The following is a 57,671-nucleotide window of genomic DNA, read 5'->3' on the forward strand; positions in this document are numbered from 1 at the left end:
CGGCGCGGCCACCTATCGGCCATCAAAATTGACGCCGACCGGACTCCGTAATCGTCGCGCTACAATGATCCGTCGTTGAGCCAGAGCCGTGAGCGCTTCGGCTGCTTCTGTGGCACCATGAGCCTCTCGCGCCGCCAGATGCGCTCGACCCGCTTGCGGTTCACGTGCCTCCCTGCGTCGCGCAGCAAGGCCGTCACCCGGCGATAGCCGTAGCGGCCATATTGCCGGGCCAGAGCGATGATGTCCTCGGTCAAGGCCGCCTCGTCGTCCGCCCAGCGTGGCGCCTTGCGCTGTGTCGATCGATGCTGCCCGAGCACACGGCACACCCGCCGCTCGGAAACAGCCATCATCCCTCGGATATGATCGATGCAGCGCCGACGCCGTGCGGGGCTCAATAGTTTCCCCGCGCGGCCTCCTGCAGGATCAGCTTGTCGAGCGTCGGATCCGACACCGCCTGCCGCAGCCGGGCATTCTCTCGCTCCAAATCCTTCATCCGCCGCGCCTGATCCATCTTCAGGCCGCCGTACTCCTTGCGCCAGCGGTAGTAGCTCTGCTCGGTAACGCCGATCTGGCGGCAGGCGTCGGCCACCATTCCGCCCTGCGCCAACACGATCTCCGCCTTACGCAGCTTGCCGATGATCTCCTCGGGTTTGTGCTTGCGAGCTTTTCCATTCCTCTTCCGTGGTCCAGACTATGATAGTCGATGAGCCACCCAGAAGGGGGCAGATCACTTGTCTGGCAGCGAGCGGCGGAGAGATCACATGGCGGACTATATCGGTACGGACGGCAACGATTCGTACTATGGGACCAAGTTGAGCGAACGCATCGAGGGCCTTGGCGGTGACGATTACCTGCTCGGCAACGGCGGTGACGACGAGATTCTCGGCGGCAACGGGGACGACAACCTGCATGGCGGTGAGGGCAATGACACCATCGACGGAGGAGAAGGCGATGACGGGCTGCAGGGGGACGAGGGTGCCGACACCTTGCGCGGAGGGCCCGGAAACGACAACCTGTATGGCGAGTCTGGAACTGACACGATCTATGGCGAGGGCGGCAACGACACGATCCGTGGCAGCTTCGGGGACCTGCTCTACGGAGGCGAAGGAGACGACACCTTCGACTGGAGCCACGACGCACTGATCGATGGTGGGGCGGGAAACGATCACGTACGCTTCTATTATGTGATCGCCGGCATTGATCTGACGGCCTACCTTTCGGATCCAGGTGTCGAGACCCAGGTGTTGGGAACCCGAATTATCGGGATCGAAAGCATGTCGTTCTCCGCAGGCTCGGGCAACGACCGACTTACCGGCGGAAGCGGAGACGATGAACTAACCGGCAACGCCGGCGATGACGTCCTCATTGGCGGCGCGGGAAATGATGCCCTCTCCGGCGGAGAGGGCGTCGATCACCTGAGCGGCGGCGCGGGTGACGATCGACTGCTAAGCTACGGCGACGTCGGCGTTTTCGCCGACGTGAGTGACGGCGGCGAGGGCTTCGACATGCTCGAGTTCAACGCAGCAAACTCAAGCGTGGAAATTACGATCGATCTACTCGCAACCAGCGGCATGGTGACCAACGTCGAACAACTATGGTTCCTGTCCTTCGGCTCGGGGAGCAACCACGTATCCGGCGGTTCTGCCGCGGACTTATTCTCGGGCGGTAGCGGCGCAGACTTCTTCGATGGACGCGAGGGCGATGATGACATTCGCGCCAATGGCGGCGACGATGTTGTGCATGGCGGTGGCGGCAGGGATTTCATCGAAGGCGGCAACGGCGCGAACCGTCTCTATGGCGGTGAAGGCAACGACATCGTGCGAGGTGGCGGGGTCGAAGCCAATCTGGTCGATGGCGAGGCCGGCGATGATGAGGTCGAAGGCGGCGCAGGCGCCGACACAATCTACGGCGGAACCGGCGACGACTGGCTTCGTGGAAACGAGGGCAATGATACGATCGACGGCGGCACCGGGACCGACACCGCAGTCTACAATGGCAACCGCGATCAATATTCCGTGACCAGCGTGTCCGGCGGATTTCGCATAACCGACAACCGGGACGGCTGGAATGATGGCGAAGACATCGTTTCAGGAGTCGAGTTGTTCCTGTTCGCAGACGGCGAGTTGAGCGCTAAAGACGTGCTCGCCCCCATCCTCCCGAGCGATCAATGGAGGCTGTATACCCAAAGCGGCTTTTCCGGTGAAATCGGTGGGCACGGTCAGGTCTTCGGCACCAACGCCTCCCAGGATATCGCGGTGTTGAACCGGCCCGGATCGATCACCTTCGACGGCTCGTTCAACCGGGGAGGCGATCTCGTCAGGTTCGAAGGCGATGCGAGCAACTGGAAGATCAGCCTGTCCGGTTCGAGCGCCGTGTTCAGCGACGCCGACACCTTCGTGGTGATCCCCGTCGGCATTGCAGGAATGGCCATCGAATTTGCCGATGGCATTCGGTCGCTGCAATACAATCCCGCCTCCGCAACCGTGATGTTCGGCGGCCAGTCCGTCAGCAGTTCTCCAGAAGCAATTTCGGTCGCCGCAGATGGCACGGCTGTAGCCCCGGATCTCGACCCGAACGCCAGATCAAATCTGGTTCTCTCTCAAGGCGGCGAAGTTGTTGCCGGCGGAAACCTCAACATCTTTGGCACGAGCGGCAATGAGAATGTCGAATTGACGAAGGGCGACGTGACGCTGGACGGGTCGTTCAACCGGGGCGGCAATGGTCTCACGGTAGCAGGTGCGCCAGCTGCCTTCCTCGGCCGGATCGAAGGATCCAGCGTGTAGTTGGTCAGTGTGGCGCTGAACGTCAGCGTGCCGTTCGGCACCGCAGGGATGCCGATAGCGTTTGATGGTTCCACCAGAATACTTCGCTACGATCCGCAGGCGGGTGAGGTTCTGCTTGGCCTACAGGAAATGACTTCAGTCGAAACTCCGCTGACATTTGCGTAGCGTGTGAAGATGGCGACTTTGCCTTCCCACAGACGGCCTTGCAAGGACGCGTTGGTAACCACCACGGCCATCCGAAAGTGATCCCGTCGATAGTGAGCGGCACCTCCCCCCGGATACCGCAAGCACCAGCGTGTCAAGCGCTACGCGCCCGATCTGCGCATCATAATACAAGGTCCGTTGATCACCGGCGAAATCGATCGCCACCCCCCGGCGCCGATCGACACGGTCAGTCCCGTCCGGTCATCTGACAGGGAAACGGTCGAACCCACGATCCTCGAGCCAATGGCTCCCGCTCCCTCGTCGAGCGTTATGCTGTTTGAACGAAGGGTCGAAGGCGACCTTACCGCCGGTGATATGGACGTGTCCGCAACGAAGCGGGGATGGCGACGGCGGACGTGTGCCGCCGCCTGGGCTAGGCGACGAGCGTCTTTGACCCTTGCATCCATGTCGATCCTCCTTTCCGGGCGCAAGCCGCGGTGCTCGCGAACGCGGCAAGAGCGGGCGCCGCAAGCACCGCGCGGCACGAAAAGCTGTCGGAACCGCTCACGATGGCCGCGGCGGAGCCTCGACCCCGGAGAACGCTTGTACGGCGGGCGGCAGCCGATCGCCCTTGACGGTGATCGCCGCGACCGCCGCGTTCAGCTCCCGTGCCTCGGCCGGGGTAAAGCGGATCGCCATCGCGCCGGTATTCTCGACCATGTGCGCCATCTGGGTGGTCCCCGGGATGGGAACGATCCAGGGCTTCTGCGCGAGCAGCCAGGCAAGCGCGATCTGCGCCGGCGTTGCCTGCCTGGCGCTGGCCCAGCGCTTCAGCAACGTCACCAGTGCCAAGTTGGCCGTGACGTTCTCGCGCGAGAAGCGGGTCTCCCTGCCGCGGATGTCGCCGGGCGCATAAGCTGTCTGCGCATCGATCGCGCCTGTGAGAAAGCCCACCCCGAGCGGGCTCCACGGTACGAACCCGATGCCGAGCTGCTCGCACAACGGCAGCACCTCGGCCTCAGGGCCGCGCCACAGCATCGAATATTCATTCTGGACTGCGGCCACCGGCAGTTCGGCATGGGCGCGGCGCAGCGTGCCGAGTCCCATCTCGCACAAGCCCCAGTGGAGCACTTTGCCCTCGGCCTTCAGATCCTTGATCGCGCCGGCGACGTCCTCGATCGGCACCGCCGGATCGACGCGGTGCTGATAGACCATGTCGAGGTGGTCGGTCCGCAGTCGCTTCAGCGATCCCTCGACCGCCGCCTTGATATGCTCCGGGCGGCTGTTGAGCGGATCGCTGGAGACCCGCTTGCCGTCCGGTGCAATGTTCCACCCGAACTTCGAAGTGATGACGATCTTGTTTCGGAACGGCTGCGCGGCCTCGCCCAGGATGCGCTCGTCCTCGAACGGCCCGTAAGCTTCCGCGGTGTCGAACAGGGTGACGCCCCGGTCATATGCGGCGCGGATGATGCGGATCATCTCGGCTCGATCGGGGATGGTCGTCTGATAGGTCCTATGCATGTTCTGGACGCCAAGCCCGATGCTGGAGACCTCGAGCGATCCGAGCTTCCGGCGAGAGCCGGCCTGCCTGGCGGTGGGCGGTGCTGCGCTGACGGCACCTGCCGCGAGCGAAGCGGCCGCCAGCCCCGCACCTGCGACGCCGAGCAGACCGCGCCGGCTCACCTGTCCCGATCCTGCTTTCTCCATCGCGTTCGCCTCCTTGGTGGGGTTGGTGTCCATGGCCATGATCCGCGGGTCTAGAGCTTGCGCGTGCCGAGCCACTTCACCATCGCGGGATCGCGATGGTCAAAGAAGCTGCTGGCTTTCTGGTCGAGCGTGGCGATCGCGGCGACGTCGTCCTGATCCAGCTCGAAATCGAAGATGGCGAAGTTCTCCGCCATGCGCTGCTTGCGCACCGACTTGGGGATGGCGACGATGCCGCGCTGGTTCAGCCAGCGCAGCACCACCTGCGCGATGCTCTTGCCGTGCTTGGTGCCGATGCCGGCGAGCAACTCGTTTGAGAACAGCCCGTTCTTGCCCTCGGCGAACGGCCCCCATGCTTCGGCCTGGACGTTGTACTCGTCTAGAATCGCCTTCGCATCATCCTGCTGGTGGAAAGGGTGAATCTCGATCTGGTTCACTGCCGGTGTAACCTCGTTGTGCAGCACGAAGTCCACCAGCCGGTCGGGGTAGAAGTTGCTGACGCCGATCGCGCGGATGCGGCCTGCGCGGTGCAGTTCCTCCATCGCGCGCCAAGCGCCGTACACGTCCCTATAGGGCTGGTGAATCAGCCAGAGGTCCAGGTAATCGAGCTGCAGCTTGTTGAGCGAACGCTCGAAGGCCGCTTTCGCGCCCTCGTAGCTGGCGTCCTCGATCCACAGCTTGGTCGTGACGAACAGCGCCTTGCGATCAATCCCATGGTTCTTGATGGCGTGGCCGACAGCTTCCTCGTTTCCATAGGAGGTGGCCGTGTCGAGCAGCCGATAGCCGACGTCGATCGCGTCGCGCACGCTGCGCTCGCACTCGGCGGGGTCGGGCACCTGGAAAACGCCGAAGCCGAGGCACGGCATCTCGACGCCGTTGTTCAGCCTCACGGTGGGGACATCGCTCGTCATGGTCAGTCTTTCTCATGGCCTGCAAGACGCTGGCGGTCTGCCGCCTGATCTCAGTCGTTGTTCGGGAAATCGGTGGCTTCGCTCGTGGCCTGCGCTGCGTCGATCTCCGCGAGCTGCGCGTTCAGGCCCTTGCGCACGATCGTAACCGCGTCGCTGCCGAGCAGCAGCCGGCTCGGCAGCCTGGGTCTTGCGACGGTTTCGACGATCAGTTTTGCCGCGCGCGTGGGATCGCCCGGCTGGGTCCCGTCGGTACGATCGTTTTCCTTGCGACGTGGTCCGACCGTGTCGGCATAGTCATCGATCGCGGTCCTGACACCCTTCAGCGAGCGACCGGCGAAGTCGGTGCGGAACGCGCCCGGCTCGATCACCATCACGCGAAGCCCCAGCGGCTCGACCTCCATCTTGAGGGTCAGCGTGATGCCTTCCTGCGCCATCTTGGCCGCGGAGTAATAGCCCGATCCGGGATTGAAGAACTGTGCCGCGATCGAGGAGAAGTTGACGATCGTGCCCTGCCGCCGCGCGCGCATCGCCGGTAGCACCGCCTTCATCAGCGCGACCGGGCCGAAGACGTGGGTGGCGAACAGCTCGGCGACGTCATGCTCGTCACCTTCCTCGATCGCCGCGCGGTAGCCGTAGCCGGCATTGTTGACGAGCACGTCGATGTCGCCGAACCGTGCCGTCGCCTGTGCAACGGCGTCGCCGATCGACGGCTTGTCATTCAGATCGAGCGCAACGGCGAGTGCCTGGCCGGGAAAGGCTTCCTCGAATTCCTTCACCTTGCCGGCATCGCGGGCGGTGACGACGGCGTTGAAACCGGCTTCGAGGACGGCGGTCGCCAGAGCGTGGCCGAGGCCGGATGAGCATCCGGTGATGAACCAAGTGGCCATCGAGAACTCCTGCTGTATGACTTCGTGCGCCCCCGCGTTCAAATCGGAGATAGGACTTCCCGCCGCCATCGATTAGCGCCTATAATCGACATGCCGCAATAAGGTGGGCTAATCAATGCGGATCAAGAACTTCAACGTGCTGGCAGCCTTCGTGGTCGTCGCCAAGGAACTCAGCTTCACTCGCGCCGCAGCCAAGCTCGGCGTCTCGCAATCGGCGCTCAGCCAGACGATCCGTGGCCTTGAAGAACAGCTTGGACTTCGGCTGCTCACGCGCACGACACGCAGCGTCGCGCCGACCGAGGCGGGACGCCGGCTCCTGGACACGCTGGCCCCCCGCTTCGAGGAGATCGAACAGGAACTTGGCGAACTGAGCCTGCTGCGCGACAAGCCCGCCGGCGTGATCCGCATCAATGCCGGCGAGCATCCCGCCGTGTTCGTGCTGCAGCCGGCGTTGCGCGGCCTGCTTCTCGACAATCCCGATATCAAGGTGGAGATCATCGTCGACTATGGGCTCACCGATATCGTCGCGCAGGGCTACGACGCCGGCGTGCGCCTCGGCGAACAGGTCGCCAAGGATATGATCGCGGTGCGGATCGGACCGGACATGCGCATGGCAGTGGTCGGCTCCCCCGATTATTTCGCTCGTTATCCCATACCGCTCACGCCCCAGGAACTCACCGCGCACAACTGCATCGGCATTCGGCTCCCGACCTATGGCGGCATCTTCCCCTGGGATCTCGACAAGGACGGCCATGAGGTGAACGTCCGCATCGAGGGACAGTTGGTCTTCAACAATATCAGCCTGCGGCTCAATTCGGCTCTCGACGGGCTGGGGCTCGCCTACCTGCCCGAGGATCAGGTTCTCTCTCATGTCGCCGAAGGCCGCCTGGTGCGCGTGCTGGAGGACTGGTGCGGCCCGTTTCCGGGCTATCATCTCTATTATCCGAGCCGTCGCCATGCCTCGCCGGCCTTCTCGCTGCTCGTGGAAACGCTGCGCTATCGGGGCTGATCGCCCACCGCCTGCGCGTATTGGGCGTCGCTCACCTTCTCCATCAAAGCGCCAGGTCCCGCCATCGCGAATGGCAGCCAAACCCTTCTCGCGCGAGTGGTCGAGCCGTTTCACAAGCACGACTTCGCGATCGAGGAACCATCCCATCTCGCGGGGCCAGCGCCGGTCCTCACTGCCGAGCGGCTGGTGGGAAGGTTGCAGCGCTTCAGCTCATCAGCGCAATGATGTCGTCGAGATCTGCAAAGGCAAAGGCAACCGAGCTGTCGGCCAGCCCGTAAGGCAGGAAGATCGTGTTGTTCACGCGCAGGGCCCCGCAGGTGTACACCACATTGGGGACATAGCCCTCGCGCTCATGATCGGCCGCGGCCAGCAAGGGTTCGGCAGTGCGGGCGAGCACCTTGGCGGGATTGTCCTTGTCGAGCAGGGTCGCGCCGAGCGCATATTTGCGCATCGGCCCGACGCCATGGGTAAGCAGCAGCCAGCCGTCGTCGGTCTCGATGGGTGGGCCGCAATTGCCGATCTGGATGAACTCCCAAGGGAATTTCGGCTCGAGGATCAGCACTCCGCCCGCCCACACGGTGAGGTCATCGGATTCGAGCAGAAAGAGGTTCTTGCCGTCCTGCCGCCCGATCATCCGGTAACGACCGTCGACCATGCGCGGAAACAGGGCCATACCCTTGTTGAGCACGGCCGATCCCTGCATCGGCTGCAAGCAGAAGCGCTTGAAATCCCTGGTGCGCATGAGTTCGGAGCGGATCGCCGAGCCGCTATAGGCGGTGTATGTTCCGATCCATTCGGTCGATCCGTCCTCATGGACGAAAGTGGTGAGGCGCAGATCCTCCAGGCCATTGGCCTGGGCGGGTGTCACCGGGAAGATCACGGTTTCCGAAAGCGTGCTGTCGCGATCGCGCTCGACTATGACACGGGCGAAATTGTCCGGCCCCTCGGCAAGGATCGCCGAAGTGGCGAAGGGTGGCCGGCCGACCAGCTCGAGGCTGGAATCAGCCCCCACGATACCCTCGCAAAAGGCGATCGAGCTTATATGCCCTTCGCCCACCGCGCGCAGCGACAGGATGATGCGTATGGACTGGGAGTCGAGCCCGGACTGGTCGGGATGCGGCACCACTGAGGGGTTCATCAATGCGGCGGCGGCGAAGCTGTATTCGTGACAGAAATAGGCGCCGATCAACAGCTTCTTTGGGTCCGAGATGCTTCCCGCGTCGAGCCCGAGCTCGGCGAAGATCTGGGCGAAACGGCTGCGGAACACGCGCTCGATTTGCCAGTGGCGACACTTGAAATCGTTAAGCACGGCGGCGAGCCCCGCTTCGGCGGTGGTCTCGTCCATGCCCAGCACATCCTCCACCAACCGCTCGGCGCGGCTTACCGCCAGGCCCTCTGCCTGCCAGGACAGTTGGAACGGGCGGATGACCACGCGTGATGGGTCGGGATTCAGGCGCTGGGGAAGACGGCGAAAGATCGGCATGCGGCTAGAAGACGTGTGTTCCCCGATTCGGCAATTGCTGTTTTTCAGCGCCGCGCGCGCCGATGACCGCGCCATCTCAGCTCGCCGCGGCAAAGCCCCGATAGTTCTCGCCCATGAGCCTCGTCATGGCATGACGCGCGAACTGGAGCGCGAGGACGGACTCCGCACCGTGATTGAGATTGACGCCGGCCGGCGTCAGTCCGTCGAAGCACATCGTGCCATTCTCGGTGATGAGCGGTTGGCCGAGATCATTCTCGCCCTCGAACCAGGCCATGGCCCGCCGCGCCGCGCCGATCCACTTGTCGCGCGGATCAACGCGATAGGCCGACGCGCACGCCTCGATCGTGGCCGATGCCTCGAGCGGCTGCTGGTCGAAGGGTTCGGGCGAGGCGAACGGCCGACCGAAGCTTTCGCTGCCGACCGGGCGGAAATAGCCAGCCGGAGCGCGCTGCACCTCCAGCAGCCAGTCCAGCGACTCGAGCCCGAGCTCGACTGCTTCGGCATCGCCAAGGACGCGGCCGGCTTCGATCATCGCCTGCGGCAGACGGGCATTGTCATAAGCGAGGACGATTTCGAACCAGGGCCAGTCGGGCCGCCGGGTGCGATCGAGCAGTGCCTTGAGTGCATCGACAATGTCGCGCAGCATCGTTCCGCAGCGCGGATGCGTCGGCTCATGTTCGAGCACCGCCGCCATGCCGAGTGCGGCAAAGGCGCGCGCGCGCGGTGATTGCAGCTGCTCGACCAGGCTGAGCGTCTCGTTGAACAGCCCGTTCGCCCAGCGGCGCATCGCCGGCTCCGAGGACGAGGCGACCACTTCACCCAGCGTCCAGAGCGTGCGGCCGTTGGAGTCTTCCGAGCCGGTGCTCTCCAGCCAGCTGCGATCGAACCCCATGAAATTGCGGAAGCGCCTCTCTTCCGGGTTCCAGGCATGCTGCACGAATGCCGCATAGATGCGGGTCAGCCGGGCGCGCACTGCGGAGCTGGCGGTGCGGATCGCGCTGGTAAGCATCAGCGCGCGGACATTGTCGTCGAGGCAATAGCCATGGCTGCGGTCGGGGATGCCGAGCACGGTATGCTGGATGATGCCGACATCGTCGGTCAACGCGGCCATGCCGGAGATGTCCACGAAATCGGCGGCGGCAAGCGGCTGCCCCCGTACGATCGGCACGGGTTGTATCGAGAGCGCCTTGACCATTTCGTCCATCACCGCGCGCGCATTCTGCGCCCAGATGGTGGGCCGCGCCGCCTCCCAGACGCGACGGGAATGGGCGGCAAGCCAATCCGGGTCGCTGAGGTGCGCGTGAAGCGCGTCGGCGATCGCCTCCACATCGCCGAACGGGACCAGGGAGCCCACGCCGTCGGCCAGCGCTTCCTCGGCGTGGAAATAGGGCGTCGAGATGACCGGCCGGCCCATGGCCAACGCATAGGAGAGCGTGCCGGATGTCACCTGCTCGCGGCTGAGATAGGCGGTCAAGTAGATGTCGGCGGCCTGGAGATAGTCGAGCAGTTCCTCATCGTCGAGGAAGCGATCGACGAACTGGACGTGACGCTCAACGCCAAGATCGCGGGCCAGCGCCTGCAGGCTCTGGCGATAGCGCTCGCCTTGCGAGCGGATCAGGGCCGGGTGGGTCGCGCCGACGACGAGGTAGCGCAAGTCGGGATGGCGATCGACCACCCGCGGCAGCGCGCGGATCACTGTCTCGATGCCCTTGCCGGGCGAAAGCAGGCCGAAGGTGAGCGCGATGCGGCCTTCGCCCAGGCCGATCCTTGCGCGCATCCGCGCGGCATCGGATAGCGCCCGGTCCGGCGCGCCATGGGGGATGACGCAGATGCATGCGGGATCGGCGCGATAGACGTTCACCAGCAGATCGGCAGCGCGCTGCGCCATCACGATCAGCCGATCGGCGCGGCCGATCAGCGTGCGCATGATCCGATATTGATTGGGGTTGGGCTCGGCGAGCACGGTGTGCAGCGTCGCGACGACCGGCAGGCTGAGATTATTGAGGAAGGCAAGGATATGGTCGCCATCCTGTCCGCCGAAAATGCCGTATTCGTGGTGCAGCCATACGACTTGCGCGCCCGAACGCTCGATCGTCGCGGCGGCACGCACATAGGCGGTGATATCGCCCTCGTCGATTGTCAGCTTGACATAGTCGCCATATTCCACGCCATGGCCGTCATCCATCGCGTAATGGTCGACGATGAGACCCTGCACATGTTCGCGCAGGGCCTTGACGCTGTGGCTGGTGTATGTCGCCAGGCCGCACTGCCGGGGCAACGCATTGCCGATCACGGCAACGTGGGACAATGGGGAAATCTTTCGGTCTTTCATTCCATTCGAGTCCCTGTCCGAGCGCGAAGTCCCAATATGGGTCGCCTTCACGAAACCTCGGGCAGAGCGTTCGGTTCCTGACCATCAGCGATTCAGGGATGGGGCGCTCGTCGCATGGTCAGCTCGGAAACGGGAACCAAGCCCGCCCGCCCGCTTTTGCGTGGTCGGGAGGCGGAGCATGGCGGCACGCGCATATTGGCAGGGACAGATCAGCCTGTGGTGGTCCTTCACTGGCCGGCCGTCAGGCAGGAAGTAGCGCAAGCCCCTACCCCCCTTTTTTCTGCGGATTCCGGGTTCCTCGTCGGTCACCTGCATCAACCCCGCGCCCGCCGCCCTAACCTCCCTTTCCGGGCTTGGGGCTTGCGGAGGTGATGTCATTTTAGAGCCGTTGCCATTTGACGAGGCCCGTCAGGCCGGTTCATCGACGCGCGCGCCGGGGCCACCAACATTGGGCTCCCCACCAGAGTTTGGAACGCGGGACCGGGAAATGAGGTCGCCGATATAGGCGAGCTTTTCGACAATCCTGTGCGAAAGATTGAACGGATAAAGGTCGGGCAGGCCCATGGCGCGATTCATCGCGTTCAGCGCCAGCGCCAGCGGCGCCATATGGCTTGCCAGCGTAACCGCATCAGCGGTGTAGGGATCTATCCTGACGGACAATTCCGCGCGGCTTGCGCCGTCAGGCAGCGCCAATGTCATCTCGAAACCATTGCCGGTCGCCAGCACATCGACGATGTGCAGGTAATGGGCCCAGCTTTCCGCGAAATCCTCCCACGGATGGGACATGGCATAGGCACTGACGAAGGCATCGGTCCACACCGTCTGGTTCGACGCATCGTAATGGACCTTCAGCGCTTCCTTGTAATCGATGCGCTCATCACCGAACACGGTGCGAAACCTTTCCAGTTCCGCCTCATCCGGTTCAACCAGGCGTGACCAGAAATGATGGCCCACTTCATGCCGCAGATGGCCGAGCAGCGTGCGATAGGGTTCGCCCATCCGTGTTCGGATACGCTCCCGTTCCGCATCATCCGCTTCGATCAGGTTGAGGGTAATGATACCCTTGTCGTGGCCGGTAATGATCTCCGGCTGCCCGCTTTCTTCCGCGGCGGGATCGTAAAGGAAATCGAAAGCCAGCCCTTGCCGTCCGGGAGCTTCCTCCGCCTTGGTTTCCAGCGGCAGGCCCAGCTTGTTCAGGGTATGGAACAAACGCCGCTTGGCAGCTTCGATCTTGGCCCAGCGCTCCGGTACGCAAGGCTGGGTCAGGTCGGGAATAGTGCGGTTGTGCCTGCAGGCGCGGCACATATGGAGCGGAGCGCTGCTTTCGACGAGCCAGTTGCAGATCTGATATTCGTTGTTGTTTGCGCAGACCACGACTTGTCCTGGCGCGCCGTTGCCATCCCGCCATACAGTCGCCCCGTCGGCAAGGAAGCGGAATCCATCGATCGCCGGATCGTAGCCGAGAGTCGCGTGGCACCATGGGCAGACACGAACTTCGAAATGATTGAGCTGGGTACAATTCGGGCAAGGATAGGGACGCATTGTGGTTTCCGGTTGATACCCCTTAATGGACATCCAAACATCGCGGGTAGTGACTCGTTCCCGCTTTCGGGAAGTTTCAACGGCGCTTGATCAGCCGGCCAAGCTGTTGGTTAACAGCTTGGGCCCGGTCTGGGTGTTCCGCCAGATCCCGCTCCAACCGCTCGCGAATTTCGCAGATTTCCTGATCCGTCAGATGTTCGATCCCGATAAAGCTGTCACGGGCATCCGCGATCGAGCGCAGCAATTCATCGAGCTTGACCTGGACCGCGCTCGCATCCCGGTTTTGGGCATTCTGGATGACGAATACCATCAGGAACGTGACGATGGTCGTCCCGGTGTTGATTACCAGTTGCCATGTGTCAGACCATTTGAAGATCGGTCCGCTGATCCCCCAGATCAGGACTATGGCAAGGGCAACCATAAACGTGATCGGCTGACCAGTATATCTTGAAACCGCGCTCGCCACTCGCGTAAAAAACCTCTCCATGGCATTTTCCTCATGAGATCCATTCAAACGCATTCCGGCGCTCTTGCCTTGGGCTGCATTCCGGCGACGGCACCTATCGACACGCCGGAAGGAATACCCGGCCAGGCCAGCTCAACAAATCCACGTGCGTCCGGTTCTTCCGCATGAAGAGGCATCTGTTTGGGAGCTCAGACGAACAACTGTCGCATCGGTTCCCGGAGGGGTGGTCTGGGGAGATTTGCCATCTTCCACACGGCCTTCGTGGCGCAGATCGCGTCCTTCCTGCGCTTTGCGCCGGGCTTCGGGCGATTTGCCGTGCCCGTACATTTCTTCCGTCACGGCGCCGGCGGCTTCCTTGATTTCGCCTGCGATACCCATTTTCTTCTCCTCTCAAAATGGCCCATGGTAAATCAGGCAGCGAGCGCGTCGAGGCCAGGGAGCGGTTCACGCGCCCGGAAACGTAGCGGCGCCAGGGCCGCGACAAACGCCTTTGCGTCATGGGGCGTCGCAAGGACGAGGCAGCCATCGTCGGGGTCTGCAGCAAGGCCGGTCTTGGCGAGGAGCGGACCGATGCCGGGCCCCATGCCGATGAACATGCAATGCGCGAAGGCGTCGGTCAGGAAATCCTTAGCCGCCGCGTCGTAAAGCACTGACGACCCGCCATCAATCTTCTGGTGCGCGCCGAGCATGTCGTCATTGGAAAGCTCGACCCCGCTGATTTTTGGGGCGATGATCTCGACCATCGCGCCAGCTTCGTCGACTCCCCGGATGGGAGCCTTGACGATCGCGGCGTCCGCCCCGTCAGTGACAAGCGGGCCGAGCTTGCGCCCGGCAAAGCTCCACGGCCCGCTCTTGACGATACTGAGCGCGTCGGAGACCGGCAGGCCGGTGCGCGGCGTTTGACGCGCCGCGCACCGAATTCTACGGCGTCGCGCGCGCCTTGCGGAATTGCGTGGGCGTCATTCCGGTTTCCGCCTTGAACGCGCGATTGAACGGGCCGATCGAGCCGAAGCCGCAATCGAGTGCGATCGTCAGGATCGGCAGGGGATCGAGGCGGGCATCGGCCAGCCTCCGTTGCGCTTCGCCGATGCGGAAATGATTGGCCATGTGGTTGAAGTTGCGAAAACCCAGCGCCCCCGTGATGCACTGGGTCACTTTGTATTCGGCTTCGCCGATGCGCCGCGCGACCTCGGCCACCCTGAGGTCAGGCAGCGCATAGAGAGCTTCATCCCGCATCAGGCGCAGCAGGCGCTCGCCAAGCGCGGCTTCCTCGCCCGATTGAGTGCGTGGCTTCGCTTTCCTCGCGTCGGGCAAGGGATTGCGACCGCGATACAGGATGGCAAGGCCGATCCCCAAGAGGGCCAGCACGGCACACCCCATCTTGATCCAACCGCCCCATCGCCCCGCGATGCTGTCGGCCGGAGACCCGTCCACCCACAGCACGGCAATTGCCAGAACGGTGGCATAGCCGGCGGCGAAGAGGATGCGAAAGCGCCGCTCGGCCCGGGTCATATCGCTGCCGATGGCCTTCAGCGGCTCGATCGTCGCCAGCAGCAGCAAGGTCGAGCTGACCAGGGTTTCCACATTGTCGATCATGCGCGGCATGGCGCCGGAAGCCGAGCCGTCAAACCGCAGGAATGCACCAGTGGCAACCAGTGCCAGCACCAGCATCAGCGGCCAGGTTTCGCGCCGCGCCGCGGGTCGTTGAAACAGGGCCCTCACCAGCAGCCATGACCAGCCGCAAGTCGCGTTGCCGGCGACCGCGACGATGTCGGAGGTCAGGCCGAAACCCCCTCCCGTCAGTCGCTCAAGGCAGAATGCCGCGACGGCGCCCGCGAACAGCGCGCCGTACAGGGCGATGTCCGGCAGCCTGCCATCGACCATCGGCAACAAGACCGGGCTTCTTGCGTGCATCGCATCCCTTCGCTTTCTCGTGTTTTTTGGCGGCCGCGCTGCTCGGCGGCAAGAAAATTATGGCCGATTTCCAAATCGGCGAGACGGCGCGCGCATCGCGCCGCACGCCGCTGGCTCACACCAGTGAACGGGGAGTGCAAAGGACGCGATGACGCCATCTGTCAGTGAAACCGGGATCGTCGGCCCCTCGCCCGGCGAAAGGCTACTGCGCCGATCGGGCCTGGCATGGTTCCTGGTCGCCGTGCTGGGCCAGGGGGCCTTCATCTGGATGATCGCCGCCCATTATGGCCGCAAGACATTGAGCGGCAATTTCGCGGGCTGGAACGACAAGCCGATCATCACCGGATATGTGCCGGACGATCACATCGGCAATGCCATGTTTGCCGCGCACGTTCTGCTGGCCGCCATCGTGACGCTTGGCGGCCTGCTGCAGCTTGTGCCCGCGATCCGTCGGCGCGCGCCCGCGTTCCACCGCTGGAACGGGCGGCTTTTCTTCATCGTCGCGGGCATGATGGCGCTTGGCGGCCTGTGGCTGACCTGGGTGCGTCACACTTATCTCTCGCCCATCTCCGGCATTGCCGTGTCCGTCGATGGCGTCCTGATCCTGCTGTTCGCCACGATCGCATGGCGCGCGGCGATCAGACGCGATCTTGCCGGGCATCGCCGCTGGGCCCTGCGCGCGTTCATGGTCGTCAACGGCGTGTGGTTCCTCCGGGTCGGCATCATGGCCTGGGCGCTGACCACCGGGGGGCTCGGCATGAACGACACCCTCTCGGGCCCGGCGGACATCGCGCTGCAGTTCGGTGCCTATCTCGTTCCGCTCGCGGTGCTTGAGGCTTATTTCCGCGGACAGGACAGCCGCCGTGCCCCGATCCAGTATTCGGTCGGCGGATTGATCGTCGTGATGACGGTCATAACGATATTGGGAGCCGGGGGAGCGGTCGCTTTCATGTGGGCGCCCTACATGACGTAAACCGTTGTTCGGCAGCTTCGCGCTCCGCGCCGTTCAGATCTCCAGCTGGCTGCCCAGCTCGATCACGCGATTGGTGGGGAGCTTGAAGAATTCCATCGCGCTTTCGGAGTTGCGAACCATCCAGGCGAACAGCTTTTCGCGCCAGATCGCCATGCCGGGGCGGCTGGACGGGATCAGGGTCTGGCGCGCGAGGAAATAGCTGGTCTCCATCGCCTTGAACGGGCCGCCCGCGCGCTCTTCATGCCGCAGTTCGGCGGGAATGTTGACTTCGTCCATGAAGCCATAGCGCAGGACCACGCGGAAGAAGCCCTGCCCCAGATCCTCCACTTCGCGGCGCTGCTCGGCCGGGACGTGGGGCACGCCTTCGTTGGTCACGGTCAGGATCACGACGCGATCGTGCAGGACATGGTTGTGCTTCAGGTTGTGCAGCAGCGCCGGCGGAATGCCGTCGGTGGTGGAGGCGAGGAAGATCGAGGTACCGGCGACGCGGCGCACCTTGTCGCCGATCGACTTGAGGAACAGGTCGAACGGCATGGCATCCTCGTGCAGCCGGTCGCGCATCAGGCGCCGGCCGGTGGCCCAGGTGGTCAGCAAGGTGAAGGCCACGGCGGCGACCAGCAGCGGGAACCAGCCGCCATCGGGGATCTTGGTGACGTTCGAGGCGAAGTAGAGCCCGTCGATCAGCAGGAAGGCGCCGGTGGCGAGCGCGGCCAGCGCCGGGTGCCATTTCCACACGGAGAAGGCCAGCACGCCCAGCAGGCAGGCGGTGATGAACATCGTGCCCGTCACCGCGATACCATAGGCCGCGGCCAGATTGGTGGAGGTGCGAAAGCCCAGCACCAGCATGATGACCAGCACCAGCAGGCCCCAGTTGATGATCGGGATATAAATCTGCCCGGCCGCGCTGGCGCTGGTATGCAGGATGCGCAGGCGCGGCAGGAAGCCAAGCTGCACCGCCTGCTGCGAGACCGAGAACGCGCCCGAGATCACCGCCTGGCTGGCGATGATCGTCGCCATCGTGGCCAGCGCCACCAGCGGCAGGCGCGCCCATTCGGGCGCCATCAGGAAGAACGGGTTCTCCGCCGCGTCCGGGTTGCCCATCAACAGCGCGGCCTGGCCCAGATAGTTGATCAGCAGGCAGGGAAAGGCGATGTAGAGCCACGACAGCGTGATCGCCTTGCGGCCGAAATGGCCCATGTCGGCATAAAGCGCTTCCGCGCCCGTCACCGCCAGCACCACCGAGCCGAGCGCGAGGAAGGCCAGCGTGGGGTTCATCACGAAGAACTGGACCGCGTAATGCGGGCTCAACGCCTGCAGCACTTCGGGCGCGCGGACGATCTCCTTGATCCCCAGTACCGCCAGCACCGCGAAATAGACGATCATCAGCGGGCCGAACAGCTTGCCCACCGCTGCCGTGCCGCGCGCCTGGATGGCGAACAGGCCGAACAGGATGGCGATAGAGATCGGCAGCACCCATTCGGCGAACCCGGCGTGGACCACGGTGAGCCCCTCCACCGCCGACAGCACCGAGATGGCCGGCGTGATGATCGCATCGCCATAGAACAGCGCGGTGGCGACCACCCCCAGCACCGCGATCAGCGGGCTGAGGCGATGCTGGCCCAGCTTGCGGGTGATCAGCGCCAGCAGCGCCAGGCTGCCGCCCTCGCCCTTGTTGTCGGCGCGCAGGATGACGAAGACGTACTTGACCGTGACGATCAGCGTCATCGTCCAGAAGATCAGCGACAGCACGCCGAAGATGTGCGGGCGATCCACCACCAGCGGGTGATGGCCGACGAAGCTTTCCTTCAGGGCATAGAGCGGCGAGGTGCCGATATCGCCGAAGACGACGCCCAGCGCGCCGATCGCAAGGGTGGTCAGGCCTTCCTTGTGGGCGGTTTGCCCGGAATCGTCGCTCATGCGCCCGCGCCTAGGCGCATCCACGCGCGATCGCCACGGATTTTATGGAAACTTTACGCCGCCGGCCCAATTTCCCGTGGAAGCTTAACGGCCATCGCGCCCACCTAGCGTTCCGTCACTCCACGACGGAATTGCCGATACCATGAACCGAAGCGCTCTTGCCGCCAGGATCGCCCGCCTGCGCGCGGGCGAACGGTGGCTGCCGGCCGAGATCGCCATGCGCGGCCTGGGCCTGCTGCTGCTGTTCGCCTGCTGGCACATGGCGCTGCTGGCGCGCCACATGGCGCTGACCCCGGCGCCGCATCCGGCCACGCCCGCCGATCTGGCGGCCTGCGCGGCCGTGCTCGTGCTGCTCACCGGCGGCATCACACTGACCATGGAAGGCCCCGGCCTGCTGCGCGACGTGCCGCTGCCGGGACACTTCACTTCCACAGGGAAACGAAAACCATGACCGATCTTGTCTGGCTGGCGATCCTCGCCGGCCTGTTCCTGCTGACACTGGCCTTTGTCCGCCTGTGCGAAAAGGCCTGAGGGAGCCCGAGAATGACTTTGCCCATCACACTTGCCGGCCTGACCGCGGCCGGCCTTCTGCTTTATCTCGTCGCCGCGCTGCTGCGGCCCGAGCGGTTTTGAGGAGGCTGCCATGACTGTCCAGGGCTGGATCCTGATCCTCCTTTACACCGCGCTCCTCATCGCGATCGCCAAGCCCATGGGGATGTGGCTTTTCGCGCTTTACGAAGGGCGCGCCACGCCGCTGCACCGCGTGCTCGGCCCGGTCGAGCGCGGCTTCTACCGCCTTTCCGGGATCGATCCCCAGGCCGAGCAGGGCTGGCGCAAGTATGCGCTGCACATGCTGGTGTTCCAGCTGGCTCTGCTGCTGTTCACCTACGCGATCCTGCGCCTGCAGGCGGTGCTGCCGCTGAACCCGCGCGGCCTTGCCGGCATCGGCGCGGACGGCGCGATGAACACCGCGATCAGCTTTACCACCAACACCAACTGGCAGTGGTATTCGGGCGAAGTCGCGCTGTCGAACTTCTCCCAGATGATCGGCCTGACGATCCACAACTTCCTGTCGGCGGCCACCGGCATCGCCGTCGCCTTCGCGCTGTTTCGCGGCTTCGCGCGGCGCGAGACGGCGACGGTGGGCAACTTCTGGGCCGATTGCACCCGCGTAACGCTCTACCTGCTGCTGCCGGCCTGCGTGATCTATGCCCTGTTCCTGATCGCCAGCGGCGTGCCGCAGACGCTCGCCAGCAGCATCGACGCGACCACGCTGGAAGGCGCCAAGCAGACCATCGCGCTCGGCCCCGTCGCCAGCCAGGAAGCGATCAAGATGCTGGGCACCAACGGCGGCGGCTTCTTCAACGCCAATTCCGCGCATCCGTTCGAGAACCCGACGGCGCTGACCAATCTGGTCCAGATGCTGTCGATCTTCGCGCTGGGCGCAGGGCTGGCCTGGTGCTTCGGCAAGGCGGTGGGCAACACCCGGCAAGGCTGGGCGATCCTGGCCGCGATGATGGTGCTGTTCCTGGCCGGCGCGGGCGTGACCTACTGGCAGGAAGCGGCGGGCACTTCGCTGTTCCACCAGCTTGGCATCGCCGGCGGCAACCTGGAAGGCAAGGAAGTGCGCTTCGGCATCGCCGCCAGCGCGCTGTTCTCGGTCATCACCACGGCGGCCTCGTGCGGCGCGGTCAACGCCATGCATGACAGCTTCACCCCGCTGGGCGGCATGATCCCGATGATCAACATGCAGCTTGGCGAAGTCGTCGTCGGCGGTGTGGGCGCGGGCATCTATGGCTTCCTGCTGTTCGCCACGCTGGCGGTGTTCGTCGCCGGGCTGATGGTCGGGCGCACGCCCGAGTATGTCGGCAAGAAGATCGAGGCGAAGGAAGTGAAGCTGGCCGTGCTGGCGATCGCGGTGCTGCCGCTGTGCATCCTGGGCTTCACCGCGCTGAGCGCCGTGCTGCCCGCCGGGCTTGCCGGCCCGCTCAACAAGGGGCCGCACGGCTTTTCCGAGATTCTCTATGCCTTCGCCTCGGGCACCGGCAACAACGGCTCGGCCTTCGCCGGGCTGACCGCCGGCACTCCGTTCTACAACGGCCTGCTGTCCGTCGCGATGTGGATCGGCCGGTTCTTCATGATCGTGCCGGTGCTGGCCATCGCCGGCAGCCTCGCGGCCAAGAAGTACACGCCCGAAACCGCCGGATCGTTTCCCACCACCGGCCCGCTCTGGGTCGGCCTGCTGGTCGCCGTGATCCTGATCGTGGGCGGGCTCACGTTCCTGCCCAGCCTGGCCCTTGGCCCGATCGCCGATCATCTCGCGATGATCTCCGGCCAGCTTTTCTGACCGGCCAGCTTTTCTGAAGGGTACCACCCCATGTCATCCGCAAGCATGTCTTCCGCCAATGCATCCACCGCAAGCTCGATGTTCTCGGCCAGGCTGGTCGTTCCCGCGATCGGTGATGCCTTCCGCAAGCTCAACCCCGCCGAGCTGATCAAGAACCCGGTGCTGTTCACCACCGCCGTCGTCGCCCTGCTGCTGACGGTGCTGCTCGCCATCGGCGGCGAGCCGCTGCCGGCCGGCTTCCAGATCCAGCTGATCGGCTGGCTCTGGCTGACCGTGCTGTTCGGCACTTTCGCCGAAGCGCTGGCCGAAGGGCGCGGCCGGGCGCAGGCCGCCTCGCTGCGCGCCACCAAGTCCGATCTCACCGCGCGCCTGCCCAGCGGGCGCCTGGTGCCGGCCTCCCAGCTCAGGAAGGGCGATGTCGTGGTCGTCGCGACCGGCGACCTGATCCCGGCCGACGGCGAAGTGATCGAAGGCGTCGCCTCGGTCAACGAAGCGGCCATCACCGGCGAGAGCGCGCCGGTGATCCGCGAGGCGGGGGGCGACCGCTCGGCCGTGACCGCGGGCACGCGCGTCATCTCGGATTCGATCCGGGTGCGCGTGACGCAGGAGCCCGGCCAGGGCTTCCTCGATCGCATGATCGCGCTGGTCGAAGGCGCGGAGCGCCAGAAGACACCCAACGAGATCGCGCTGACCATCCTGCTGGTCGGCCTGACCATCATCTTCCTGATCGCGGTGGCGACGATCCCCGCCTTTGCCACCTATGCGGGCGGGACGATCCCGGTCGCGGTGCTGGCGGCGCTGCTCATCACCCTGATCCCGACGACGATCGCGGCGCTGCTTTCGGCCATCGGCATTGCCGGCATGGACCGGCTGGTGCGTTTCAACGTGCTCGCCAAGTCCGGCCGCGCGGTCGAGGCGGCAGGCGATGTCGACGTGCTGCTGCTCGACAAGACCGGCACGATCACCATCGGCGACCGGCAGGCCGGCGAATTCCGCCCGGTCGGCGGCGTCGGCGCGGCCGCGTTCGCCGAAGCCGCCCTGCTCGCCAGCCTGGCCGACGAGACGCCCGAAGGCCGCTCGATCGTGGTGCTGGCGCGGGAGAAGTTCGCGGTCAGCCGCACTGGCCTGCCCGCCGATGCCGAAGTGATCCCCTTCACCGCGCAGACCCGCATTTCCGGCCTGCGCACGCCTGACGGGATCGTCCAGAAGGGCGCGGTCGATGCCATCCTGCGCGCCAATCCCGAAGCGGCCGCGTCGGCGGCGGCGATCGAGCTGCGGCGCATCGCCGAAGAGATCGCGCGTTCGGGCCAGACGCCGCTGGCGGTGGCGCGCGATGGCCGCCTGCTCGGCGTGATCGCGCTCAAGGACGTGATCAAGGCGGGCGTGCGCGAGCGCTTCGCCGAACTGCGCCGCATGGGCATCCGCACGGTGATGATCACGGGCGACAATCCGCTCACCGCCGCCTCGATCGCGGCCGAGGCCGGCGTCGACGATTTCCTGGCCGAAGCCACCCCCGAGGACAAGCTGGCGCTGATCCGCAAGGAACAGCAGGGCGGCCGCCTGGTCGCGATGTGCGGCGATGGCACCAACGATGCCCCGGCGCTGGCGCAGGCCGATGTCGGCGTCGCGATGAACACCGGCACCCAGGCCGCGCGCGAGGCGGGCAACATGGTCGATCTCGACAGCGACCCGACCAAGCTGATCGAGATCGTCGGCCTGGGCAAGCAACTGCTGATGACGCGCGGCGCGCTCACCACCTTTTCGGTGGCGAACGACGTGGCCAAGTACTTCGCGATCATCCCGGCCATGTTCATCGCGCTCTATCCCGAACTGGGCGTGCTCAACGTGATGCGGCTCGCCTCGCCGGAAAGCGCGATCCTTTCGGCGATCATCTTCAATGCCCTGATCATCCCCGCGCTGGTCCCGCTGGCATTGAAGGGCGTCACCTACCGGCCGATGGCGGCAGGCCCCCTGCTCGCGCGCAACCTGGGCATCTATGGCCTGGGCGGCCTGATCGCGCCGTTCATCGGCATCAAGCTGGTCGACCTTGTCGTCGCCGGGCTCCACCTCGTCTGAGGATCACGCAAATGTTGAACGATTTCTCCTCCGCCCTTCGCCCCGCGCTCGTGCTCACGGTGCTCTTCGCGCTCCTGCTCGGGATCGCCTATCCGCTGGCGCTGACTGGCGTGGGCCAGCTCGTGTTCCCCCGCCAGGCCAACGGCAGCCTGCTGCGCGATGGCGGCGGCCGGGTGATCGGCTCGGACCTGATCGGCCAGTCCTTCACCGCGCCGGGCTATTTCCACGGCCGGCCCTCGGCCGCCGGCACCGGCTATGACGCCAGCGCTTCGTCGGGCTCGAACCTGGGCCCGGCCAGCCAGGTTCTGGCCGATCGCGTCACGCAGGATCTCGCCACGCTGCGCGGCGAGCAGGCGGGCAAGGTCGCGCCCGATCAGGTGACGGCATCGGCCTCCGGGCTCGATCCGCACATCAGCCCGGAAGCGGCGCTGTTCCAGGCGCCCCGCGTGGCCCGGGCCCGCGGCCTGCCGGTGGCGCGCGTGACGGCGCTGGTCGGCGAGCATCGCGAAGGCCGCCTGCTGGGCGTGCTGGGCGAGCCGCGCGTCAACGTGCTCGAACTCAACCAGGCTCTCGACAGCATGGCGGGAACGGGCGCACAAGCACGCCCGTGAACGATCAGCGTCCCGACCCGGAAGCCCTGCTGCGCGCCGCCGCGCGCGAGGGCAAGGGCCGCCTCAAGGTCTTCCTTGGGGCGGCTCCGGGCGTCGGCAAGACCTTCGAGATGTTGAGCGAGGGCGCCGCCCGCCGCGATGCCGGCACCGACGTGGTGATCGGCGTGGTCGAAACGCATGGCCGCGCCGAAACCGAAGCCAAGGTCCACGGCTTCGAGGTCATCCCGCGCCGGCGCATCGCCTATGAGGGCCACGCGCTGGACGAGATGGACATCGACGCCATCCTCGCGCGCCGCCCGGCGCTGGTGCTGGTCGACGAACTGGCCCACACCAATGCCCCCGGCAGCCGGCACGACAAGCGCTATCAGGATGTCGAGGAACTGCTGGCGGCGGGCATCGACGTCTATTCCACGCTCAACATCCAGCACCTCGAAAGCCTGAACGACGTCGTCGCCTCGTTCACCCAGGTCCGCGTGCGCGAGACGCTGCCTGACCGGGTGCTGGAGGAAGCCGAGCTGGAAATCGTCGATATCCCCCCCGACGAGCTGATCGAGCGGCTCAAGCAAGGCAAGGTCTATGTCCCCGGCGAGGCGGCGCGCGCGCTGGGGCACTTCTTCTCCAAGTCCAACCTGTCCGCCTTGCGCGAACTGGCGCTGCGCCGGGCGGCGCAGGCGGTCGACGCGCAGATGCTCGATTACGTGCGCGCCCATGCCATGGGCGGCACCTGGGCCGCGAGCGACCGGCTGGTGGTCGCCGTCAGCGAGCAGCCGGGCGCGGCCGAGCTGGTCCGCGTCGCCAAGCGCCTGGCCGATGCGCTGCGCGCGCCGTGGACCGCGATCCACATCGAAACCCCGCGCGGCAAGACCTTCGGCAAGGCCGAGAACGCCCGGCTGGCCGAAACGCTGCACCTTGCCGCCCAGCTTGGCGGGCAAGTCGCCACCGTGCCGGCCGAGAACGTGGTCGATGGCCTGACGCGCTTCACCGCCGATGCCCATGCGACCCAGCTGATCGTCGGCAAGTCCACCCGCTCGCGCTGGTTCGAGCTGCGCCACGGCTCGATCGTCGATCGCCTCGTGCGGCTGACGCCCGGCGTGGCGGTGCATGTCCTGCCGATGGGCCCCGCCGCGCCGACGCGCGCGTTCCTTCGGCGGCCGGCACCGGCCAGCTGGGGCAGCCTTTCGGGCTATGCCGTGTCGCTGGCGCTGACCGCGCTGGTGACGATGGCGGGCGCGCTGATCCTGTCGAACGGCAATATCACCGATCTGGGCCTGCTTTACCTGCTGCCGGTGATGGTCGCGGCGACCCGCTATGGCCTGCGCACCAGCATCGTCACCAGCCTGGCTTCCTCGCTCGCCTACAACTTCTTCTTTATCCCGCCCACGCACACGCTGACGATCGAGGATCCGCGCAACATCATCACTGTTTTCGTCCTGCTGGGCGTCGCGGTGGTCAGCAGCCAGCTTGCCGCCCGCGTGCGCGAGCAGGCGGTGCTGGCACAGGCCAGCGCGGCGCAGAACAGCGCGCTGGCGGGCTTTGCCCGGCTGCTGACCGGCATCAGCAAGCTTGACGAGCTGGCGCCGCTGCTCTGCGCCGAGATCGGCCGCCTGCTCGATGGCCATGCCGTCCTGCTGATGCCCGGCGACGACGGCCTGTCGCGCCGCTGGAGCTGGCCGGGCGACATCCATCTCGAAACGCTGGACCTGGCCGCCGCGCGCTGGGCGTTCGAGAACAACCGCCCGGCCGGGCGCGGATCGGATACCCTGACCGCGTCGGAATGGCTGTTCCACCCGATCGCGGCGGGCGGCACTTGCCTCGCGATCTTCGGCCTTGCCCGCCCCGATGCGCACGCGCCCGTGCGCTCGGACCAGTTGCCGCTGCTGCTCAGCCTGCTCGATCAGGGCGGCCTCGCGCTGGAGCGCGTCTCGCTCGAAGCGCAGATGGCCGAGCTTTCGCATGTGCGCGAGACCGACCGGCTGCGCCATGCCCTGCTCTCCTCGGTCAGCCATGACTTGCGCACGCCGCTGACGACGATCCTGGGCACGCTGGGCGAAATGCGCGCCGCCACGCCCGAGCAGGAAGTCCAGCTCGCGACCGCGCGCGGTGAGGCCGAGCGGCTGCACCGTTTCGTCGCCAACCTGCTGGACATGGCGCGGATCGAGGCCGGATCGCTCCACGGCAGCATCGAGCCGGTCGATCTGGCCGAGGCGGTCGCCGGCGCGCTGCACGACTTGCGCGGCACGCTGCTGGATCACCCGGTGACGACCGACATTCCGCTGGAAGTGCCGCTGGTCATGGTCGATCCCCACTTGTTCCACCATTGCCTGATCAACCTGATCGAGAACGCCGCGAAATACGGCAGCCCCGCCGCGCCGATCACGATCGCCGCCACGCGCGAGGGCGCGAGCCTGGCGCTTTCGATCTGCGATCGCGGGCCCGGCATCCCGCCGGGCGAGGAAGATCGCATCTTCGAGGCGTTCACCCGGATCGAGGGGTCGGACCGTACCGGCGGCACCGGGCTGGGCCTGGCCATCGTCAAGGGCTTCACCATGGCGATGGGCCTCGATGTCGCCGCCGCGAACCGGCCCGACGGGTCGGGCGCCTGTTTCACCGTCCGCTTCGATGAAGCGCATCTGAAGGACTGGCCCGACGAATGACCGGGTCCGCGACCATCCTCGTCGTCGATGACGAGCCGGCCATCCGGCGCCTGCTGCACGCCAGCCTGGCCCGCTCGGGCTATCGCGTGATCGAGGCGGGCAACGCGCGCGAAGCGTTGAACGCGGTGCAGATCGACAAGCCGGCGCTCGTCCTGCTCGATCTGGGCCTGCCCGATCGCGACGGGCTGGAACTGATCCCGCTCATCGCCGGGCAGGCGGCGATCATCGTCGTCTCGGCGCGCGATGCCACGGGGCAGAAAGTGGCGGCGCTGGATCTGGGCGCGGACGATTACGTGTCCAAGCCTTTCGACAGCGACGAAGTGCTGGCCCGCGTGCGCACGGCCATGCGCCACCGGCTGGCGGGCGAGGCCGAAAGCCATTTCCTGCGGCACGGCGATATCGAGATCGACCTGGCCGCCCGCATGGTGCGCAAGGGTGGGCAGGAAGTGCACCTGACGCCCAAGGAATACGGCTTCTTGGCCGAACTGGCGAAAAGCCCCGGCCGGGTCATCACCCATTCGCACCTGCTGAGGGCGGTCTGGGGGCCGGGGCATGAAAGCGATGTCGAATATCTGCGCGTCGCCGCCAGAGGCATTCGCCGCAAGCTGGAAGACGATCCCGCCCGGCCCGCGCTGCTGCGCAACGAGCCGGCCGTGGGCTACCGGCTGGTCATGCCCGGCTGAGAGCCTGCTTGGAAATGCGCGGAAGATCGCATCTCAAGGCCGCACCAGCCCGCTCCCCCACCCGGCCACCCAACGGCAGTATTCTATTGGTGGCCGGGTGGGGGAGCGGGCTGGTGCGGCCATGCGCCGAATGGCGCATTTCCAAGCAGGCTCTGAGCGCGCGCCGGGTTCACCCCAGCACCTCGCGCGCCATCAGGTCCGCCAGCCAGTCGACCAGTATCCGCAGGCGCCGCGTCATGAACTGGCGGTGCGGATAGAGCAGCGCCATCGGCATCGGCTCCGCGGGATGATCGGGCATGACCTCGACCAGTTCGCCCGCCCGCAGATGCGCCTTCACGTCGAAGGCCGGGATCTGGATCAGCCCCAGCCCGGCCAGGCAGCAGGCGATCTGCGCCTCGGCGCTGTTCACCGTGACGCGGCCGGCCAGTTCGATCGCGTGGACCTCGCCCTGCTCCACCCATTCCCATGCCTCGACCCGGCCGGTGGAGGCCGAAGCGAAATGGACCGCCTGATGCGCCGCCAGATCCCGCGGCGAACGCGGCGTGCCGTGGCGCGCGAGATAGGCGGGACTGGCCACGTTGATGAACCGCAGCGAGCCGACCGGCCGCGCGATCATCCCCGAATCCGGCTGGACGCCGACGCGCAGCACGCAATCGACGCTGTCGCCGATCAGGTCGATCGCGCGGTCGGTCATGCCCAGGCGGATCTCGATGCCCGGATAGCGATCGAGGAACGCCGGCAGTGCCGGCGCGATGACAAGCCGCCCAAGCCGGCCGGGCACGTCGATCGACAGTTTGCCTTGCGGGCCGGCGTGCGTCTGGCGGAACAGATCTTCCGCTTCCTCGACCTCGGCGACAAGCCGCAGGCAGCGCTCGTGGAACAGGCGGCCATCCTGGGTCAGCGTGACGCTGCGGGTGGTGCGATGCAGCAGCCGCGCGCCCAGGCGCCCTTCCAGCTCCTGGATCGCGGCCGAAACCGATGAGCGCGGCATCCCGAGCAGGTCCGCCGCGCGCGTGAAGCTGGCGCATTCGGCCACGCGCACGAAAATGCGATAAAGATCGATCCGGTCCAAGCAGCACCTTTGTTCAGGTTTCCCGACATGTCTTGTCAGAATGATCGGCTTTTCGGAAACAATGAATTGCGCGATTTCCATCTGCACCAGAGGGTCGATCGCCCTCGCAACGATGGAGCAAGACATGGCCGATCATGGCATTGAGGGTAAGACCGTCCTTATCGCGGGCGGCGCGAAGAATCTCGGCGGATTGATCGCGCGCGATTTGGCCGCGCATGGCGCCAGGGCCATCGCCATCCATTACAACAGCGCCGGCTCGGCGGCCGAAGCGCTGGAAACCGTAAAGGCGGTGGAAGCCGCCGGCGCGCGCGCCGCCGCTTTCCAGGCCGATCTCACCAGCGCCGGCGCGGTCGAGACGCTGTTCGCCAATGCCATCGCCGCGTTCGGCCGCCCCGATATCGCGATCAACACCGTGGGCAAAGTGCTCAAGAAACCGATGCTCGAGATCAGCGAGGCCGAATATGACGCGATGAGCGCGGTCAACGCCAAGACCGCGTTCTTCTTCCTCAAGGAAGCGGGGCGCCACCTCAACGATCACGGCAAGATCGTCACGCTGGTGACGTCGCTGCTGGGCGCCTACACGCCGTTCTATGCGTCCTATGCCGGCACCAAGGCGCCGGTGGAGCACTTCACCCGCGCCGCTTCCAAGGAATTCGGCGAACGCGGCATCTCGGTGACGGCGATTGGTCCTGGGCCGATGGACACGCCGTTCTTCTACCCGGCCGAAGGCGCAGACGCGGTCGCCTATCACAAGGGCGCGGCGGCGCTTTCGCCCTTCTCGAAGACGGGCCTGACCGACATCGCCGATATCGTGCCGTGGATTCGTCTGCTCGTCTCGGAGGGCTGGTGGATGACGGGCCAGACCATCCTGGTAAACGGCGGCTATACCACCAAATGAGCTGCGAGCCGGGCGGGCGTGCCATGCGCCGGCCCGGCTTGCCTCCGGGTGGCGGGAGCCCGGCCAGGGTGCGGTGCAGCAAAGTTCGTCGCAAATTGTCGCATTCGCGACAGGCCGGCTTGCACGCGGCGCAAAATCACTCGATAGGAGCGCCGAAGTCGCGTCAAGGTCATCCCGTTGAGATCCAGTTTCGTCCCCCTCCGAGGAAAAGCGGGCACCATGGCGGCCGCTTTCGTATTGGCCTCGGCCGTGCTGCTTTCGGCATGTTCGGGCGACCCATCGAAGGACCGCGGACAACGCCCTCCGCCGCAGGTCGGCTATATCGTGGCCACGCCGGGCGCCGTGCCCGTGCCGGTGACGCTGGGCGGCCGGACCGTCGCTTTCGAGACAAGCGAAGTGCGCCCGCAAGTGACGGGGGTGATCCGCCAGCGCCTGTTCACCGAAGGCAGCTATGTCCGCGCCGGGCAGCCGCTCTACCAGATCGATCCCAGCCTGTTCCGCGCGGCCGTGAACCAAGCCCAGGCGAACCTCGCCAGCGCGCAGGCCAGTGCCGATGCTGCGGTTGCGAAGGCGAACCGCTATCGCCCGCTCGCCGAAATGGAAGCGATCGCCAAGCAGGACTATACCGATGCGGCCGCGCAGGCCCGCGTCGCCCGCGCCAGCATCGCGCAGAACGCCGCCGCGCTCGATACCGCGAAGATCAACTTGCGCTTCACCACCGTGCCCGCGCCGATCAGCGGCCGGATCGGCCGTTCGCTGATCACCGTGGGCGCGCTCGCCAGCGCCAGCCAGACGAGCCCGCTGGCGATCATCCAGCGCACCGATCCGATCTACGTCGACATGCAGCAGTCCGCCGCCGATCTCACCGCGCTGCGCCGCAAGCTGGCGCAAGGCGGCTTCGCCAGCGCCAGCACCGAAGTGCGCCTGAAGCTGGACGACGGCAGCGACTATAACCTGCCCGGCACCGTGCAGTTTTCCGAAGTCACCGTCAGCGAGACCACCGGCACCGTCACGCTGCGCGCGCGCTTCCCCAATCCCGATGGAGTGCTGCTGCCCGGCATGTTCGTGAACGCGGTGTTCGATCAGGCGGTCGATCCCAATGCCATCCTGCTGCCGCAACCGGCGGTGCTGCGCGATTTCGACGGCAGCGCTTATGTCTTCCTGGCAGGCAAGAGCAACAAGGCGGAACGGCGCAAGGTCGTGGCCGAACGGGCCTATGGCACGAACTGGGTGATCACCCAGGGCCTGGCCAGGGGCGACAAGGTGATTCTCCAGGGCCTCAACGGGCTCAAGCACGGGGCCGCGATCCGCCCGGTTCCCGCCAGCACACCGCAGAAGGTAGGCGCGCCCAGGGGCGGCGCGGGCGCGGCCGGCAAGGCCGGCTGAGCCACGCATGTCCAGGATCTTCATCGACCGGCCGATTTTCGCCTGGGTGATCGCGATCATCGTCATGCTGGCCGGGCTTGGCGCGCTGACCGCGCTGCCCAACGAGCAATACCCGGACATCGCCCCCACCCAGGTCAACATCCGCGCCGCCTATCCCGGCGCATCGGCCAGCACGATCGAGAACAGCGTCACCCAGATCCTGGAGCAGCAGCTCACCGGCATCGACGGACTGCTCTATTTCAGCTCGCAGTCCTCAAGCCGGGGCCGCGCCGATATCACGGTGACGTTCGCCAAGGGCACCGATCCCGATATCGCGCAAGTCCAGGTGCAGAACAAGATCGCCGCCTCGATCTCGCGTCTGCCGCAGGCGGTGCAGGACCAGGGCGTACGCGTGGTCAAGTCCAATCCCGATTCGCTGCTGATGGTGATCGTCTATGACGAGACCGACACGCGTTCGAACCAGGACGTTTCCGACTATCTCGCCTCGAACATCCAGGACCCGCTGTCGCGCGTGACCGGCGTGGGCGATGTCAACATCTTCGGCGCGCCGCACGCGATGCGCATCTGGCTCGATCCGCGCCGGCTGGCGGCGGTGAACCTGATGCCCAGCGATGTGATCTCGGCGCTGCGGACCCAGAACACCGAAGTGGCCGCGGGCGAAGTCGGCGGCCTGCCCGCACCCGCCGGCCAGATGCTCAACGCCACGCTCACCGCCGGCTCGCGCCTGCAGACGCCCGAGCAGTTCGAGCGCATCGTCCTGCGGACCGAACCCGATGGATCGTCGGTCACGATCAAGGACGTGGCGCGCGTGGAAATCGGCGCCGAGAGCTATTCGGTGACGAGCCGGGTCAACCAGCATCCGGCGGCCGGCATCTCGATCTCGCTCTCGCCCGGCGCGGATGCGCTCGAGACGGCGGAGCTGGTCAAGGCCAAGATGGCCGAGCTGTCGCACGGGATGCCCGATGGGCTGGCCTATACCTACGGCAACGATTCCACCGAGTTCATCAAGCTCTCGATCGAGGAAGTGACCCAGGCGCTGCTCGAGGCGATCGTGCTGGTGGTGATCGTGATGTTCGTCTTTCTGCAGAGCTGGCGTGCCACGCTGATCCCCGCGATCGCCGTGCCGGTGGTGCTGCTGGGCACGTTCGCGGTGTTCTACATCGCCGGCTTTTCGATCAACACGCTGACCATGTTCGGGCTGGTGCTGGCGATCGGCCTGCTGGTCGACGACGCGATCGTCGTGGTGGAGAACGTCGAACGCCTGATGGAAGAAAACCCGGGGATGACCCCGCGCGAAGCGACGATCCAGTCGATGCAGGAAATCCAGGTCGCGCTCATCGCCATCGCGCTCGTGCTTTCGGCGGTGTTCCTGCCGATGGCCTTCTTCGGCGGATCGACCGGGGTGATCTATCGCCAGTTCTCGCTGACGATCGTCTCCGCGATGGTGCTCTCGGTGTTCGTCGCCCTGATCCTGAGCCCGGCGCTCACCGCCACGCTGCTCAAGCCCAAGGCCGAGAACCGGCATGAATCGCCGCTGGCGCGCGCGCTGCCGCGCGTGGCGGCGGTGCTGCACGGCTTCCAGGACTGGTTCAACCGCACGTTCGAGCGCAGCGTGGAACGCTATGGCAATGGCGTGCGCCATGTCGCCGATCGCAAGTGGCGGTACCTCAGCCTCTACGCGCTGATCTGCGTGCTGCTCGTCGTGCTGTTCCTGCGCCTGCCGAGCGGCTTCCTGCCGAACGAGGACCAGGGCACGGTCCAGGTGCAGTTCCGCCTGCCGTCGGGTGCCACGCGCGAGCGGACCGAGGAGGTCCAGCGCGAGATCGAAAAATACTTCATGAAGGCCGAGCACAAGAATTTCGAATCGATTTTCACCACGGCCGGCGGCGGCTTCGGCGCGAGCGGCCAGAACACCGGCCAGGGCTTTTTCCGGCTGGCCGACTGGGCGGTCCGCCCCGGCCGGGAAAACACCGCCGATGCCATTGCCCAGCGCGCCTCGGCCGCGTTCCGGGGGTTGCGCGATGCGCAGGTCTTCGCGCTGGTCCCTGGCGCGGTGCGCGGGCTCGGCATGTCCTCGGGCTTCACCATGGAGTTGCAGAACACCAGCGGCATGAGCCACGAGAAATTCACCGAGCAGCGGGACAGGCTGCTGGCCGCGGCCATGGCGGACAGCCGCCTCACCGCCGTCCGGCTGAGCGACCTGCCCGATGTCTCGACGCTGAAGATCGATGTGGACACCCAGCGGCTGACCGCGTTCGGGATCAATCCCAGCGACGTCAACGCCACGCTCTCGACCGCGTGGGGCGGCAGCTATGTCAACGACTTCATCGACCAGGGGCGCGTGAAGCGCGTCTATGTCCAGGGTGATGCGCAGTTCCGTTCGCAGCCGGGCGATATCGGCCAGTGGTATGTGCGTTCATCGAACGGGACGATGGCGCCCTTTTCCGCCTTCGCCAAGAGCGGCTGGTCCACCGCGCCTTCGACCACATCGCGCTTCAACGGCCTGGCGACGTTCGAGATTACCGGGCAGGCCGCGCCCGGCGTGAGTTCGGGCACGGCGATGGACGTGATGGAATCGCTGGCCAACGAGCTGCCCGGAACCGGCGTCGCCTGGTCCGGTGCTTCCTATCAGGAACGGCTTTCTTCCGGGCAGGCGCCGATCCTTTACGCGCTGTCGCTGCTCGTCGTCTTCCTGTGCCTGGCCGCGCTGTATGAAAGCTGGTCGGTCCCGGTGGCGGTTCTGCTGGTGATCCCGCTGGGGCTGGTCGGCGCGATCTTCGCGGTGACGCTGCGCGGATTGCAGAACGATGTCTATCTCCAGATCGGCCTGCTCACCACCATGGGCCTGGCCGCGAAGAACGCGATCCTGATGATCGAGTTCGCCGAACAGGCGGAAAGGCAAGGAATGCGCGTGATCGACGCGGCGCTGACGGCGGCGCGCATCCGCCTGCGGCCGATCCTGATGACCAGCTTCGCCTTCATCTTCGGCGTGCTGCCGCTGGCGATCGCCACCGGCGCGGGCGCAAACAGCCGCGTTGCCATCGGCACTTCGGTGATCGGCGGCATGTTGACCGCGACGCTGCTGGCGATCTTCTACATCCCGCTGTTTTTCATCCTCGTCCGGCGCGGCGTGCGCGACGGGCTGAAGGCGGTGCATCGCCATTTCGAACATGGCGAGGACGGCACCGAAGGCACGGAGGCCAAGGCGTGAGGCGCCCCGCGCGTTTCCTTTCCGCGCTGTTGCCCGCGCTGACGCTGGGCGCCTGCTCGCTCGCGCCGCGCACCGTGCTGCCCGAACCGCCGGTGCCCGCCGCATGGCCGGCCGGCGATGCCTATCTCGCGCAAGGCGAGGCGAACCTGCCCGCGGTCTCCTATCGCGACGTGCTGCACGATGCGCGGCTCCAGTCGCTGGTCGAGCAGGCGCTGGCGAACAACCGCGACTTGCGCGTGGCCGCCGCCAATGTCGCGGCCGCCCGCGCGCAAGTGCGGGTGACGCGATCGGCGCAGTTCCCCGACCTGGGCCTCAGCGGATCGGCGACCTATAGCGGCACGCCCTCCGGCAACGCCGGCACCGGATCGCGCGACGGCATGGCCTATGCCGTGCAAGGCGGCATTTCGAGCTTCGAACTCGATCTGTTCGGCAAGCTCGCCAATGCCACCGAGGCGCAACGTGACCGCGCACTGGCCACCGAGGCGGCGGCACGCACCGTGCGCATCGGCCTGATCGCCGATCTCGCGCAAGCCTGGGCGACTTATGGCGCGGATCGTGACTTGCTCGCGATCGCGCAGGCGACCGCGCAGAATGCCGAACGCGGCGTCTCGCTGACGCAGGCGCGCCTCAAGGGCGGCATCGCGCCGCGCACCGATCTGCGCCAGGCCGAGCAGATCCTGGCCACCGCGCAAGGCGATGTCGCCGCGCAGACCGCCGCGCTGGCGCAGGATGAGAACCTGATCCGCCTGCTGGTCGGCGCCGAATTCGACAAGGCGCTGCTGCCCGCGAGCATGACCGAAGTGGTCGATTCGCTGGCGGCGCTGCCCGCCGGAACCCGTTCCGACGTGCTGTTGCGCAGGCCTGATGTGATCGAGGCCGAATATGGCCTGCGCGCCGCCAATGCCGATATCGGCGTCGCGCGCGCGCAGCTTTTCCCGGCGATCTCGCTCACCGGGCTGCTCGGCTTCACCAGCGACGCCCTGTCCTCGCTGTTCAGCGACGGCGCGTTCCACTATTCGGCGGGCGGCGACGCAAGCTGGTCGATCTTCAACGCCGGCGGGCGCGTCGCCAACGTCGATGTCAGCAAGGCGCAGCGCGACGCGGCCCTGGCAAGCTACGAAAAGGCGATCCAGACCGCGTTCCGCGAAGTCGCCGACGCGCTGGCCGATCAGGGCACGCTGGCCGAGCGATTGCGCGCCGCCGGCGCCAACACCACTGCCGCCGCCGATACCGCCAGGCTGACCGAGGCGCGCTATCGCTTCGGCATCGACAGCTATCTCTCCAGCCTTGACGCGCAGCGCAGCCTCTATGCCGCGCGGCAATCCGAAGTGGCGGTGCGACTGGCGCTCGCAGCCAACCGCATCACGCTCTACCGCGTGCTCGGCGGGGATCGCGAAGCCGCGACCCCGACACCCTGACCGCGCTGTGGCGGCAAGCCCGCCTCAGGCGAATTGCGGGATGACGTGCGGCAAGTCCACCGTCGTGCGGATGCCCGGCGCGGCCTCGCAGACCATGGGAATGGCGTTGACCGGGCGGTGCGCGGTCAGCCCCGGAGTGAACGCGGCGTAATCCTCTTCCGGCACCGGGAAATGGATATCGACCAGCAGCGGCGTGTCGCCCTCGGTCCGCACGCGCCAGCCGGAATCGCGCAAGTTCCAGTCGGCATCCTCGATATCGGTGGTGACGTACCAGTTGGCGCGGAAGCGCAGCACCGGCTTGCCGTGCCGCAGGCCGGTGATCGTCGTGCGCATGGCGCCCACCGTCCCGGCCTCGATCCTGCCGGCGGCGATCTGGATCGTGTTCCGGGCCGCCGAAAGCTCGCCCTTGGCCTCGATCTCGTCGAACGGCAGGCCAATCGCAGCGGCGATCTGCGACAGCGTGCTGCCGAAATCGCCCTTCAGGTGCTCGGCACGGCGTTGGTCGAACGGCGCCATCGGCTGGCCGAAGCCCATGATGTGGAACAGCATCTCGGGCGAATCCCGGCTCGAACAATCGGCGAATTCGTCGATCGTCAGCATGTCGTGCCGCCGCGCGAGCGAAAGCAGCGGGATCGTCATCGCCTCGGAAATGAAGCCGGGGCTGGAGCCGGTGCTGTAGATCGAGGTGTTGCCCTTGATGCAGGCTGCATCCACCCGCGCGCGGTTTTCCGGGTCGATCATCGCCGGATAGTGGAAATCCCCGCGCGTGGTGATGATGTTCTTGCCCGATTCCAGGATCGCGCAGATCTCATCCCAGTCGGTCCCCTGCCGCATGTAGAGCACGCAATCGGCATCGAGCGCGATCAGGTCTTCGGCCGAGCGCGTCGCCGTGATGCCGACCGGCGCCAGCCCGCACAGTTCGCCGGCATCCTTGCCGTCCTTTTCCGCCGAGCTGACCCAGAGGCCGGCGAGTTCAAGGTTCGGATGCTCGATCACGGCGCGCAACGCGCGGCTGCCGATATTGCCGGTGGCCCACTGGATGACGCGATAGGTCTTGCCTTGCGGCATGGTCTTCTCTCCCGTTGGAACAGGACAACGCCGGAGCAGGTCTCCCCTCTCCGGCGTCCCGTTCAGGCCAGTCTATCCAGCCCGGAGCAAGGCGGGCAGTCCCCGTCTGGGGACGCCGCCTGGCCGCACCGCGTTCAGAACTTCGCGCCGACTTCGATGCCGTACGTGACCGGCTCGCTCCAGGTCGAGCCGATGCCATAGTTGTTGTACTGCACCTGGGTGGCAAAGCGGCTGTTGGTCACGTTCTCGCCCCACAGCGCCACGGTGTACTTGTCGCTCGGGTCGGTCCACTGCGCGCGCAGCGACAGGGTTTCATAAGCCTTCTGCGGGAACTGCGTGCCCGAGGGGCTCAGGAAGATCTTCGAGGTATAGTAGAGGTTGCCCGACAGCGCGAGCTCGCCGCCGGCCAGATCGGTCTTGTACAGCGCGCCGATGTTGCCGGTGAAATCGGGCGAGCGCTGCATGTGAACATCGCGCAGCGTCGTGCCGGTGCTGATGAAGAACGACGCGCCGCTGCCGCAGCCGGCGACATCGGGGCAGCGCAAGTAGATCGGCGCGTTGACGAACTTCTTGTAGCGGCCATGGTTGTAGTTGGCGCCCATGCTCAGCTCGAATGCCTCGCTCACCTTGTAGCGCAGCGCCGCTTCGAGGCCGTAGATCTCCGAGGAGGCGGCATTGACGATCTGCGCCGTCGCCTCGCGGAACAGCGAGACCTGCAGGTTCTTGTAGTTGTAGTAATAGGCCGAGGTATCGAACGAGAACGCGCGCGTATCGTACTTGAAGCCCACTTCGTAGGCGTCGATCGTTTCCGGCTTCACGTTGCCGCAGATGAAGGGCGCGTTCTGGCACGAACCGCCCACGTCGATGATCGCCGCCTTGTAGCCCTTGGTATACGAGGCATAGATGCTCGACCGTTCGCTGGGCTTGTAGCGCAGCACGACGCGCGGCGTGACCCGGTTGCCCGAGACATCGTCCACATAGTTGCGCGCGGTGCTGAAGCGCTCGTTCCAGTAGGCGTTCTTCACCGCATCATGCGCATAGCGCAGGCCGGCGGTGACGAAGAACTGCGGATTGATCTCGTACGTCGCGTCGAGGAACGCCGCATAGCTGTAAGTCGGCGCGGCCGATCCGCCAAGCAGGATGCGATCACCACCCAGCCCCACGCCGTTGTCGATGTACGTGATATAGCGATCGGTGTTCTTGAAATAGAACAGGCCGGCGGTCCACTGCAGCGGCGTGCCCGGCTTGGACGTCAGCAGGAATTCCTGCGTCCAGGTCTTGTTGATCACCGGCAGGCCAAGCTGGAACAGCGTCAGCGAGATGTGATCGAGATCCTCCGACGCGTTGTTATTCTCCTGGCGATACTGCGTGTAGGATGCCAGATCGGCAAAGCCGAGGTCGGCCTTGATCGTCAGCTGCACGATATCCTGGTTCGACGCGAAGAAGCGGTGATCGGCGCCCGGCGCGTAGAAGTTCTTCGCCGTGGTATAGCTCGAAGGCGGTGCGAACGTGGCCGCCGTCGCGCCCAGATCGGGATCGACGAACGTGTTGGTCAGCTCCGAACGCGGATCGCGGACCTCGTTGTGCTGGTAGCGCAGCAATGCCGAGACGGTGTCGGTGATATCCGCCTTGAACCCGAGCCGGACTGACCAGTTGCGATAGGACCGATCCCGCTCGCCCGTGGCGATGTTGCGCTGGAAGGCATCGCCATGGGCAAACAGCCCCTCGATATCGAAGGCGACGCGATCGGACAGGCCATAAGTCGAATAGGCCTGCGCCTGCACCTGGTTGAAGCGGCCATAACGGATCTTCGCCTGCGCGTTGGGCTCATAGCTGGGTTCGGAGGTCTGGAGCAGGATCGCGCCGCCCGTGGTGTTGCGGCCGAACAGCGTGCCTTGCGGACCTTTGAGCACCTGGATGCTGTCCACGTTCATCAGCGAGAAGTTCGCCGCCGCCGGGTTTGGCGAATAGAAGCCGTCGATATAGATGCCCACGTTCGAACCGCCGCCCGCGGTGGTGATGCCCGTGCCGATACCGCGGATCGAGGGCTGGACGAACTGCGACTGGCGATCGAAGCGCAGCGCCGGGGTGATCTTCGCGATATCAGTGAGCTGCTGGACGTTCGCCGTCTCAAGCTGCTGCGTGTTCAGCGTGGTGATGGTGATCGGCACGTCGACTTGCGCTTCGGACCGGCGTTGCGCGGTGACGATGATCAGCCCCTCGTCGTTCGACGTGTCCTCGGCCGCCTGCGCGCCAGTGTCGGCGCTGGCCTGGGCGAGCGCCGGAACCGATGAGAACGCCACCAGGCCGATGATGCCGATCGCGGACGCGGATGTGCGGAATGCTGCCTTTTTCATGAGATCCTCCCTATTCTTGGAGGCGTACTTAGCCGGCGAAACGCACTTTTCCAGCGCGGTTTTGGGCAGCCGTCAAAATATCTCGCCAAGTGCAGCCCAAACGCAACACCCATGCTCTCGCGGCTTGCTCAGGGGACGATGTAGTTGACCGTTTCCTGCAGTGGATCGAGCGATTCCGCCTTCCAGCGGACCGATCCGAACGGCCGCTCCAGCATCCGCCGCACGCGCCGGCCTTCGCCGCGATGATAGGCATCAGCGTGGCCCTGCACGACGAAATCGGCCTGGCTGTAGCGATCGCGCATCCGCAAGTAATCGCCCCAGGTCGGGCAGTGATAGCGCTCGATCCAGATGGCGGGATTCTCGATATCGCGCGAGATCGACCAGTCGAACCCGCCGATGCGTTTGCGCACGTTGCGCATCTGCATCATCACGCCATAGAAATCGCGCGCCTGCTCGGGCTCGACATCGTACTCGACCTCGATCACCACCGGCCCCGACCGCAGTTTCAGCGCCATCGCCACTTCGGGCTCGTAGCCGATCTCGACGGTCGAATTGTCCGATTCCACCTCGCGCTCCATCGGCAGCAGGAACCCGAGCACGGCGGTGGCCATGGCGGCGAGGCCCGAGACGGTAAAGGCCATCGCGACGCTGTGGCTCGCGGCGAACTCGCCCCACGCCCAGGCGCCCACGCCCACGCCCACCGTGATCGCCGAGGAGAACAGCGAAAGCGCCCGCGCCGTCACCCAGCGCGGCGCCGACATCTGCACGCTGACGTTGAGCAGCGCGACAGTCAGGATATTGCACGCCCCGATCACGAAGAAGGCGATGCAGCTGGTGACGAGCGACTGGCTGAAGCCGATCGCGATCAGCGCCAGCCCGGTGCCGATAGCGAAAAGCCGGATCGCGCGCTCCGCGCCGATCTTCTCCCGGATCGCGCTGACGAACAGCGCGCCCAGCACCGCGCCCACGCCTTGCGCGCCCAGCAGGATGCCGAAGGTCGCGGCATCGCCACGCAGCAATTGCTTGGCCACCAGCGGCGCCAGGCCCGACGAGGTCGCGGTGGTCAGCCCGAAGATCAGCACCCGCACCAGCGCGGTGCGGATCGCGGGCGAATGCAGCGCATAGCGGGCCCCGCCCACGATCGCCCGGTCGATCCGCTCGGGCGGCAGGCGCGAGGGGATGTGCCGCCGCTTCCACAGGATGAAGGCGATCAGCAGCGGCGTATAAAGCACCGCCGTCAGCGTGAAGACCGCCTTGGCCCCGGCGGCGAGCACGATCAGCCCGCCCAGCGCCGGCCCGAAACTGCGCGCGACATTGTAGCTGATCGTGCCCAGCGCGATCGCGGCCGGCAGGTTCTGGCGCGACACCTGCTCGGGAATCGAAGCCTGCCACGAGGGCGAGAACAGCGCGACGCCCGCGCCGATCAGCACGCAGAAACCCAGCAGCAGCCAGGGTGTGGTCAGGCCGAGAAAGGCCACCGTCGCCAGCGCCGCCGCGCTGAGCGCCGAAAAGCAGAGCCCGGTGATGGCGATCCGCCGCCGGTCGAACATGTCCGCGATCGCGCCGGCCGGCAGTGTCACCAGCATCAGCGGCAGCATCATCGCGGTTTGCACCAGCGCGACCATGCTGGGCGAGGAACTGAGCCGGGTCATTTCCCAGGCCGCGCCCACGCCCAGGAAAAGCTGGCTGAAGTTCGACAGGACGCTGGCAGACCAGATGTTGCGGAACGCTCGCTCGCGCAAGGGCGCGAAGGCGCCCTCCGGTGCCTGCGCCGTCGTGGTGTCCGCCCCCTGCGCCATGAAATCCGCTTCCCCGTCAGATCTTGTCGAACATGCTGTTGTCCGGGGCGCGGACCGCGTCAAGCGCGCCGCCGCCTCCGGCCGGACGAACCCCGCGTTTGTCCACGCCGGCGATATACTAACTTTTGAAGGCAATCGCCTCGGCGATGCGCGGCGGATTGCAATTGCACACCCGCCCTAGCATGACCACCTCCAGTCTGAAGCGGATTCCCGCGGGAATCGCCATGCGGAATCAACAGGAGAAGTACCTTGGCCGAGGCCTATATCATCGACGCGGTTCGTACCCCCCGTGGCCTTGGCAAGATGGGCAAGGGCGCCCTTTCGCAAATGCATCCCGAGCATCTGGCCGCAACCGTGCTGGCTGCCCTGAAAGAGCGCAACAACCTCAACACCGCCGATGTCGACGACGTGATCTGGGGCACTTCGGCCACCATGGGCCTGCAGGCGGGCGACATCGGCCGCATGGCCGCGCTGGACGCGGGCTATGACGTGAAGGCCAGCGGCGTCAGCCTCAACCGCTTCTGCGGCAGCGGCCTGACCGCGACGAACCTGGCCGCCGGCCAGATCATGGCGGGGATGGAAGATCTCGTCATCGCCGGTGGTTCGGAACAGCTTTCCTACGTCAACTACTATGGCGCCAAGCTGCGCGAGGCCGGCGTCGGCTCGGCCGGCATGGGCGTGAGCAACCCGCGCCTCCAGGCCAAGCACCCGCAGACCAACCAGGGCGTCGCCGCCGATGCCATCGCCGCGATCGAAGGCATCACGCGCGAAGATCTCGAAGTCCTCGGCGCCGAAAGCCAGCGCCGCGCGGCCATCGCGCTGAACGAAGGCCGGTTCGCCAAATCGACGATCACGGTGAAGGACGATGACGGCAACGTCATTCTCGATCACGAGGAATACCCCCGCCCCGATACGACCAGGGAAAGCCTCGCGCAGCTCAAGCCCGCGTTCGAGATGTTCTTCAACATGCCTTCGGAAAAGGACGGGCCGACCTACAAGGAACTGGTCCAGAAGAAATATCCCGGCCTTGAATTCGAGCCGATCCACCATGTCGGCATCTCCTCGGGCGTGGTCGATGGCGCGGCGGCGGTGCTGCTGGCCTCGAAAGACTATGCCGAAAAGCACGGCCTCAAGCCGCGCGCGCGGATCGTCGCCATGGCCAATGTCGGCGATGATCCCACGCTGATGCTCAACGCGCCGGTCCCGGCCGCGAAGAAAGTGCTGGCCAAGGCGGGGCTGACCAAGGACGATATCGACGTCTGGGAAATCAACGAAGCTTTCGCCGTCGTCGTGGAAAAGTTCATTCGCGACCTCGATCTCGATCGGGCGAAAGTGAATCCCAACGGCGGCTCGATCGCGCTGGGCCACCCGATCGGCGCGACCGGCGCGATCCTGATCGGCACCGCGCTGGATGAACTGGAACGCTCGGGCGGCCGCTATGCCCTGATCACCATGTGCGCGGCCGGCGGCATGGCCCCCGCGATCATCATCGAACGCGTCTGATGCGGATGCGGCTAAGGCAGGCATGGTGAGCCCTCCGACGGGAAATCCGATCACCGATCAGTTCGACAACGATCTGAACGATCCTTCGTACGACACGCGGCGGCAAATCGGCCTTCGCCTGACCATCATCGCGCGGATGATGCGCAACAATTTCGATCGCAAGGTCGCGAACCTGTGTGTCACGCGCTCGCAATGGGCGATGATCGCGGTGGTCTCGCGCCATCCCGGCTCGACCCAGCGGACGATCGCCGAAGCGCTCGAGATGTCGGAAGCATCGGCCGGCCGGCTGATCGACCGGCTCTGCGCCGACGGCCTGCTCGAACGGCGCGACCGCCCCGACGACCGGCGCGCGCGCGCCGTCTACCTCACCGATGCGGCCGAACCCCTGCTCGCCCGGCTGGCGACGATCGCCAGGGAGAGCGAGGAAAAGCTGATGAAAGGCTTCTCGGACGAGGAACTGGCCCAGCTGCGCGGCTTCATCGACCGGATCTACGATAACGTCAGTAGGGGATAGCCCCGGATACCTTGCCGAGTTTGAGTTCCGGTATAACAACCGCGTGGCGCTCGGCTGCAACGACGCCGACCGTGCCGATGCTCTGCTTTCAGGCATCATCGGGAAGCGTCTTACCTATCAAACAGCTAGTGCGAGGGTTTGATGCCAAAGAAGCAAAACGCCGAGACGCAAGCGGAGCAGAGCGAGCGATTCAAGCGCGAGGCTCAAAAGCTAATCGACGCTGGAGAACTAAGCCCCATTGAGGCTGGCAAGGCACTCGATGGTTTTGTTCGGCGGGCAAAGTCAGATAAGACTGGATGATGCTTTTATAAATCCACGCGTAAAAGATAATATTTCTTTAGCTTCTTCTTCTGTGTAAGTCTCAACCGGATGAGCTGTTTTTGTGCGAAAGGCGCGGTTGCAACTTGTTAGAAAAACATTCACTCCATGCCATTCGTCTTTTGCGATACCAGAAGGCAATTCTTTTATTTTTTCTAATATCTTGTCCGACAATTGCCCAAGAGTGAATGTCTCACCATTACTTTTCTTAGGGGGCACTCCAATCTTATCTGCAAGAATAATCGCAACCGCCTCGGTGGCCCTCATCAAATGAAATACGCAAGCGGTGTATCGAGAAAGCGCAAAGCACTTTCCCGCTTCACGACAGTCAAATATTGCTGATGGAAATACCTTCTGCGATGCTTCATCAAGAAAATTCTCTGAGTTTGCATATAATTCAGCGTGACTAGCGTCTACGATAAACATCGTGACCGATTTTAGCTCGTCTTGTAGGCGCCTTTCTATGTCGTAAGCCCTAGGCGATAATATAAAAGCGCGATCCTCGCCGTCTTGGATTTGCGCTTTAAGATCACGAACTGCCATGATGGTGAACTTGGCACCTAGGGTGTCAAGTTCACGTTCCATACCGTCTAGGTTTTCCAGAACTCCCTGAATCGAAGCCTCATTCAATGAGTCGCTTCCCCCAGGGAGAGTGTTAATCTGCCCGAGCAGATGGCGCATCATGGTGAAGTTCATCAACGCGCGGGAAAAGCGTTCGGCAGAAATTTCCAGCATGTCCCAAAGACTCACGATCTGGTTAGGCGCTAGCATCTAGCACCTCCAGTCGCGCTTGGGCACGCGTTATATAATAACGCCAAACGAAAAGGGCGGCGCAATGCGCCGCCCTTTCTTGCAGGGTCAATCCCAGAGCCGATTACTTGGCGCTGGCGATTTCCTTCTTGGTGAGCGAGGTCGTCACCTTGCCGTCAACGTCGGTGATGGTCGAAGCCGGGACAGTGACCAGGCGACCGTTCAGGATCACCTGCGGGTTGCCTTCGGCGCTGACGCGATAGATCGGCGCGATGCGATAGCCAGCGGCGCTGTACAGCATCTTGCCCGCGTTGATTTCGACCGGAGCGGCAGCTTCCTCGGTCACTTCGTGGACCGCCTGGGTGGTCTCGGCGAAAGCGATCGACGGAGCGGCCAGGGTGGCGATGGTCGCAACGGCGGCGAGAGCGGCAAACTTCTTCATCTGTGTATCTCCATGTTGCCCACATCGGGGAGGTGTTCTTGCACTTACTAAACTAGGTTAGGAGTTCAACCCGCCAGAGTCAATTGCAAATGCTGCAATCGCGTGCACAATTCGCTCAACACGGAATTTTATCTCCTTAATATAGATAGTTACGATTGCTCGCACTTGCAGCAAAATTTGTGCAGTGCCGCAATTCGCCCCGATTTCATCGTCTGTACGATCACCACCACGGTTGCCAGTCCGCCGGTTTCCGCGCAAACCCAACCCATGCGAAACGGCCCGCAAAGCCGCGCGATCGAACGGAAAAACAGGAAGCGAGCAGGTATGTCGACAAAGGTGATGGAGGGCGTTCGCGTCCTTGAGGTTGCGCAGTTCACTTTCACCCCCGCCGCCGGCGCGATTCTCGCCGACTGGGGCGCCGACGTGATCAAGATCGAGCATCCGGTGCGCGGCGATACGCAGCGCGGCTTCCTCAACATGGGCGGGGTGAAGCTCGATCCGCTGCGCCACACGCTGATCGAACACCCCAATCGCGGCAAGCGCTCGGTCGGCATCGACCTTGCCACTCCCGAAGGCCAGGAAGTGCTCTATGAACTGGCCAAGCAGTGCGACGTGTTCCTGACCAACTATCTCCCGCAAGTGCGGCAGAAGAACAAGTTCGACATCGAGCATATCCGCGCGGCCAACCCGAACATCATCTATGCGCGCGGCTCGGCGCTGGGCAACAAGGGCCCCGAGCGCGAAGTCGGCGGCTTTGACGGCACTTGCTTCTGGTCGCGTAGCGGCATCGCCTATTCGATGACGCCCGAGGAACTCGAGGGCCCGCTGTCGCAAGGCATTCCCGCGTTCGGCGATTCGATCGGCGGCATGTTCATCGCCGGCGGCATTTCCGCCGCGCTGTTCCACCGCGAGAAGACCGGCGAGGCGATCGAACTGGACGTCTCGCTGCTGTCCACCGCGTGGTGGGCTTCGGGCGCGCTGATCGCCCAGGTCATGGAAACCGATATCCTTACCCGCAACGGGATGCCCACTTCGGGCGGCTCGGGCGTGAACCCGTTCATGGGCAACTTCCGCACCTCGGATGGCGGCACGATCAACATGTGCACGATCAGCCCGACCGGCCATATCCGCAGCCTGTTCGAGCATATCGGCGTGCCCGAGGCCGCCGACGATCCGCGCTTTTCCGAACCGCGCGCGCTGTTCGACAATGCCGCCGCCGCCAGCGAGATCATGGTCAAGGCCTTCGCCTCCAAGCCGTTCGGATACTGGCGCGAGCACCTGAAGGGTTATTCGGGCCAGTGGGCGCCGGTGCAGAGCTTCAAGGACCTGCTGACCGACAACCAGGCGCTGGCCAACGACATGATCATCGAGGTCGAGGGCGCGGATGGCGGCAAGCCGCTCAAGCTCGTGCGCGGCCCGGTGCAATTCAATGGCGAGGCGCTGGAAACCACGCGCGCGCCGCAAGCCTCTGAGCATACCGAGATCGTGCTCATGGAAATGGGCCTGGAATGGGACCGCATCGAGGAACTGAAGGCGAAAGGCGCGATCGCCTGACCTCGCTCCCGCTGGGCGGAGCGCCGGCATGAAGCGGGTGATGCAAGGCGTCCGGGTCCTGGAAGTGGCCCAGTACGTCTTCGTGCCCGCCACCGGCGCCGTCCTGGCGGACTGGGGCGCCGACGTCATCAAGGTGGAGCATCCGCTGCGCGGTGACGCGCAGCGCGGGATGCGCTCGATCGGGGGCGTCCAGCTCGATCCGGTGGTCAACCCGATGATCGAGCAGCCCAACCGGGGCAAGCGCAGCATCGGCATCGACGTGTCGCATCCCGAAGGGCGCGATCTGGTCTACGAACTGGCGCGCGAGGCCGATGTCTTCCTCACCAATTACCTGCCCGGCGTGCGCCGCAAGCTGGGCATCGATGTCGAGCAGATCCGCGCAGCCAACCCGGACATCATCTACGCGCGCGGCAGCGGCTTTGGCGACAAGGGGCCGGACCGCGATCGCGGCGGATTCGATGCCACCGCCTTCTGGATCCACTCGGGCGTTGCCCATGCGCTGACGCCCGAGGAGTTCGACGTGCCGCTGACCATGGGCGTGGGTGGCATGGGCGATTCGATGAGCGGGATGTACCTGGCCGGCGGCATCGCGGCAGCGCTGTTCCACCGATCGCAGACGGGCGAGCCTTCCGAGGTCGACGTCTCGCTGCTCAACAGCGCGATGTGGATGTCGGGCATGGTGGTGGCGCCTTACCTGCACACCGGCAAGCAGATGCGCGTGGGCATTCCCAGGCCCGGCGGCGCCCTGGTGAACCCGTTCCTCGGCCATTTCCAGACGGCCGACAACCGCGTCATCAGCCTGTTCATCCTGGTGCCCGGCCCTTGCATCCGCGACACCTTCACGCATCTGGGGGTGCCCGAGGCGGCCGACGATCCGCGCTTTGCCGATGCGCTGGCGCTGATGGAAAACAGCGCGGCGGCCAGCCAGATCATCGCCGCGGCCTTCGCCGCCCGGCCCTTCGCCTATTGGCGCGAGCATCTCAAGACGATGAAGGGCCAGTGGGCGGCGGTGCAAAGCCTGCTCGATCTGGGGCAGGACCCGCAGGCGATCGCCAACGATGCCTTCATCGAGGTCGATCCGATCGACGGGTCGCCGCCGATCCGGCTCGTGCGCAGCCCGGTCCAGTTCGATCACGAGCCGATCCGCGCCACCCGCGCGCCGCAGGCGTCCGAGCATACCGAGGAGATCCTGCTGGAACACGGGCTGGACTGGGCCCGGATCGCGGCGCTCAAGGCCAGTGGCGCGATCGCCTGAGCGTTCGCGGCGGCGATGCCACGTTACTGGGGCGGCATCGCTGGAACTCGCGCTTGAATCCGGGCATACCGCTCGCTTAAAGGCGTGCGGCGCATTTCGCATGAAACGATAATCCAGAATCGAGGAATTTGGCCATGAAACCCGGTACCCGTCTCAAGAGCGCCGCCTGCGACACCGAAGTGATGGTGATCCGTTCCGGCGACGGCACGATCGAATGCGGCGGCGCGCCGATGGGTGAGGCCAAGCCGGCGGAACCGGCCCCGCTCTCGCCCGATTTCTCCGCCGGCACGCTGATGGGCAAGCGCTATGTCGATGCCGACGGCAAGTACGAGCTGCTCTGCGTCAAGCCGGGCAAGGGCTCGCTTTCGGTCGATGGCGTCGCGCTGGTCATCAAGGATGCCAAGCCGCTGCCCGCGTCCGACTGATCGCCTGCCAGACCTGACGCCAAGCCCCCACCCGCAGCCCCGCATCTGAGGTTCCGCAAGCCCCGATGAACATCGCCCTTCTCCTGGAAATGGCCGCCGACGCCGCGCCCGACCGTATCGGCCTCGTCTGCGACGGCAAGCGCTGGACTTACGGCGACCTCCTGAGCGCGGCGCGCGGCGCCTTCGAGCTGATCCAGGAAAGCGGCGCGGAATACGTCGCGCTGCTCGACGAGAGCAGCGAGGCGGCGGTGATCGCGCTGTTCGGCGCGGCGCTGGCCGGCGTGCCCTATTGCCCGCTCAACTATCGCCTGCCCGACGCGGACCTGGCCGCGCTGCTCGATCGGATCGCGCCGGCGCTGGTGGTCGGCGACGAGGAACGCGTCGAGCGGATCGCGGGCGAGCAGGGCCACACCGTCTATGCGCGCGAGCTGTTCACGCTCAAGACACAGGAAGTCTGGCCGGCGGATGACGAGCGCGAATACGATCCGGGCCAGGGCATCGCGGTGCAGCTGTTCACCAGCGGCACCACCGCCGCGCCCAAGGCGGCGATCCTGCGCCATTCGAACCTGCTGGGCTATATCCTGGGCTCGGTCGAGTTCGGCGCGGCCGAGGAAAGCGATGCCGCGCTGGTTTCGGTGCCACCTTATCACATCGCCGGCATTTCAGCGCTGATGTCATCGATCTACGCCAATCGCAAGATCGTGATGCTGCCGTCGTTCTCGCCCGAAGGCTGGCTCGACCTTGTCGCGCAGGAGCAGGTGAGCAACGCCTTCGTCGTGCCGACCATGCTGTCGCGCATCATCGAGGCGATCGACAAGGGCCACGCCGCCGATCTCGGATCGCTGCGCGCGGTGGCCTATGGCGGCGGCAAGATGCCGCTGGAGATCATCCACCGCGCGCTGGACCTGTTTCCCCAAGCCAGCTTCACCAATGCCTATGGCCTGACCGAGACCAGCTCGACCATCGCCCTGCTCGGCCCCGAGGAGCACCGCGCCGCGCACGCCTCGGACGATCCCAGGGTCCGCGCCCGCCTGTCTTCGGTGGGCGTGCCGCTGCCCACTGTCGAGATCGAGATCCGCGACGAGGAGGGCCGGGTCTGCGGCCCCAACGAGCCGGGCGAGATCTATGTGCGGGGCGACCAGGTCTCGGGCGAATACAAGGAAAAGAGCGCGCTGACCGCCGATGGCTGGTTCCCCACGCGCGATGCCGGCTATCTGGACGAGGACGGCTATCTGTTCCTCTCGGGCCGGGCCGACGACGTGATCGTGCGCGGCGGCGAGAACATGTCACCCGGCGAGATCGAGGACGTGCTGCTGACCCACCCGGCGATTTCCGATGTCGCGGCCGTGGGCATCCCCTCGGTCGAATGGGGCGAGGCGGTGGGCGTCGCGGTGGTCACGCGCGAAGGGCATCAGCCGCCGTCCGAGGCCGAGCTCAAGGACCTCGTGCGCGGCCGCCTGCGCTCCTCGCGCGTGCCCGAGAAGATCCTGTTCACTTCCGAACTGCCTTACAACGAAATGGGCAAGCTGCTGCGGCGCAAGGTCAAGGAAGTCCTTGCCGAATAGGGCGCCGAATAGGGCGCCGAATAGGGCGCCGAATAAGGCGCGGAGCGGCGGCCCGGCGATCCCGCTCGCGCGCTGGGCCGACCGGCAGCTCAAGACGCTGGCCGCCGAAACCGCATCGCCGCGCATCGCCGCGCTGGATGGCGCGACGCTGATGGGCGAGCGTGGGTCCAACGGGGTCTACACGATCAACGGCCCGGTCTCGGCCGGCCTGGGCGGCAGCCGGCTGATGCCCACGCGCGATGGCGGCTGGTTCGCGCTCACGCTGATCCGCGCCGAGGATCGCCAACTGCTGCCCGCGCTGTTCGGTGACGAAACCATCGCCATCGCCGACAACGCGGCGATCGCCGCCGCCGTGCTGGCGCGCGATTGCGCCGATCTCGTCACGCGCGGGCGCGATCTCGGCCTGCCGGTGGCCTCGGCGCACGAAACGCCCGCCTCGCCGCCTGTGGAGATCATGACGCGCGGCCCGCCGCGCGACCGGCCGCGCGGCCACCGGCCGCTGGTGATCGACCTCTCGGCGATCTGGGCGGGGCCGCTTGCCGGACATCTGCTCTGGCTGGCCGGCGCGGACGTGGTGAAAGTGGAGAGCCTGACCCGGCCCGACCTGATCCGCCGCGACGATCCGGCCACATTCGACCTGATCAACCAGGGCAAGGCCAGCATCCTGGTCGATTTCGCCGACGCGGCGCAAAAGGCCGAGCTGGTCGGGCTCATCCGGCGTGCCGACGTGGTGATCGAATCCTCGCGCCCGCGCGCGCTGCGCCATCTCGGGATCGATGCCGATGCGCTGGTGCGCGCGGTGCCGGGGCTCGTCTGGCTCACCGTCACAGGCCACGGCGCGCGCGGGGAGGCAGCCAACTGGACCGGCATCGGCAACGATTGCGGCGTCGCCGCCGGGCTCAGCCGCGCGCTGGCCGAGGCGAGCGGGACCATGGGCTATGTCGGCGATGCGATTGCCGATCCGCTCACCGGGATCGTCGCGGCGCGCGAAGGCTGGCGCGCGCTGCAAGACGGCGGGGCCCGGCGCATCGGCTTCGCGATGAGCGCGATCGCCGCGCGCGCACTGGCCGAGGAGCGGGCGCACGATGCCGCCGCGCTCACGCGGGAACTGCGCGCCTGGGCGGCGGCGGTGGGCCAGCGTTTTCCCACGGTCGCGCGCCGTCCGCTGTGGGGCGAGGTGCGCCCGCTCGGCGCGGATACGCCGCGCTACCTGCCCGGCCTGGCCGCGTGCCGATCCACCGCGTGCTGATCCACGATGCCGAGGTGTTCGGGCACGGCCGAGCCGATGTGCGGATCGAAGGCCATGCGATCGCCGCCATCGGCCACCTGGCCGCACGTCCCGGCGAGCGGGTGATCGCCGCACGCGGACATGCGCTCCTGCCCGGCCTGCACGATCACCACATCCACCTGGCCGCACTGGCCGCGCGCGAGGCTTCGGTGCCTTGCGGCCCGCCCGAAGTCACCGATGCGCCGGCGCTTGCCGCGCGACTGCGCCGGCCCGGCACCGGCTGGATACGCGGCATCGGCTTTCACGAAAGCGTGCTGGGCGGCTTGCCCGATGCCGATGAACTCGACCGCTTCGTGGCTGATCGCCCCTTGCGCATCCAGCACCGATCGGGCCGCATGTGGCTGCTCAACCATGCCGCGCTGGCAGACTTGCTGGCCCGCGCCGACCCGCCCGAGGGGCTGGAACGGGTCGGCGCCCGCTTCACCGGACGGCTGTTCGACGAGGACGTCTGGCTGCAACGCGCGCTCGGCAGCCTGCCGCCCGATCTCGGCGCGGTCAGCGCCGCGCTGGCGCGTCGCGGCGTGACCGGCGTGACCGACATGTCGCCGCGCAACGATCCGGCGATAGCCGCGCATGTCGCCGCGCAGATCGCGGGCGGATCGCTGGCGCAGCACTGCACGCTGGCCGGCGCGCTCTCGCTGGCCGAAGCCGCGCCCGGCGCCTGGCATATCGGCCCGGCCAAGCTGCACTTGCACGAGGCCGCCCTGCCCGCTTTCGATGATGCGACGGCCTTCGTCGTCCAGGCCCACCGGCAAGGCCGCGCCGTCGCGGTCCATTGCGTGTCGGAAGTGGAGCTGGTCTTCGCGCTCGCCGCGTTCGAGGGGGCGGGCGCCATGCCGGGCGACCGGATCGAGCACGCCTCGGTCGCCTCGCCCGAACTGGTCGGCCGGATCGCCGCGCTGGGCCTGCGCGTCTGCGTACAGCCGCACTTCGTGGCCGAGCGTGGCGATCGCTATCTCGCCGATGTCGAGGCGCGCCACCATGGCGATCTCTACCGCCTGCGCAGCCTGGCTGAAGCGGGCGTGGCACTGGTCGGCGGCAGCGACGCGCCGTTCGGCTCGGCCGATCCCTGGGCCGCCATGGCGGCTGCGGTGAGCCGGACCACGGCGGGCGGCGCGGTGATCGGCGCGGACGAAGCGCTCGCTCCCGATGCGGCGCTGGCGCTCTACCTGGCCGATCCCGAGGATCTCACGCGGCATCGCGGCATCGCGGTTGGCGGCCCGGCCGACCTGTGCCTGCTCGACCGGCCCTGGCGGCGGGCGTGCGAACGGCTCGCCGCCGTGGACGTCAGTGCCACATTCGTGTCAGGGCGCCTCGTCCACGATGGCGTCGATCAGGCCCCAGTCTAGCGCCTGCCGCGCACTGAGCCGCTTGCCCGAAAGGATCAGCAGCGCCGCGCGCTGGCGCCCTACGCGCCGGGTCAGCGAAACGCAGCCGCCCGCGCCCGGCAGGATGCCCATGGCCAGCTCGGGCAACTGGAACCACGCGCCGGGCGCCGCCGTCAGCCGCGCGGCGAATGCCGCCAGTTCCAGCCCGGCACCGATGCAGGCCCCCCGCACATGCGCGTCGAGCCGGTCGGCGCAGCGCAAGGCCATCCGCGCCGGCAGCGTGCGCGCGCGGATGGCGTGGGCCGTGGCGGGATCGGCGGTCGTGCCGAACTCGGCCAGATCGGCGCCGAGGCTGAACGCCTTGCCCGCCGCGCGCAGCGAGATTCGCGTCAGATCCGGGTCGGCGGCGGCCAGCGCCAGCGCTTCGTGCAGCGCATCGCGCATGGCCCGGTCGATCGCATTGCCCGCATCGGGCCGGTCAAGCGTGATGGTGAGGCGATCGTCACGGCGTTCGACGCGCACGGTGCCGGCGGCAGCGGGCGCCATGCCGGAAGGGCGCGCCGCCTGCCAGGCGCTATGCTCGCCGCTGGCCTGCAGCATCGCATAGGCCATCGATTCGGCGACCAGCCCCTGCTCGCCATCCAGCCCCGGCAGGAGGCGCAGCAATTGCACCACGCTTGCCGCCGCGAGCGGGCGGGCCATGACTTGCGCGGCGATCGCCGCAGGCGTGACCGGCGGCGCGATCACCGCATCGAGCTGCCCCGCCAGCCAGCCCGCCGCAACGCCGAAACCGATCACCGGGCATGGCGGCAACGCGATGGCGAAGGGCTCCTCGCCGCAGGCATCGAGATCGACGAAGGCCAGCGGCCCGGTGAACGGCGATTCGCCCACCCACAGCCGCCGCGCGGCGATCGTCAGCGCCCTGGTATCCATTTCGGATATATCGCTCGTCCTAATCACGAATCCGGTCCTATCCGCGACTCATGCCCCTCCGCCCGCCGCTTGGCCAGCCCGTGCGAACCGTGGCCGAATCGCGCCGAACCGAGCGGCGCGGCCATTGCGGACTTGTCAGGCATCGCGGCTTGATGCTAAACAAGGTGAGGAAAAAACGAAGAGACTTCATTTTCGGTTGACAAGCCGGAAGCCGGAGACAAATCTTCGTATACAAGCAGACAACGGAGGAGAGGCAAATGGCTGCGAAGCTGTCGGCGACGAACAAGGCCAAGATCGCCCGTCGCGTCATCGAGGTTCTCGAATATTTTGACGAGGCGCACCGCGAAGCGACGGTGATGGATATCGTCCGCCGCTACAACCGGCCGCAGTCGAGCACGTCCGAGCTGCTTTCCAGCCTCGTCGAGCTTGGCCTTCTCCACAAGGATTCGCATTCGCGCGCCTACAGCCTCACCCCGCGCGCCGCGCTGCTCGGCACCGCCGGCCAGCCCGAGATGGTGCGCGATGGCCGGCTGATCCGGCTGGTCGATCGGCTGGCGGCGCAGACCGGGCTTTCGGTCGTGCTCTCCGGGCTGGTCGGGCTCGATGCGCAAGTGGTGAACTGGCACCACGGCCCGCGTGCCCCGGCCGCCACGCGCGAGCTGTCGGGCGGCGCCAAGGAACCGCTCGTCGCCAGCGCGGCCGGCTGGCTGATGCTTTCGACCATCGCCCGCCCGCGCTGCGAAGGCATCGTGCGCCGGATCAACGCCGAAGCGCGCGAGGATGCCAAGTTCTCGTTCTCCGACATGATGGCGAAGATCGAGACTTGCCGCGAGGCGAAGTACGCTTTCGGCCCCGCCGGCTTCGGCAGCGGCGCGGAAGCGCTTTCGGTGCTCATCCCGCGCCAGCCCGACGGCCACCCGCTGGTGATCAGCGTGATCTATGGCCGCGACGAGAAAGTGAACGCCGAAGGGCTGCTGCAATGCATGGGCGATGCCATGCGCACCTGCCTGCCCGACCCCGGCCTTTCCAACGTCGAGCCTTTGCAGTCCGCCGCCTGACAGCGGCGCATCGCGCCGGCTGTTTGCCAGCCAGACCTTCTCCCAAGGGAAAGGGCCGCACCGGGGATACCGGCGCGGCCCTTTCTCATTGGCGATCCGCGCCGATCAGGCGTCGGCGGTGGCCGCCGTCGTCACGCGCGACATGCGGTCCTTGTCCTCATGGCGCATGAACATCTTCATGATATCGCCCGAAGTGACCGGGCGATCGTCCCCCTCGTCGACCGGCCGCTCGCCCGCCGAGGACTTGGGCGTGGTATCGACGCCTTCGGCCCTGGCCTTCTCGCGCAGCGCGCCGACCGTCAGTTCCTCGCGGGTAAAATGCGCGAAGGGATCGAAGCGAAACCAGCGCATCGCGTTCCGGTGCGTGATCTTGTCGATCTGCGCGTCGGTCAGGTGATTGATCGTCGGCCACAGATGCTCGGGCACTTCGGGCCAGAGCGTGTCGGAATGCGGATAATCGCATTCATAGGCGATGTTGTCCTCGCCGATGAACCGGATGTTCTGCAGGCCGAAGGCATCGTCGATGAAGCAGTTGAGGAAGTGTCGCCTGAACATCTCGCTCGGCTTCATCTGCTGGAAGCGCGAATTGGTCCACGCCTTGTGCCGCCAGTTGGAAAAGTCCGCCCGCTCGGTGAAATAGGGCACCCAGCCGATCGAGCCTTCCGAAAGCGCGATGCGCAAGTCGGGATACTTGTGCAGCGCTTCCAGTTGCAGCCAGTCCGAGGCGGCATAGGCGATCGACATCGGCATGGTGGAGATCCACGCCTCGATCGGCGTCTCCATCGAGGCGTGCGGCGCCGGGTTGCCACCGCCGATGTGCAGGCAGATCGTCATGTCCAGTTCGTTGATCGCCGCGTAGAACGGGTCCCAATAGGCATTGTGGATGCTGGGCAGGCCCTGGCAGGTCGGGTTCTCGCTGATCGAGACGGTGTGGCAGCCCTTGGCCGAAACGCGCTTCAGCTCGGCGATCGTCGCGTCCATGTCCCAGGTCGGCAGGATGGCGCAGGGGATGAAGCGGCCGGGATAGGCGCCGCACCATTCGTCGATATGCCAGTCGTTGTAGGCGCTGATGTGGATCTTCGCGAGATCCTTGTCCGGCACGCGGTGGAGCCGCCCGCCGGCGAAATCGAACACGCTGCCAAAGTTGAGCGAGGCGGCGATGCCGTTGACGTCCATGTCCTTGATGCGCTCATGCACATTGTAGCAGCCGTCGCGCAGCTGATCGAGCGAGGTCGGCTCCATGCCGTATTCCTCGAACGGCCGGCCGACCACCGCGTTGAGCCCGACCGAGGGAAACTGCAGCCCCTGATAGACCCACAAGTCCTTGCCGTTCGCGTCCTGGATCAGTTTCGGCGCGCTTTCCAGCGCCGCGCCGGACAAGTGGTTCTGAAACATGTCGGGCGGTTCGCTGATGTGATCATCGACACTGATGATCACCATGTCATTCATTTTCATCGGTCTTCTCCCAGGTCTGGTTTGCGTCTGCGGAGTTCCGGCTCCGGGCGGCATCTATTCTATCATGCAAACCGGCCAGCGGCACGCGCGAACCGGCGCTGAAATCGAACCGTTCGCCCACGCGCCGCGCCTGCGCCGCGCGTTCGGGCTGGAAGGTGTAGCAATTGGGCGGCAGCGCCGCCGCCTCGCTCTGCTCGGCTTCGGGAATGGTGCGGCCGTGCGCCACCAGCGATGCCCATCGCAGCAACCGCGCGGCTTCCTGCCGATCGCCGGCCAGCCCGCCGATCCAGTCACGCAAGGTCAGCAGCGATTGGCCCGCCACGTCCGGGGGAGAGACCAGCACGCCATCCTGTTCGACCCAGTGATGCAGCACCGCGCCGTCGCGGCGGATTTCCAGCAGCCGCCTGCCTGCAACCGGGTCGGAGGCGAACACGGCGAATTCGATCGGCGCACGGTCATGCGCGTGGGCCGCGGCCAGAACGGCAAGATCGTGCAGGTGGGTGCAGTTCTGCTTCTTCGACCGCCGGGCAGTGACCTCGGCCAGTGGCAGGCCGGCGAACGTGGCGACCAGCACCGCGCCCGCGCCGGGGCACATGGTCCAGGGCATCCGGTCGGTCACGGGATCGACCCGCGTGACGATACCGTCGGCATGGTCGATCCGCACCGCCATGCAATGGATATCGTCCTCCAGCATCGCCAGCACGCTGCCCTCCCCCGGCTCGACGCGCAGCACGCGGCGATAGCCGGGCAGCGTCGTGGCATCGCGGGGATCGGGCATTGGCTTCTCCGGGGCGCTTTTCGGGGGGCGGGCAGGTTTGCCCTCCCTCGCGCCTGACGGCAGGGCTAACATTCCCCTCGCACACGGGCCAGCCGGGGTCACGAGCATCGCGGCGGCGATCGTCCGCCCACGCCGCGCCCGCCATCCATCGCGCGGGCGATTGCGCCAAAAAGCCGATTGAACCCCTCCCGCGTCTGTGGTGTTGAACATGGGACGGGCCGATCGTTTCGGCCTCCACGACAACAAGAAGCCCCTGGGAAAGCCTCACCATGAATTTCGACCTTACCGACGAACAGGAAATGATGCGCGACACCTTCGCGCGGTTTCTCGACGAGAATTCGAGCACCGTGCGCGTGCGCAAGGCTATCGAGACCGGCGGCTTCGATCCGGCGCTGTGGTCGGGCCTGGCCGAGCTGGGCGCTTTCGCGATGCGCGTGCCCGAAGCGGCCGGCGGCATGGAGCTGGGCCTGTTCGACGCGGCGCTGCTGATGGAAGAGGCCGGCCGCACGCTGGTTTCCGGGCCGCTGGCCGAAGCGCTGGTGGCCGCGCGCCTGCTGGGCCAGATCGGTGAGCAAGGCGAACTGCTCGAACGCCTGATCGCGGGCGAGGCGGTCGTCTCGATCGCGTTGCGCGACATGGCGACGCAGCCCGTCCAGTGGATCGCCGGGGGCAGCGTCGCCGAAGCGGTGATCGCGCGCAACGGCGATGCCGTGGTGCTGGTCACGGTGCCCGAGGCCGCGCGCCGGGGCGAGGACAACCTGGCCAGCACGCCGCTGGCCGAGATCGACCTGGGCGCGCTGGAAGCCACGACGCTGGGCACCGGCGCGGAAGCGCTGGCCGCCTTCGCCGCGGGGATCGAGGAGTGGAAGCTGTACATCGCCATCGGCCTTTCCGGGATGGGCCGCCAGGCGCTCAAGCTCGCGGCCGAATATGCCTGCGAACGCAAGGCCTTCGGCCAGTTCATCGGCACGTTCCAGGGCATCTCGCACCCGCTCGCCGATCTGCTGTGCGATATCGACGGCGCCAAGTTCCTGGTGTGGAAGGCGATCCGCGACATCTTCGACGATGCCCCCACCGCCGGCGCGGCCATCTCGATCGCGTTCTGGTGGGCCAGCGACGCCGCCGCCCGCGCCGTGGCGCAGGGCCTGCACACTTTCGGCGGCTATGGCCTCACCACCGAATACGACATCCACCTGTACAACTTGCGCGCCAAGGCCTGGCCGCTGGTCGCGGGCGATCCCGTCCTCTCGCTGGAGGAAGCCGGCCGCCGGCTCTACGCGGGCGAGGCCGCGACGCTGCCGGCATCGGGCGATGTTCCGATCGACTTCGATCTCGGCCCGGAAGCGGCGGCGATCGTTCAGGAGATCAACGCGCTGTTCGACGCGAACGTCACGCCCGAAATGCGCGAGAAGTTCCACTATTCGTGGGAAGGCTACGTTCCCGAGGTGCACAAGCTGCTGGCCGAGAACAAGCTGCTGTTCCCCGGCCTGCCCGAGGAACTGAGCGGACGCAACATCCCCGCCTATGCCAAGATCGCCGCGCTCGGCGCCTTCGAGCAGAACGGCTACAATACACCTGCCGCCAATGTCGCCGGCATGGTCGCGATGATCATCCACAAGTGCGGCAGCGAGGAGCTGAAGGCCGAAGTGCTGCCGCGCATCATCAATGGCGATGCGCTGTGCAGCCTTGGCTATACCGAGCCCGGATCGGGTTCGGACGTCTTCGCCGCGCAGACCAAGGCCACGCCCGAAGGCAATGGCTGGCGGATCGACGGGACCAAGATGTTCACCTCCGGCGCCAACCTGGCCGACTATGTCCTGATGCTCACGCGCACCAACCCGGACGTGCCCAAGCACAAGGGCCTGACGATGTTCATCGTCCCGCTCAAGACCGAGGGCGTGACGATCCAGCCCGTCTATACGTTCCAGGACGAGCGCACGAACATCACCTTCTATGATGGCGTGCACATCCCTGATTCCTGGCGGCTGGGCGATGTCGATGGCGGCGTGAAGACGATGAGCGCCGCGCTCGAACTCGAACACGGCGGCGGCTTCTCCAAGGTCATCAAGCAGATGCTTCATGCCGCCGAGGATCTGTGTCGCGAGATCGTGGCGGACGGCAAGCCGCTGATCGAGCACACCCAGGCGCAAGTGCGCCTGGCCCGCACCACGGCGAACCTGTGGATGTCCGACATGCTGACCTACCGGGCGCAATGGGCCAGCGTAGAGAAGAAGCCGAACCACGCCTTCGGCCCCATGTCGAAGATGTTCTCTTCCGAGAAGTTCCTCAGCGACTCGCGCGATCTGCTCGATCTGACCGCGCCGGTCTCGCTGTCGAAGCGCACTGGGCCGGCCGGCTTCCTCAACCAGTGCTATCGCCATGCCGCGGGCACGACGATCTATGGCGGGTCGAGCGAGGTCCACCGCTCGATGGTCGCCGAGCGCGGCCTCAACCTGCCCCGCACGCGCGCCTGAGCCGGGAAAGACCAGACCATGACCGAAGAAGCACCACACCTGCTGACCGAGGACCGCGAAGGCATCCTCATCGCCACGCTCAACCGGCCGGACAAGCTCAACGCGATCAGCCGGCAGATGATGGACCTGCTGACCGAGGCGGTGCTGCGGTTCCGCGATACGCCGGAACTGAAAGTCATGCTGATCCGTTCGGCGGGGCGCTATTTCAGCTCCGGCGCGGACTTGCGCGGTGGCCAGCAGAACATCGTCTCGCCCACCGCGATCAGCACTACCGCGCGCGGCATCCGCGAGAACCATCGCCTCAATCTCAACAACATGCAGCAGCTGTGGGATGAGATGGAGCACATCGAAAAGCCCTTCGTCGTGGCGCATCACGCGATGTGCGT

At 66.0% G+C, this 57,671-nt stretch carries 46 protein-coding genes and 2 pseudogenes (1 of these 48 running past the window's edge); 27 read left to right on the top strand and 21 right to left on the bottom strand.

The features are described from left to right. Window positions 1-65: 65 nt before the first annotated feature. Window positions 66-640: pseudogene (locus PYV00_RS17200) on the bottom strand (transposase); the annotation flags it as partial. Between the two features lie 121 nt (window positions 641-761). Between PYV00_RS17200 and PYV00_RS17205 the strand changes: the two are divergent. Next, the gene (locus PYV00_RS17205) at window positions 762-2,783 is read left to right on the top strand and encodes a calcium-binding protein (RefSeq protein ID WP_275229504.1); all 2,022 of its coding nucleotides are present in this window, start codon (window positions 762-764) and stop codon (window positions 2,781-2,783) included. Between the two features lie 708 nt (window positions 2,784-3,491). On the opposite strand, the gene PYV00_RS17210 is transcribed toward PYV00_RS17205, so the two are convergent. The 3 genes from PYV00_RS17210 to PYV00_RS17220 are packed head-to-tail and all read right to left on the bottom strand — an operon-like array spanning window position 3,492 to window position 6,429. After that, window positions 3,492-4,667 (bottom strand): aldo/keto reductase, encoded by a 1,176-nt coding sequence (locus PYV00_RS17210; protein WP_275229507.1) that lies wholly within the window; start codon window positions 4,665-4,667, stop codon window positions 3,492-3,494. Window positions 4,668-4,684: 17 nt separating this feature from the next. After that, entirely contained in the window at window positions 4,685-5,542 is an 858-nt protein-coding gene (locus PYV00_RS17215; RefSeq protein WP_275229508.1) for an aldo/keto reductase, read from the bottom strand. 50 nt (window positions 5,543-5,592) lie between these two features. Continuing rightward, window positions 5,593-6,429, bottom strand: a complete 837-nt coding sequence (locus PYV00_RS17220) for an oxidoreductase (RefSeq protein ID WP_275229509.1) — start codon at window positions 6,427-6,429, stop codon at window positions 5,593-5,595. A 115-nt stretch (window positions 6,430-6,544) separates the two neighbouring features. Here PYV00_RS17220 and PYV00_RS17225 point away from each other — a divergent pair, with 115 nt between their 5' ends. After that, window positions 6,545-7,438, top strand: a complete 894-nt coding sequence (locus PYV00_RS17225; RefSeq protein ID WP_275229510.1) for a LysR family transcriptional regulator — start codon at window positions 6,545-6,547, stop codon at window positions 7,436-7,438. 205 nt (window positions 7,439-7,643) lie between these two features. Here the strand turns inward: PYV00_RS17225 and PYV00_RS17230 are convergent, their stop codons facing one another. The 7 genes from PYV00_RS17230 to PYV00_RS17260 all read right to left on the bottom strand — a co-directional run bounded on the left by PYV00_RS17230 (window position 7,644) and on the right by PYV00_RS17260 (window position 15,145). Beyond that, complete coding sequence (locus PYV00_RS17230) at window positions 7,644-8,921, bottom strand: glycoside hydrolase family 130 protein (RefSeq protein WP_275229511.1); 1,278 nt, start codon at window positions 8,919-8,921, stop codon at window positions 7,644-7,646. A gap of 76 nt (window positions 8,922-8,997) precedes the next feature. After that, the gene (locus PYV00_RS17235) at window positions 8,998-11,229 is read right to left on the bottom strand and encodes a glycosyltransferase family 4 protein (protein WP_275229512.1); all 2,232 of its coding nucleotides are present in this window, start codon (window positions 11,227-11,229) and stop codon (window positions 8,998-9,000) included. Window positions 11,230-11,661: 432 nt separating this feature from the next. Beyond that, window positions 11,662-12,828, bottom strand: a complete 1,167-nt coding sequence (locus PYV00_RS17240; RefSeq protein WP_275229513.1) for a zinc-binding metallopeptidase family protein — start codon at window positions 12,826-12,828, stop codon at window positions 11,662-11,664. Between the two features lie 43 nt (window positions 12,829-12,871). Continuing rightward, window positions 12,872-13,282, bottom strand: a complete 411-nt coding sequence (locus PYV00_RS17245; protein ID WP_275229514.1) for a low affinity iron permease family protein — start codon at window positions 13,280-13,282, stop codon at window positions 12,872-12,874. A gap of 111 nt (window positions 13,283-13,393) precedes the next feature. Beyond that, entirely contained in the window at window positions 13,394-13,639 is a 246-nt protein-coding gene (locus PYV00_RS17250) for a hypothetical protein (protein ID WP_275229515.1), read from the bottom strand. 32 nt (window positions 13,640-13,671) lie between these two features. After that, the gene (locus tag PYV00_RS17255; protein WP_275229516.1) at window positions 13,672-14,004 is read right to left on the bottom strand and encodes a hypothetical protein; all 333 of its coding nucleotides are present in this window, start codon (window positions 14,002-14,004) and stop codon (window positions 13,672-13,674) included. 178 nt (window positions 14,005-14,182) lie between these two features. Next, window positions 14,183-15,145, bottom strand: a complete 963-nt coding sequence (locus PYV00_RS17260) for a helix-turn-helix domain-containing protein (RefSeq protein ID WP_275229517.1) — start codon at window positions 15,143-15,145, stop codon at window positions 14,183-14,185. A gap of 56 nt (window positions 15,146-15,201) precedes the next feature. Between PYV00_RS17260 and PYV00_RS17265 the strand changes: the two genes are divergently transcribed. Together PYV00_RS17265 and PYV00_RS17270 are read left to right on the top strand one after the other, a co-directional pair. Then, window positions 15,202-15,327, top strand: a complete 126-nt coding sequence (locus tag PYV00_RS17265) for a hypothetical protein (protein ID WP_275229518.1) — start codon at window positions 15,202-15,204, stop codon at window positions 15,325-15,327. Next, window positions 15,324-16,148: a DUF2306 domain-containing protein gene (locus tag PYV00_RS17270; protein ID WP_275229519.1), complete on the top strand. Its 825-nt coding sequence runs from the start codon at window positions 15,324-15,326 to the stop codon at window positions 16,146-16,148. The genes PYV00_RS17265 and PYV00_RS17270 overlap by 4 nt, the downstream gene beginning before the upstream one ends. Before the next feature lie 33 nt (window positions 16,149-16,181). Here PYV00_RS17270 and PYV00_RS17275 read toward each other — a convergent pair whose 3' ends face one another. Beyond that, a complete protein-coding gene (locus PYV00_RS17275) occupies window positions 16,182-18,065 on the bottom strand; it encodes a potassium transporter Kup (protein WP_275229520.1) in 1,884 nt (627 codons plus the stop codon). Between the two features lie 142 nt (window positions 18,066-18,207). Here PYV00_RS17275 and PYV00_RS17280 point away from each other — a divergent pair, with 142 nt between their 5' ends. The 7 genes from PYV00_RS17280 (at window position 18,208) to PYV00_RS17310 (ending at window position 26,436) form a co-directional block, all read left to right on the top strand. Then, entirely contained in the window at window positions 18,208-18,516 is a 309-nt protein-coding gene (locus PYV00_RS17280) for a hypothetical protein (RefSeq protein WP_275229521.1), read from the top strand. Window positions 18,517-18,608: 92 nt separating this feature from the next. Then, window positions 18,609-18,698: a K(+)-transporting ATPase subunit F gene (kdpF, locus tag PYV00_RS17285; RefSeq protein ID WP_275229522.1), complete on the top strand. Its 90-nt coding sequence runs from the start codon at window positions 18,609-18,611 to the stop codon at window positions 18,696-18,698. Between the two features lie 10 nt (window positions 18,699-18,708). Beyond that, on the top strand, window positions 18,709-20,412 hold the full coding sequence (kdpA, locus tag PYV00_RS17290; RefSeq protein ID WP_275229523.1) for a potassium-transporting ATPase subunit KdpA: 1,704 nt from the start codon (window positions 18,709-18,711) through the stop codon (window positions 20,410-20,412). A 45-nt stretch (window positions 20,413-20,457) separates the two neighbouring features. Then, entirely contained in the window at window positions 20,458-22,488 is a 2,031-nt protein-coding gene (gene kdpB / locus PYV00_RS17295; protein WP_275229524.1) for a potassium-transporting ATPase subunit KdpB, read from the top strand. Window positions 22,489-22,499: 11 nt separating this feature from the next. Further along, window positions 22,500-23,099, top strand: a complete 600-nt coding sequence (kdpC, locus tag PYV00_RS17300; RefSeq protein WP_275229525.1) for a potassium-transporting ATPase subunit KdpC — start codon at window positions 22,500-22,502, stop codon at window positions 23,097-23,099. Next, entirely contained in the window at window positions 23,096-25,753 is a 2,658-nt protein-coding gene (locus tag PYV00_RS17305; protein ID WP_275229526.1) for a sensor histidine kinase, read from the top strand. The genes kdpC and PYV00_RS17305 overlap by 4 nt, the downstream gene beginning before the upstream one ends. Beyond that, window positions 25,750-26,436, top strand: a complete 687-nt coding sequence (locus tag PYV00_RS17310) for a response regulator (protein WP_275229527.1) — start codon at window positions 25,750-25,752, stop codon at window positions 26,434-26,436. The genes PYV00_RS17305 and PYV00_RS17310 overlap by 4 nt, the downstream gene beginning before the upstream one ends. 169 nt (window positions 26,437-26,605) lie before the next feature. Here the strand turns inward: PYV00_RS17310 and PYV00_RS17315 are convergent, their stop codons facing one another. Beyond that, the gene (locus PYV00_RS17315) at window positions 26,606-27,508 is read right to left on the bottom strand and encodes a LysR family transcriptional regulator (RefSeq protein WP_275229528.1); all 903 of its coding nucleotides are present in this window, start codon (window positions 27,506-27,508) and stop codon (window positions 26,606-26,608) included. A 124-nt stretch (window positions 27,509-27,632) separates the two neighbouring features. On the opposite strand from PYV00_RS17315, the gene PYV00_RS17320 reads away from it, so the two are divergent. From PYV00_RS17320 to PYV00_RS17335, 4 genes are all read left to right on the top strand, one after another. Further along, the gene (locus PYV00_RS17320) at window positions 27,633-28,406 is read left to right on the top strand and encodes an SDR family oxidoreductase (protein ID WP_275229529.1); all 774 of its coding nucleotides are present in this window, start codon (window positions 27,633-27,635) and stop codon (window positions 28,404-28,406) included. A 219-nt stretch (window positions 28,407-28,625) separates the two neighbouring features. Then, entirely contained in the window at window positions 28,626-29,792 is a 1,167-nt protein-coding gene (locus PYV00_RS17325) for an efflux RND transporter periplasmic adaptor subunit (protein ID WP_275229531.1), read from the top strand. 7 nt (window positions 29,793-29,799) lie between these two features. After that, window positions 29,800-33,003 carry an efflux RND transporter permease subunit gene (locus PYV00_RS17330; RefSeq protein ID WP_275229532.1) on the top strand — a complete coding sequence of 1,068 codons (3,204 nt, stop codon included), beginning with the start codon at window positions 29,800-29,802 and terminating at the stop codon, window positions 33,001-33,003. Continuing rightward, window positions 33,000-34,421, top strand: a complete 1,422-nt coding sequence (locus tag PYV00_RS17335; protein ID WP_275229533.1) for an efflux transporter outer membrane subunit — start codon at window positions 33,000-33,002, stop codon at window positions 34,419-34,421. The genes PYV00_RS17330 and PYV00_RS17335 overlap by 4 nt, the downstream gene beginning before the upstream one ends. Window positions 34,422-34,445: 24 nt before the next feature. Here the strand turns inward: PYV00_RS17335 and PYV00_RS17340 are convergent, their stop codons facing one another. The 3 genes from PYV00_RS17340 to PYV00_RS17350 all read right to left on the bottom strand — a co-directional run bounded on the left by PYV00_RS17340 (window position 34,446) and on the right by PYV00_RS17350 (window position 39,645). Next, window positions 34,446-35,489 (bottom strand): NAD(P)H-dependent amine dehydrogenase family protein, encoded by a 1,044-nt coding sequence (locus PYV00_RS17340; RefSeq protein ID WP_275229534.1) that lies wholly within the window; start codon window positions 35,487-35,489, stop codon window positions 34,446-34,448. A gap of 134 nt (window positions 35,490-35,623) precedes the next feature. After that, window positions 35,624-37,846: a TonB-dependent receptor gene (locus tag PYV00_RS17345; protein WP_275229535.1), complete on the bottom strand. Its 2,223-nt coding sequence runs from the start codon at window positions 37,844-37,846 to the stop codon at window positions 35,624-35,626. Between the two features lie 128 nt (window positions 37,847-37,974). Further along, window positions 37,975-39,645: an MFS transporter gene (locus PYV00_RS17350; RefSeq protein ID WP_275229536.1), complete on the bottom strand. Its 1,671-nt coding sequence runs from the start codon at window positions 39,643-39,645 to the stop codon at window positions 37,975-37,977. Between the two features lie 249 nt (window positions 39,646-39,894). On the opposite strand from PYV00_RS17350, the gene PYV00_RS17355 reads away from it, so the two are divergent. From PYV00_RS17355 to PYV00_RS17365, 3 genes and pseudogenes are all read left to right on the top strand, one after another. Continuing rightward, on the top strand, window positions 39,895-41,148 hold the full coding sequence (locus PYV00_RS17355) for an acetyl-CoA C-acetyltransferase (RefSeq protein ID WP_275229537.1): 1,254 nt from the start codon (window positions 39,895-39,897) through the stop codon (window positions 41,146-41,148). A 22-nt stretch (window positions 41,149-41,170) separates the two neighbouring features. Beyond that, window positions 41,171-41,662, top strand: a complete 492-nt coding sequence (locus PYV00_RS17360) for a MarR family winged helix-turn-helix transcriptional regulator (RefSeq protein WP_275229538.1) — start codon at window positions 41,171-41,173, stop codon at window positions 41,660-41,662. 7 nt (window positions 41,663-41,669) lie between these two features. Beyond that, a pseudogene (locus tag PYV00_RS17365) lies at window positions 41,670-41,804 on the top strand (IS1595 family transposase); the annotation flags it as partial. 140 nt (window positions 41,805-41,944) lie between these two features. Here the strand turns inward: PYV00_RS17365 and PYV00_RS17370 are convergent. Beyond that, entirely contained in the window at window positions 41,945-42,715 is a 771-nt protein-coding gene (locus tag PYV00_RS17370; protein WP_275229539.1) for a hypothetical protein, read from the bottom strand. 139 nt (window positions 42,716-42,854) lie between these two features. Next, entirely contained in the window at window positions 42,855-43,172 is a 318-nt protein-coding gene (locus tag PYV00_RS17375; protein WP_275229540.1) for a hypothetical protein, read from the bottom strand. A 324-nt stretch (window positions 43,173-43,496) separates the two neighbouring features. On the opposite strand from PYV00_RS17375, the gene PYV00_RS17380 reads away from it, so the two are divergent. From PYV00_RS17380 to PYV00_RS17405, 6 genes are all read left to right on the top strand, one after another. Beyond that, entirely contained in the window at window positions 43,497-44,726 is a 1,230-nt protein-coding gene (locus PYV00_RS17380; protein ID WP_275229541.1) for a CaiB/BaiF CoA transferase family protein, read from the top strand. Window positions 44,727-44,754: 28 nt separating this feature from the next. Next, on the top strand, window positions 44,755-45,981 hold the full coding sequence (locus PYV00_RS17385) for a CaiB/BaiF CoA transferase family protein (protein WP_275229542.1): 1,227 nt from the start codon (window positions 44,755-44,757) through the stop codon (window positions 45,979-45,981). 134 nt (window positions 45,982-46,115) lie between these two features. Next, the gene (locus tag PYV00_RS17390) at window positions 46,116-46,406 is read left to right on the top strand and encodes a hypothetical protein (protein ID WP_275229543.1); all 291 of its coding nucleotides are present in this window, start codon (window positions 46,116-46,118) and stop codon (window positions 46,404-46,406) included. 65 nt (window positions 46,407-46,471) lie between these two features. Then, the gene (locus PYV00_RS17395) at window positions 46,472-47,971 is read left to right on the top strand and encodes a class I adenylate-forming enzyme family protein (protein WP_275229544.1); all 1,500 of its coding nucleotides are present in this window, start codon (window positions 46,472-46,474) and stop codon (window positions 47,969-47,971) included. Continuing rightward, a complete protein-coding gene (locus tag PYV00_RS17400) occupies window positions 47,961-49,220 on the top strand; it encodes a CoA transferase (protein WP_275229545.1) in 1,260 nt (419 codons plus the stop codon). Before PYV00_RS17395 ends, PYV00_RS17400 begins: the two co-directional genes overlap by 11 nt. Beyond that, complete coding sequence (locus tag PYV00_RS17405) at window positions 49,199-50,608, top strand: amidohydrolase family protein (protein WP_342803820.1); 1,410 nt, start codon at window positions 49,199-49,201, stop codon at window positions 50,606-50,608. Before PYV00_RS17400 ends, PYV00_RS17405 begins: the two co-directional genes overlap by 22 nt. On the opposite strand, the gene PYV00_RS17410 is transcribed toward PYV00_RS17405, so the two are convergent. Continuing rightward, the gene (locus PYV00_RS17410; RefSeq protein WP_275229546.1) at window positions 50,564-51,520 is read right to left on the bottom strand and encodes an enoyl-CoA hydratase/isomerase family protein; all 957 of its coding nucleotides are present in this window, start codon (window positions 51,518-51,520) and stop codon (window positions 50,564-50,566) included. The two genes, PYV00_RS17405 and PYV00_RS17410, sit on opposite strands and share 45 nt — an antisense overlap. A gap of 257 nt (window positions 51,521-51,777) precedes the next feature. Here PYV00_RS17410 and PYV00_RS17415 point away from each other — a divergent pair, with 257 nt between their 5' ends. Next, window positions 51,778-52,578 (top strand): helix-turn-helix domain-containing protein, encoded by an 801-nt coding sequence (locus PYV00_RS17415; protein ID WP_275229547.1) that lies wholly within the window; start codon window positions 51,778-51,780, stop codon window positions 52,576-52,578. A gap of 105 nt (window positions 52,579-52,683) precedes the next feature. On the opposite strand, the gene PYV00_RS17420 is transcribed toward PYV00_RS17415, so the two are convergent. Further along, complete coding sequence (locus tag PYV00_RS17420; RefSeq protein ID WP_275229548.1) at window positions 52,684-54,033, bottom strand: amidohydrolase family protein; 1,350 nt, start codon at window positions 54,031-54,033, stop codon at window positions 52,684-52,686. Beyond that, window positions 54,020-54,811 carry a DUF2889 domain-containing protein gene (locus PYV00_RS17425; protein WP_275229549.1) on the bottom strand — a complete coding sequence of 264 codons (792 nt, stop codon included), beginning with the start codon at window positions 54,809-54,811 and terminating at the stop codon, window positions 54,020-54,022. Before PYV00_RS17425 ends, PYV00_RS17420 begins: the two co-directional genes overlap by 14 nt. A gap of 269 nt (window positions 54,812-55,080) precedes the next feature. On the opposite strand from PYV00_RS17425, the gene PYV00_RS17430 reads away from it, so the two are divergent. Both PYV00_RS17430 and PYV00_RS17435 read left to right on the top strand, forming a co-directional pair. Beyond that, the gene (locus PYV00_RS17430; protein ID WP_275229550.1) at window positions 55,081-57,285 is read left to right on the top strand and encodes an acyl-CoA dehydrogenase family protein; all 2,205 of its coding nucleotides are present in this window, start codon (window positions 55,081-55,083) and stop codon (window positions 57,283-57,285) included. An 18-nt stretch (window positions 57,286-57,303) separates the two neighbouring features. Next, window positions 57,304-57,671 carry the start of an enoyl-CoA hydratase/isomerase family protein gene (locus PYV00_RS17435; protein ID WP_275229552.1) on the top strand. Its footprint extends 457 nt past the window's final position, so only the first 368 of its 825 coding nucleotides appear in the window; the start codon lies at window positions 57,304-57,306; its stop codon lies off the right edge, out of view.

Origin of the sequence: Novosphingobium album (ex Liu et al. 2023), assembly GCF_029076845.1 — a bacterium.
GTDB lineage: Bacteria > Pseudomonadota > Alphaproteobacteria > Sphingomonadales > Sphingomonadaceae > Novosphingobium.

Excerpts from the sequence above, each read along its gene's own strand:
- PYV00_RS17205 (WP_275229504.1), top strand. The coding sequence starts at position 762 with ATGGCGGACTATATCGGTACGGACGGCAACGATTCGTACTATGGGACC.
- PYV00_RS17210 (WP_275229507.1), bottom strand. The coding sequence starts at position 4,667 with ATGGACACCAACCCCACCAAGGAGGCGAACGCGATGGAGAAAGCAGGA.
- PYV00_RS17215 (WP_275229508.1), bottom strand. The coding sequence starts at position 5,542 with ATGACGAGCGATGTCCCCACCGTGAGGCTGAACAACGGCGTCGAGATG.
- PYV00_RS17220 (WP_275229509.1), bottom strand. The coding sequence starts at position 6,429 with ATGGCCACTTGGTTCATCACCGGATGCTCATCCGGCCTCGGCCACGCT.
- PYV00_RS17225 (WP_275229510.1), top strand. The coding sequence starts at position 6,545 with ATGCGGATCAAGAACTTCAACGTGCTGGCAGCCTTCGTGGTCGTCGCC.
- PYV00_RS17230 (WP_275229511.1), bottom strand. The coding sequence starts at position 8,921 with ATGCCGATCTTTCGCCGTCTTCCCCAGCGCCTGAATCCCGACCCATCA.
- PYV00_RS17240 (WP_275229513.1), bottom strand. The coding sequence starts at position 12,828 with ATGTCCATTAAGGGGTATCAACCGGAAACCACAATGCGTCCCTATCCT.
- PYV00_RS17245 (WP_275229514.1), bottom strand. The coding sequence starts at position 13,282 with ATGGAGAGGTTTTTTACGCGAGTGGCGAGCGCGGTTTCAAGATATACT.
- PYV00_RS17250 (WP_275229515.1), bottom strand. The coding sequence starts at position 13,639 with ATGGGTATCGCAGGCGAAATCAAGGAAGCCGCCGGCGCCGTGACGGAA.
- PYV00_RS17255 (WP_275229516.1), bottom strand. The coding sequence starts at position 14,004 with ATGGTCGAGATCATCGCCCCAAAAATCAGCGGGGTCGAGCTTTCCAAT.
- PYV00_RS17260 (WP_275229517.1), bottom strand. The coding sequence starts at position 15,145 with ATGGTCGATGGCAGGCTGCCGGACATCGCCCTGTACGGCGCGCTGTTC.
- PYV00_RS17270 (WP_275229519.1), top strand. The coding sequence starts at position 15,324 with ATGACGCCATCTGTCAGTGAAACCGGGATCGTCGGCCCCTCGCCCGGC.
- PYV00_RS17275 (WP_275229520.1), bottom strand. The coding sequence starts at position 18,065 with ATGAGCGACGATTCCGGGCAAACCGCCCACAAGGAAGGCCTGACCACC.
- PYV00_RS17280 (WP_275229521.1), top strand. The coding sequence starts at position 18,208 with ATGAACCGAAGCGCTCTTGCCGCCAGGATCGCCCGCCTGCGCGCGGGC.
- kdpF (WP_275229522.1), top strand. The coding sequence starts at position 18,609 with ATGACTTTGCCCATCACACTTGCCGGCCTGACCGCGGCCGGCCTTCTG.
- kdpA (WP_275229523.1), top strand. The coding sequence starts at position 18,709 with ATGACTGTCCAGGGCTGGATCCTGATCCTCCTTTACACCGCGCTCCTC.
- kdpB (WP_275229524.1), top strand. The coding sequence starts at position 20,458 with ATGTCTTCCGCCAATGCATCCACCGCAAGCTCGATGTTCTCGGCCAGG.
- kdpC (WP_275229525.1), top strand. The coding sequence starts at position 22,500 with ATGTTGAACGATTTCTCCTCCGCCCTTCGCCCCGCGCTCGTGCTCACG.
- PYV00_RS17310 (WP_275229527.1), top strand. The coding sequence starts at position 25,750 with ATGACCGGGTCCGCGACCATCCTCGTCGTCGATGACGAGCCGGCCATC.
- PYV00_RS17320 (WP_275229529.1), top strand. The coding sequence starts at position 27,633 with ATGGCCGATCATGGCATTGAGGGTAAGACCGTCCTTATCGCGGGCGGC.
- PYV00_RS17325 (WP_275229531.1), top strand. The coding sequence starts at position 28,626 with ATGGCGGCCGCTTTCGTATTGGCCTCGGCCGTGCTGCTTTCGGCATGT.
- PYV00_RS17330 (WP_275229532.1), top strand. The coding sequence starts at position 29,800 with ATGTCCAGGATCTTCATCGACCGGCCGATTTTCGCCTGGGTGATCGCG.
- PYV00_RS17340 (WP_275229534.1), bottom strand. The coding sequence starts at position 35,489 with ATGCCGCAAGGCAAGACCTATCGCGTCATCCAGTGGGCCACCGGCAAT.
- PYV00_RS17345 (WP_275229535.1), bottom strand. The coding sequence starts at position 37,846 with ATGAAAAAGGCAGCATTCCGCACATCCGCGTCCGCGATCGGCATCATC.
- PYV00_RS17350 (WP_275229536.1), bottom strand. The coding sequence starts at position 39,645 with ATGGCGCAGGGGGCGGACACCACGACGGCGCAGGCACCGGAGGGCGCC.
- PYV00_RS17360 (WP_275229538.1), top strand. The coding sequence starts at position 41,171 with ATGGTGAGCCCTCCGACGGGAAATCCGATCACCGATCAGTTCGACAAC.
- PYV00_RS17370 (WP_275229539.1), bottom strand. The coding sequence starts at position 42,715 with ATGCTGGAAATTTCTGCCGAACGCTTTTCCCGCGCGTTGATGAACTTC.
- PYV00_RS17375 (WP_275229540.1), bottom strand. The coding sequence starts at position 43,172 with ATGAAGAAGTTTGCCGCTCTCGCCGCCGTTGCGACCATCGCCACCCTG.
- PYV00_RS17380 (WP_275229541.1), top strand. The coding sequence starts at position 43,497 with ATGTCGACAAAGGTGATGGAGGGCGTTCGCGTCCTTGAGGTTGCGCAG.
- PYV00_RS17385 (WP_275229542.1), top strand. The coding sequence starts at position 44,755 with ATGAAGCGGGTGATGCAAGGCGTCCGGGTCCTGGAAGTGGCCCAGTAC.
- PYV00_RS17390 (WP_275229543.1), top strand. The coding sequence starts at position 46,116 with ATGAAACCCGGTACCCGTCTCAAGAGCGCCGCCTGCGACACCGAAGTG.
- PYV00_RS17395 (WP_275229544.1), top strand. The coding sequence starts at position 46,472 with ATGAACATCGCCCTTCTCCTGGAAATGGCCGCCGACGCCGCGCCCGAC.
- PYV00_RS17410 (WP_275229546.1), bottom strand. The coding sequence starts at position 51,520 with ATGGATACCAGGGCGCTGACGATCGCCGCGCGGCGGCTGTGGGTGGGC.
- PYV00_RS17415 (WP_275229547.1), top strand. The coding sequence starts at position 51,778 with ATGGCTGCGAAGCTGTCGGCGACGAACAAGGCCAAGATCGCCCGTCGC.
- PYV00_RS17420 (WP_275229548.1), bottom strand. The coding sequence starts at position 54,033 with ATGAAAATGAATGACATGGTGATCATCAGTGTCGATGATCACATCAGC.
- PYV00_RS17425 (WP_275229549.1), bottom strand. The coding sequence starts at position 54,811 with ATGCCCGATCCCCGCGATGCCACGACGCTGCCCGGCTATCGCCGCGTG.
- PYV00_RS17430 (WP_275229550.1), top strand. The coding sequence starts at position 55,081 with ATGAATTTCGACCTTACCGACGAACAGGAAATGATGCGCGACACCTTC.